Annotated in this window: 36 protein-coding genes and 1 pseudogene (1 of these 37 running past the window's edge); 15 read left to right on the top strand and 22 right to left on the bottom strand. The window is 71.0% G+C overall.

Annotated elements, in window-relative coordinates:
* The 8 genes from ACIP8W_RS14580 to ACIP8W_RS14545 all read right to left on the bottom strand — a co-directional run.
* Positions 1 to 999, bottom strand: partial view of a fibronectin type III domain-containing protein gene (locus ACIP8W_RS14580; protein WP_401955646.1) — the 5' portion only. The gene continues 987 nt to the left of window position 1, outside the view; only the first 999 of its 1,986 coding nucleotides appear in the window; the start codon lies at positions 997 to 999; its stop codon lies off the left edge, out of view.
* A 284-nt stretch (positions 1,000 to 1,283) separates the two neighbouring features.
* A complete protein-coding gene (locus ACIP8W_RS14575) occupies positions 1,284 to 2,510 on the bottom strand; it encodes a diaminobutyrate--2-oxoglutarate transaminase (protein ID WP_401955645.1) in 1,227 nt (408 codons plus the stop codon).
* A gap of 48 nt (positions 2,511 to 2,558) precedes the next feature.
* The gene (locus ACIP8W_RS14570) at positions 2,559 to 3,569 is read right to left on the bottom strand and encodes a TauD/TfdA family dioxygenase (protein WP_401955644.1); all 1,011 of its coding nucleotides are present in this window, start codon (positions 3,567 to 3,569) and stop codon (positions 2,559 to 2,561) included.
* A 23-nt stretch (positions 3,570 to 3,592) separates the two neighbouring features.
* On the bottom strand, positions 3,593 to 3,802 hold the full coding sequence (locus ACIP8W_RS14565) for an MbtH family protein (protein ID WP_401955643.1): 210 nt from the start codon (positions 3,800 to 3,802) through the stop codon (positions 3,593 to 3,595).
* Complete coding sequence (locus tag ACIP8W_RS14560; RefSeq protein ID WP_402203173.1) at positions 3,799 to 19,743, bottom strand: amino acid adenylation domain-containing protein; 15,945 nt, start codon at positions 19,741 to 19,743, stop codon at positions 3,799 to 3,801. The genes ACIP8W_RS14565 and ACIP8W_RS14560 overlap by 4 nt, the downstream gene beginning before the upstream one ends.
* Positions 19,740 to 20,000 carry an acyl carrier protein gene (locus ACIP8W_RS14555; RefSeq protein ID WP_401955641.1) on the bottom strand — a complete coding sequence of 87 codons (261 nt, stop codon included), beginning with the start codon at positions 19,998 to 20,000 and terminating at the stop codon, positions 19,740 to 19,742. Before ACIP8W_RS14555 ends, ACIP8W_RS14560 begins: the two co-directional genes overlap by 4 nt.
* A gap of 76 nt (positions 20,001 to 20,076) precedes the next feature.
* Positions 20,077 to 20,463, bottom strand: coding sequence for a hypothetical protein (locus ACIP8W_RS14550; RefSeq protein ID WP_402203171.1), 387 nt, complete (start codon positions 20,461 to 20,463; stop codon positions 20,077 to 20,079).
* Positions 20,460 to 22,223: a fatty acyl-AMP ligase gene (locus ACIP8W_RS14545; RefSeq protein WP_402203169.1), complete on the bottom strand. Its 1,764-nt coding sequence runs from the start codon at positions 22,221 to 22,223 to the stop codon at positions 20,460 to 20,462. Before ACIP8W_RS14545 ends, ACIP8W_RS14550 begins: the two co-directional genes overlap by 4 nt.
* A gap of 124 nt (positions 22,224 to 22,347) precedes the next feature.
* Here ACIP8W_RS14545 and ACIP8W_RS14540 point away from each other — a divergent pair, with 124 nt between their 5' ends.
* The 10 genes from ACIP8W_RS14540 to ACIP8W_RS14495 all read left to right on the top strand — a co-directional run bounded on the left by ACIP8W_RS14540 (position 22,348) and on the right by ACIP8W_RS14495 (position 34,102).
* Positions 22,348 to 23,307 (top strand): ABC transporter ATP-binding protein, encoded by a 960-nt coding sequence (locus tag ACIP8W_RS14540; protein WP_402203167.1) that lies wholly within the window; start codon positions 22,348 to 22,350, stop codon positions 23,305 to 23,307.
* Positions 23,304 to 24,155, top strand: coding sequence for an ABC transporter permease (locus ACIP8W_RS14535; protein ID WP_401955637.1), 852 nt, complete (start codon positions 23,304 to 23,306; stop codon positions 24,153 to 24,155). Before ACIP8W_RS14540 ends, ACIP8W_RS14535 begins: the two co-directional genes overlap by 4 nt.
* A gap of 23 nt (positions 24,156 to 24,178) precedes the next feature.
* Positions 24,179 to 25,348: an LLM class F420-dependent oxidoreductase gene (locus ACIP8W_RS14530; protein ID WP_402203165.1), complete on the top strand. Its 1,170-nt coding sequence runs from the start codon at positions 24,179 to 24,181 to the stop codon at positions 25,346 to 25,348.
* On the top strand, positions 25,335 to 26,036 hold the full coding sequence (locus tag ACIP8W_RS14525; RefSeq protein WP_401955635.1) for a thioesterase II family protein: 702 nt from the start codon (positions 25,335 to 25,337) through the stop codon (positions 26,034 to 26,036). Before ACIP8W_RS14530 ends, ACIP8W_RS14525 begins: the two co-directional genes overlap by 14 nt.
* A gap of 46 nt (positions 26,037 to 26,082) precedes the next feature.
* Positions 26,083 to 26,907, top strand: a complete 825-nt coding sequence (locus tag ACIP8W_RS14520) for an SDR family oxidoreductase (protein ID WP_401955634.1) — start codon at positions 26,083 to 26,085, stop codon at positions 26,905 to 26,907.
* A gap of 70 nt (positions 26,908 to 26,977) precedes the next feature.
* Complete coding sequence (locus tag ACIP8W_RS14515; protein ID WP_402203162.1) at positions 26,978 to 29,563, top strand: amino acid adenylation domain-containing protein; 2,586 nt, start codon at positions 26,978 to 26,980, stop codon at positions 29,561 to 29,563.
* A gap of 880 nt (positions 29,564 to 30,443) precedes the next feature.
* Complete coding sequence (locus tag ACIP8W_RS14510; protein ID WP_401955632.1) at positions 30,444 to 31,151, top strand: hypothetical protein; 708 nt, start codon at positions 30,444 to 30,446, stop codon at positions 31,149 to 31,151.
* On the top strand, positions 31,148 to 32,926 hold the full coding sequence (locus ACIP8W_RS14505; RefSeq protein WP_402203160.1) for an FAD-binding oxidoreductase: 1,779 nt from the start codon (positions 31,148 to 31,150) through the stop codon (positions 32,924 to 32,926). Before ACIP8W_RS14510 ends, ACIP8W_RS14505 begins: the two co-directional genes overlap by 4 nt.
* A 169-nt stretch (positions 32,927 to 33,095) precedes the next feature.
* On the top strand, positions 33,096 to 33,662 hold the full coding sequence (locus ACIP8W_RS14500) for a nucleoside deaminase (protein ID WP_401955631.1): 567 nt from the start codon (positions 33,096 to 33,098) through the stop codon (positions 33,660 to 33,662).
* 80 nt (positions 33,663 to 33,742) lie between these two features.
* A complete protein-coding gene (locus tag ACIP8W_RS14495; RefSeq protein WP_401955630.1) occupies positions 33,743 to 34,102 on the top strand; it encodes a zinc ribbon domain-containing protein YjdM in 360 nt (119 codons plus the stop codon).
* A 279-nt stretch (positions 34,103 to 34,381) separates the two neighbouring features.
* On the opposite strand, the gene ACIP8W_RS14490 is transcribed toward ACIP8W_RS14495, so the two are convergent.
* Complete coding sequence (locus ACIP8W_RS14490; protein WP_401955629.1) at positions 34,382 to 34,618, bottom strand: NAD-dependent epimerase/dehydratase family protein; 237 nt, start codon at positions 34,616 to 34,618, stop codon at positions 34,382 to 34,384.
* Here ACIP8W_RS14490 and ACIP8W_RS14485 point away from each other — a divergent pair.
* Positions 34,559 to 35,242 (top strand): glycosyltransferase family 4 protein, encoded by a 684-nt coding sequence (locus tag ACIP8W_RS14485; protein ID WP_402203157.1) that lies wholly within the window; start codon positions 34,559 to 34,561, stop codon positions 35,240 to 35,242. The two genes, ACIP8W_RS14490 and ACIP8W_RS14485, sit on opposite strands and share 60 nt — an antisense overlap.
* A gap of 20 nt (positions 35,243 to 35,262) precedes the next feature.
* Complete coding sequence (locus ACIP8W_RS14480) at positions 35,263 to 36,087, top strand: hypothetical protein (RefSeq protein WP_402203155.1); 825 nt, start codon at positions 35,263 to 35,265, stop codon at positions 36,085 to 36,087.
* Here ACIP8W_RS14480 and ACIP8W_RS14475 read toward each other — a convergent pair.
* From ACIP8W_RS14475 to ACIP8W_RS14425, 11 genes and pseudogenes are all read right to left on the bottom strand, one after another.
* Positions 36,062 to 37,474, bottom strand: coding sequence for an ATP-binding protein (locus ACIP8W_RS14475; protein ID WP_401955626.1), 1,413 nt, complete (start codon positions 37,472 to 37,474; stop codon positions 36,062 to 36,064). The genes ACIP8W_RS14480 and ACIP8W_RS14475 overlap by 26 nt on opposite strands.
* The gene (locus ACIP8W_RS14470) at positions 37,471 to 38,148 is read right to left on the bottom strand and encodes a response regulator transcription factor (protein WP_401955625.1); all 678 of its coding nucleotides are present in this window, start codon (positions 38,146 to 38,148) and stop codon (positions 37,471 to 37,473) included. The genes ACIP8W_RS14475 and ACIP8W_RS14470 overlap by 4 nt, the downstream gene beginning before the upstream one ends.
* Before the next feature lie 349 nt (positions 38,149 to 38,497).
* Positions 38,498 to 38,662 (bottom strand): annotated as a pseudogene (locus tag ACIP8W_RS14465) (response regulator); the annotation flags it as partial.
* Between the two features lie 290 nt (positions 38,663 to 38,952).
* On the bottom strand, positions 38,953 to 41,067 hold the full coding sequence (gene pabB, locus ACIP8W_RS14460) for an aminodeoxychorismate synthase component I (protein ID WP_402203153.1): 2,115 nt from the start codon (positions 41,065 to 41,067) through the stop codon (positions 38,953 to 38,955).
* Positions 41,068 to 41,178: 111 nt separating this feature from the next.
* Entirely contained in the window at positions 41,179 to 42,198 is a 1,020-nt protein-coding gene (locus ACIP8W_RS14455; protein WP_402154260.1) for a diiron oxygenase, read from the bottom strand.
* A 60-nt stretch (positions 42,199 to 42,258) separates the two neighbouring features.
* Positions 42,259 to 43,101: an arylamine N-acetyltransferase gene (locus ACIP8W_RS14450; RefSeq protein ID WP_402203151.1), complete on the bottom strand. Its 843-nt coding sequence runs from the start codon at positions 43,099 to 43,101 to the stop codon at positions 42,259 to 42,261.
* Positions 43,102 to 43,198: 97 nt separating this feature from the next.
* Positions 43,199 to 44,026, bottom strand: a complete 828-nt coding sequence (locus tag ACIP8W_RS14445) for a 4-hydroxybenzoate octaprenyltransferase (protein WP_402203149.1) — start codon at positions 44,024 to 44,026, stop codon at positions 43,199 to 43,201.
* Positions 44,027 to 44,133: 107 nt separating this feature from the next.
* Positions 44,134 to 45,288: a cytochrome P450 gene (locus ACIP8W_RS14440; protein ID WP_401955620.1), complete on the bottom strand. Its 1,155-nt coding sequence runs from the start codon at positions 45,286 to 45,288 to the stop codon at positions 44,134 to 44,136.
* 567 nt (positions 45,289 to 45,855) lie between these two features.
* Positions 45,856 to 46,734, bottom strand: a complete 879-nt coding sequence (locus ACIP8W_RS14435; RefSeq protein ID WP_401955619.1) for an SAM-dependent methyltransferase — start codon at positions 46,732 to 46,734, stop codon at positions 45,856 to 45,858.
* A gap of 43 nt (positions 46,735 to 46,777) precedes the next feature.
* Entirely contained in the window at positions 46,778 to 47,815 is a 1,038-nt protein-coding gene (locus ACIP8W_RS14430; protein WP_402203147.1) for a polyprenyl synthetase family protein, read from the bottom strand.
* A gap of 2,418 nt (positions 47,816 to 50,233) precedes the next feature.
* Entirely contained in the window at positions 50,234 to 50,743 is a 510-nt protein-coding gene (locus tag ACIP8W_RS14425; RefSeq protein WP_402153772.1) for a TetR/AcrR family transcriptional regulator, read from the bottom strand.
* A gap of 633 nt (positions 50,744 to 51,376) precedes the next feature.
* On the opposite strand from ACIP8W_RS14425, the gene ACIP8W_RS14420 reads away from it, so the two are divergent.
* The 3 genes from ACIP8W_RS14420 (at position 51,377) to ACIP8W_RS14410 (ending at position 54,907) form a co-directional block, all read left to right on the top strand.
* Positions 51,377 to 51,571: a ferredoxin gene (locus tag ACIP8W_RS14420; RefSeq protein ID WP_401955616.1), complete on the top strand. Its 195-nt coding sequence runs from the start codon at positions 51,377 to 51,379 to the stop codon at positions 51,569 to 51,571.
* Positions 51,572 to 51,744: 173 nt separating this feature from the next.
* On the top strand, positions 51,745 to 52,968 hold the full coding sequence (locus ACIP8W_RS14415; protein WP_402203144.1) for a cytochrome P450: 1,224 nt from the start codon (positions 51,745 to 51,747) through the stop codon (positions 52,966 to 52,968).
* Positions 52,969 to 53,686: 718 nt separating this feature from the next.
* Positions 53,687 to 54,907, top strand: a complete 1,221-nt coding sequence (locus ACIP8W_RS14410; RefSeq protein ID WP_401955614.1) for an NAD(P)/FAD-dependent oxidoreductase — start codon at positions 53,687 to 53,689, stop codon at positions 54,905 to 54,907.
* A 764-nt stretch (positions 54,908 to 55,671) separates the two neighbouring features.
* On the opposite strand, the gene ACIP8W_RS14405 is transcribed toward ACIP8W_RS14410, so the two are convergent.
* Positions 55,672 to 56,691 (bottom strand): LLM class flavin-dependent oxidoreductase, encoded by a 1,020-nt coding sequence (locus ACIP8W_RS14405; RefSeq protein WP_401955613.1) that lies wholly within the window; start codon positions 56,689 to 56,691, stop codon positions 55,672 to 55,674.
* A gap of 307 nt (positions 56,692 to 56,998) precedes the next feature.
* Positions 56,999 to 57,463: a hypothetical protein gene (locus ACIP8W_RS14400; protein ID WP_401955612.1), complete on the bottom strand. Its 465-nt coding sequence runs from the start codon at positions 57,461 to 57,463 to the stop codon at positions 56,999 to 57,001.
* Positions 57,464 to 57,671: the final 208 nt, after the last annotated feature.

Raw genomic sequence — 57,671 nt, 5'->3', positions numbered from 1 at the left:
GACGCCGAACTCGCCCTGCACACCGCCCTGGCTGAGCTGGTCCACGGCGCGCACGGTGTAGCCGAGGACCGGCGCGAGGCCCGGAATCCGCTCCGGCGGCGTCCAGCTGACGGCGGCCGAGTCACCCTGGTCGAGCACCACCACCCCGGTCGGCGGGGCCGGCCGCTGCTGGGCCGGGCCCGGCGGGCAGTTGCCCATACCGGGGCCGCCCGGCTCACCGAACTCCGAGATCGTCACGCCCTGGGGGTTGCCGCCGCCGTCCTCGCTCTGCCAGGCCAGCGCCTCGTACAGCCCCCCGGCCGCGATCTCCGCCGTCTCGGCGGTGGTGAACTCGTACGTCGCCGTGAAGACGCCGTCCGCGATGCTCAGGCCCGAGCGGTAGCCGCCCTTCGGCGCCGTCACCAGCGGTCCCGGCAGCGCGCGTACATCGCGCCGCCCCACCTCGGTGTCCCGCAGCGCGGGCTCGATGATCCGCTGCTCCACGAACGCCGGGTCCACCTCGGGGCCCAGCCTGCCCTGGATCACCAGCCTGGTCGGCGTGGTCAGGGAGCCTCCGGTGACGCCGGTGTCGAGCGTCGTGGTGTCGGCGACGGCCGTGCCGCCGAACCTGACCGATACGACGTCACCGGCCCGGATGTCCGGCGTGACCTGCGGGCCGCCGCCCGCGCCCCAGCAGAGCCCGCCGGGATGGTTGACCTCGACGGCGGGGTTGCCCGCCTCGATCGAGGCGGCCGACGCGACCGTACCGGTGGCCGAGCCGACCGTACCGGCCCCCGGGCGCCGTACCTCCACGGTGATCTGCTCCCCCGCGTGCGCGGAGAACCCGTCGACCGAGACGAAGTCCCGGTCCGGGAAGACACTGATGTTGTCCGGGAAGACCGGAACCGCGGCCTGGGCCGCCCCGGGCGCGATCGACCCGCCGAGCACCACCATGGTGGTGGCGACACCCGTGACGACGGCACGTTTCACCCTGCCCGTGCCCCACGTGAACTCGCTCATGACGACTTCCTCCCTTGCCCCGGGCCCGTGGACCACGGGCCTGATCGGACGGCGGTGACGAGTGCCTCAAGGGTGGCGAGCCCAGGTGCGCGCCGACAGCCGCGTCTTGGGTGCCCGGATATCCCCAATCTGGAGGGGCCGGTGGTGGGGCGCGCCCCACCACCGGGGCGCCCATGCCCGTAGGGGCCCTTCCGGACGGCGTTCCCGCGCGCCGGAGGGGCCCCTGCTCATGGGGGGGGACGGATCGTCTTCGCGCCGGCCGTGAGGTGGCCGGGTGCGGCGGCTCAGCCGGCCGCCTCCCCGATGAGGTCGGCGATCTCCTTCCAGTCGGTCGGCGGCATCGTCAGCGGCGGCAGGAACTTCAGTACGTTGCCCCGGCCGCATGTCTCGGCGATCACCCCGGACGCGAACAGCCGGTCCTGGGCCCTCTCGGCGCGCTCGGCGGCGGCGAACCGCAGCCCGCTCATGGCGCCCCTGCCGACGACCTCGGCCGTCCCCTCGGGCAGGCCGGCGGCGATGTCCGTGAGGCTGGTACGGATCGCGGCCGCCAACTCGCCCACCTGGTCGGTGAAGTGCGGATCGCTCCAGTGGTCCAGGGCCGCGTCGCCCGCCACGAAGGCGAGGTTGTGGCCCCGGAAGGTGCCGTTGTGCTCACCGGGCGCCCACCGGTCGAGGTCCCGCCGGATCAGCAGCGCCGCCATCGGCAGCCCCATCCCGCTGAGCGACTTCGACAGGCACACCAGGTCGGGCCGGAGCCCGGGGGTGTCCTCGAAGCTGAAGAACGTACCGGTACGGCCGCAGCCCGCCTGGATGTCGTCGACGACCACCAACGCACCGGTGGCGTCGGCGAGTTCACGGATCCTGGTCAGCCAGGCGGGGGACGCGGTGTGCAGGCCGCCCTCCCCCTGGACGGTCTCCAGGACGATCGCGGCGGGCAGCCCGTCCCGGGACAGGGAGCGCTCCAGGGCCGCCGGGTCGTCGTACGGCAGGATCGTGACGTCCCGCAGGGGCACCCCGGCCGCGCCCCGCAGCAACGGGGAGCTGGTCGCGGCCAGGGAGCCGAGGGAGGCGCCGTGGAAGCCGCCGGTGAAGGCCACCACCTGGGTCCGCCCGGTGACCTTGCGGGCCAGCTTCAGGGCGGCCTCGACGGCGAGGGTGCCGGCCGGGCCGGGGAACTGGACCACATGGTCGCCGAGGCCGCGTGGCTCCAGGATCAGCCGGGTGAACCGGTCCAGGAAGCCCGCCTTGGCCGTGGTGTGCAGGTCCAGGGACTGCACGGGGCCGCCCGCCATGAGGTAGGCGGTGACCCGGGCGACCACCTCGGGCGGGTTGTGACCGTAGTTGAGGGAGCCGGCCCCGCACAGCAGATCCACATAGCGCCGGCCCTCGGTGTCCCACAGGTGGTGACCGGCGGCCCGCTCGAACACCACCGGGAAGCTGCGGCAGTAGCTGCGTACGTTCGACTCGTGGCGTTCGAACACCGTGAGCGGTGCCGATACGGTCTCGGTCATCTCAGCACGTACCTTTCATCAGCGCCGTGGCGCGGCGTTCTGCGGGTCTCACTTGGCCAGGACCGTTCCGTCGTCGGGGCGGTGGTCCCGGGAGCGGCGCAGGTCGGTGAAGGCGAACGTGCGCTGGAGCCAGCGGTCCCGGCCGTCGTAGCGCGGGGTGAACGCCGAACGGCCGTGCATGGTCACCCGGTTGTCGACGATCGCCAGGTCGCCGGGGCGCAGCAGGACACCGGAGTACGTGCGGTGGGCGACCTCGGCGAGTTCGGCGAGGGCGCTCCTCCCCTCGTCGGTGACGGCCCGGGTGGCGGCCTCGTCGAAGCACCAGTCCGGGTCGGCGGGGTCGCCGGTGAGGACCGCGTGGGCGGTGCCGGAGCCGTCGAGCCCGAAGGAGGGCGGGGCCTGGGTGACGTACTCGGGGCGGGCCAGGGCGGCGCGGGTGGCGGGCGTCAGCTTCGGCAGGACGCGCCGGGCGCAGCTGGTGCGCAGTTCGGCCACGCCCTCGTGGTCGGCGCGCAGGCACAGCAGCATGACGTGGTCGGGGCGGTGGGGGTGGAAGGCGTTCTCGGTGTGGAAGGTGAGTTCGACCGAGCCGACGTTGCCCTGGACCTGTTCCTGGCCGGGGACCGGGACCACGTCCTGGACCAGGGCGCCGGACTTCTCGGCGGCGAACGCGGCCGGGTCGCCGAGGCCCGCCGCGAAGAGCAGCAGGGTGGCGGCGGGCAGGGCGGGCGCGTACTGCACCGAGCCCTTCACCCGGGGGGTGTCGGGCAGCTCCGCCGCGCCGATCGGCAGTCCGCGCAGGACGAGGGCGCCGTCGGGCCCCGAGTACCTGCGGAACTCCCTTATCCGGCGCCGGAGTCCGGCGGGGACGTCCTCCCAGGCGTGCCGGGCGTGCCCGACCCAGACCGGGTCGTCGACGCGGTCGCCGGCCCGGTCCAGGAGTGCGGTGGCGACCCGGCCGAGGCCGGCCTGCTCCCCGGCGGCGGGGCGGACGGTGCCGTCCGCGTCGCCGGGGTGGTCCGCCGGGACGGGGCGGGGTATCACTTCAACGCTGCTCACGTGCGTCTCTCCCTTTCGTTCCGTCACGCTTCCATGGCCTCGACAAGGCTCTTGGGGCGCAGGTCGGTCCACTCGCGCTCGATGTACTCCAGGCAGGCGGCACGGTCGCCGGGGCCGAAGGCGGTCCCCCAGCCGGCCGGGACCTCGGCGAAGTCCGGCCACAGGGAGTGCTGGCCCTCGTCGTTGGTCAGGACCCGGTAGGTGGCGTCGGGGGTCTCGAAGGGGTTCGTCATGAGGTCTCGGTGTTCCTTTCCTGGGCGGGGCGGCGGTCCGCCTCGCGCGTACGCAGCAGAGCGGCGACCGTGCGGCCGACGGCCACGGCGTGGGCGCCGTTGACCAGGTCGGTGTGGACGGCGTCGAGGTCGTGGCGTTCGATGTGCCCGGTGACGTGGGACCGCCAGGCTTCGGGGTCGAGCAGGGGGTCGTCGGGGGTGGTGGGCCGGGTGGCGCGGAAGAGCAGGATGTCTCCGTCGTAGGTACGGGGGGTGTGGCGCAGCCCGATCCGGCGGTTGTTGACGCCGACGCGGACCAGGTTGGCGCGCAGGCGCGGGGTGAGCAGGACCGGCGCCTCCTTGGCGAAGGTGACGTCGTCGCGCAGCTCCTGTTCGGTGGGTTCGGTGTCGGGGCGCTCCAGGCGGGTGTCGAGCAGGATGAGCGCCTCGACCTCCTGGCCCGCCTCCCGCAGTTGGACGGCCATCTCGTGGGCGACCAGGCCGCTGAGCGAGTAGCCGAGCAGCCGGTAGGGGCCGACGGGGCGGACGGCGCGCACGAATGCGACGTACTGGGCCGCCATCTCGGCGATGGTGGCGGGCAGTTCGCCCGTGCCGTCGAGGCCGGTCGCCTGGATGGCGTACAGCGGGGTGTCCTCGTCGAGGTGCGGGCCGAGGGCGGCATAGCGCCAGCCGAGGCCGCCGATCGTGTGGATGCAGAACAGGGGGACGCCGGTGGCCGTCGTGTTGCGCAGTGGCAGCAGTGTGGCCAGTTCGTCGAGGTCCTCGTGGGCGCGTTCGGCGGGGTCCCCGTCGAGGTGGCGGGCGAAGCCGGCCGGGGTGGATGCCTCGAACAGGGTGCGTACGGAGACCTTCGCGCCGAGTTCGGCGCGGATCCGGGCGATCAGCCGGGCGCCGAGCAGGGAGTGGCCGCCGAGGACGAAGAAGTCGTCCTCGGGCGAGACCGAGGCCACCCCGAGGGTCTCCGCGAACAGCTCGCACAGGACCGCCTCCCGCGCGGTGCGCGGGGCCCGCCCGCCGCCGGGCACCAGGTCCGGCGGGGCCGGCAGGGCGCGGCGGTCCAGCTTGCCGTTGGCGTTCAGCGGTATCTCGTCGATCTCGACGAACGCGGCGGGGACCAGGTGGGCGGGGAGGGTGGCGGTGAGCTGCTCGCGCAGGTGGGCGGCGAGCTCCTCGGGTGCGGGACGGTCCGGGGCGTGCGGGTCGCTCGGGACCACGTAGGCCACGAGCCGCTGGTCGCCGGGCCGGTCCTCGCGGGCGATCACCGCCGCGCGGGCGACCGGGGGGAGGACGGTCAGGGCCGTCTCCACCTCGCCGGGTTCGACACGGTAGCCACGGATCTTGATCTGGTCGTCCACACGGCCCGCGTACTCCAGGATTCCGGCGCGGTTCCAGCGGGCCCGGTCGCCGACCCGGTACATCCGGCTGCCGGGCGGGCCGTAGGGGTCGGCGACGAACCGTTCCGCGCTCTGTCCCGGCCGGCCGGCGTAGCCCCGGGCGAGCTGGGGTCCGGCGAGGTACAGCTCGCCCCAGACGCCGTCGGGGACGGGCCGGAGGTGGTCGTCGAGGACATGGACACGGGCACCCCCGACCGGGACGCCGATCGGGACGGGCCCGGTGACCACGTCGTCGTCGGGCCCGATGCGGTGGACGACACAGCCGACGGTGGCCTCGGTGGGGCCGTACTCGTTGAGCACGGTGGCCCGGGGGTGGCGGTCGCGCCATGCCTGGAGCGCGGTGCCGTCGAGGGCCTCGCCGCCGATGACCAGGTCGGTGGCGTCGGAGGCGGTGTCCGGGAGGGTCTCCAGGAGCCGCAGGTGGCTCGGGGTCACCTTGAGGAGCGCGGGGGCGCGGGTGTCCTCGTCGAGCTCCCCGAACCGCACCAGGCCGCCGGTGATCAGCGGGGTGAACAGGGTGGTGACCGGCATGTCGAAGGCGAGCGAGGTGTGCACCAGGGAGTCACGGGCGGCGGCCGGGTAGAGGCGTACGGCCTCGTGGAGGTAGGCGCTCAGCGCGCCGTGCTCCACGACGACGCCCTTGGGGCGGCCGGTCGATCCCGAGGTGTAGATGAGGTAGGCCGCCTGGCGGGGGTGGAGGTCGCGCGGCGGGTTGTCGTCGGGCAGTGCGGCGGGTACGGCGGTAAGGGCCTCCTGGGTGAGGACGGTACGGGCGCCGGCGTCGGCGACCAGGGCGTCGACGCGGGCGGGCGGGTTGGCGGGGTCGACGGGCAGATAGGCGGCGCCGGTCTTGAGGACCGCGAGCAGCGCCACGACCACGTCGACGCCGCGGGGCAGGACGACGGCGACGACGGTCTCGGGTCCTGCGCCCCGTGCGGCCAGGTGCCGGGCGAGCCGGTTGGCGGCGCGGTTGAGGGCGTCGTAGGTGAGCGTGGTGCCGTCCGCGGCGACGGCCGGGGCGTCGGGGGTGCGGGCGGCCTGCGCCTCGAAGAGGTCGGGCAGGGTGGTGGGCGGCACCGGGCGGGCGGCACCGGTCCGCCGGGCCTCGATCCGGTCCCGTTCGGCGGCGGTGAGCAGCGGCAGGGCGTGCAGCGGGCGGGCCGGGTCGGCGGTGACCTCGTGCAGCAGCCGGTGGAAGCGCCCGGCGACGCTCTCGGCGGTGGCGCGGTCGAAGAGGTCGGCGGCGTACTCGACGGTGCCGCTCCAGCCGCCCCGGTGTTCGGTGAGGGTGAGGGACAGGTCGAATTTGGCGCGGTCGCCGTGGATGTCCTCGACGGTGGTGCGCAGTCCGGGCAGCGTGGGCGGGGCGCCCTCCTGGTTGACCGTCAGCATCACCTGGAACAGGGGGTGCCGGGAGCGGGAGCGTACCGGGTTGAGGGCCTCGACGAGCTGCTCGAACGGCAGGTCGGCGTGGTCGTAGGCGAGGACGTCGGCGGCGCGGACCCGGTCCAGGAACACCTCGAACGTGGGGTCGCCCGAGGTGTCGGCGCGCAGGACGAGCGTGTTGACGAACAGGCCGACGAGGTGTTCCAGCGCGCTGTCGGGGCGGCCCTCGACGGGGGTGCCGATGACGATGTCGTCGCCGGCGCCGAGCCGGTGCAGCAGGGTGGCCAGGGTGGCGTGCAGCGCCATGAAGGCGCTGGCGCCCCGGCCCCGGGCGAGGGCTTCGACGCGGGTGCGCAGTGCGGCCGGGACGGTGAAGACGACGGTGCCCCCGCGGTGGGACAGGACGGCCGGCCGGGGCCGGTCGGTGGGCAGCTCCAGTTGTTCGGGGAGGCCGGCGAGCCGTCCGGTCCAGTGGCCGAGCAGGGCCGCGGTGGGCTCCGGCTGCCACAGGGCGTAGTCGGCGTACTGCACGGGCAGCGGCTCCCAGTCGGGGGCGCGGCCGGTCAGGCGGGCGGCGTAGGCGGTGGACAGGTCGGTGGCGAGGGGGCCCATGGAGCTGCCGTCGCCCGCGATGTGGTGGACCAGGACGAGCAGGGTGTGCTCGTCCTCCCCGTTGGTGAACAGGGTGGTGCGCAGAGGGAGTTCGCGGTCCAGGGCGAACGGCACCCGGGCCTCCTCCGCCACGGCGGCGGCGAGGTCGCCGGGGGCGCACGGGACGACCGCGAAGGAGGGCGCGGTGTCGGTGACGACCTGGTGGGGGCCGTCGGCGTCCTCGGCGATCAGGGTGCGCAGCACCTCGTGGCGGCGGGTGAGGTCGCCGAGGGCGGCGCGCAGGGCGTCCGGGTCGAGACGGCCGGTGAGGCGGAGGACGACGGGGATGGTGTACGTCTCGGAGGGGCCGTCGAGCCGGTCGAGGAACCACATCCGGCGCTGGGCCGCCGACAGCGGCAGCCGGTCCGGGCGCGGTCCGGCCACGAGGGCGGCGCGGGCGGGCCCGCCCCGGTCGAGGAGGGCGGCGACCCCGGCGACCGTGGAGTGGTCGAAGAGGTCCCGCAGGGAGAGTTCGGCGCCGAAGTCGGTCCTGATCCGGTTGACGAGCCGGGCCGCGAGCAGCGAGTGGCCGCCGAGCCGGAAGAAGTCGCCGTCCGCGGGGACCTCGGGGGTGGCGAGGAGTTCGGCGAAGATCTCCGCGACGGCCCGTTCGGCGCCCTCGGCGGGCGGCCGGCCGGCTTCGGCGGCAGTACGGCCCGGAGCGGGCAGCGCGGCGCGGGCGATCTTGCCGTTGCCGGTCAGCGGCAGTGTCTCCAGGGCCACGAAGGCGGCCGGGACCATGTAGTCGGGCAGTGCGCTCGCCGCCGCCGCGCGCCAGGCGGCGGGGTCGGCGGGGGTGCCGGGCGCGGGGACGACGTACGCGACGAGCCGTTTGTCGCCGGGCCGGTCCTCGCGTACGACGACGGCGGCGGCGTCGATGCCGGGGCGCGCCGTCAGGGCGGCCTCGACCTCGCCGAGTTCGATGCGGAAGCCCCGGATCTTGACCTGGTCGTCGACGCGGCTGACGAATTCGAGCCGTCCGGCGGCGGTCCAGCGGGCCAGGTCCCCGGTGCGGTACATCCGGGTGCCCGCCGGGCCGTGGGGGTCGGCGACGAAGCGTCCCGAGGTGAGGCCGGGGCGTCCGTGGTAGCCACGGGTGACGAGGTCCCCGGCGACGTACAGCTCGCCCGCGGTGCCGATCGGGGCGGGGCGCAGCAGGGCGTCGAGGACGTACACCCGGGTGTTCCAGGCGGGGGTGCCGATGGTGATGACGCCGGAGGGCAGCGGGTCGCCGGGGGCGATGCGGAACAGGGTGCAGCCGACGGTGGTCTCGGTGGGGCCGTACTCGTTGAGGACGGTCACGCCGGGGTGCCGGGCGCGCCAGGCGTCGAGGACGTCGCCGAGGAGGGATTCGCCGCCGAGGACGAGCTGCCGCTCGGGCGAGTACTCCTCGGGGACCGCGCCGAGCAGGTGGAGGTGGCTGGGGGTGGCCTTGACGAAGGCGGGCCGGGTGACGGCCGCCTCCGGGTCGGGGCCGCTCGGGCTCCAGCGGACCAGTTCGACGGTGCCGCCGCGGGTGAGCGGGGCGAACAGGCCGGTGGCGGTGAGGTCGAAGGCGACCGGGGAGTGCACCAGGACGCGTTCGCGCACGGCCGTGTACTCGTGGGCGGCCCAGGCCAGATAGGCGACCAGGGAGCGGTGTTCGACGACGACGGCCTTGGGGCGGCCGGTCGAGCCCGAGGTGAAGATGACGAACGCGGCGTGTTCCGGGCGCCGTTCGACCAGGAGCGGCGGGGCGGTGGTGGCCGGGTCGGTGGGCAGGACCACCGGGGCGTCGGTGAGGGTACGCACCAGTCCTGCCTGGTCGGCGGTGGTGACGACGGCGACCGGGGCGATGTCGTCCAGCATGAAGGCGAGCCGGTCGGCCGGGTGGGCCGGGTCCAGCGGGAGGTAGCCGGCGCCGGTCTTGAGGATGCCCAGCAGGGTCACCGGGATCTCCTCGGAGACCGGCAGCATGACGGCGACGTACCGTTCGGGTCCGGCGCCGAGGGCGGCGAGGTGGCGGGCCAGCCGGTCGGCCCGCTCGTCGAGCCGGGCATAGGTGAGCGCGGTGTCCGCGTGGACGACGGCGACCGCGTCGGGGGTACGGGCTACCTGGGCCTCGATCAGATCGGTGAGGGTGGTGTGCGGCACCTCGTGGGCGGTGTCGTTCCACTGGGCGAGCAGCCGCCGCTCGTCGTCGCCGACGATGTCGAACTCCCTTACCGGGCGCTCCGGTTCGGCGGTGACGGCGGCGAGCAGTGTGGTGAAGCGGTCGGCGATACGGCGGGCGGAGGCGTGGTCGAAGAGGTCGGTGGCGAACTCCAGGACACCGTTCACCCCTCCCTCGGGCCGCTCGGTGAGGAAGAAGGACAGGTCGAACTTGGCGGCGGGCGAGGCCACCGGCCTTACGGCGGCGGTGAGTCCCGGCAGGTCGACGGCGAGGTCGAGGGCGGTCTGCTGGTCGGCCCCGTTCCAGTTGAGGCTGGTCTGGAAGAGGGGGTGGCGGGCGGTGGAGCGGGCCGGGTTGACGGCCTCCACGACCCGTTCGAACGGCACGTCCTGGTGGGCGTAGGCGGCCAGGTCGGCGGTGCGCGCCCGGCGCAGCACCTCGGTGAAGCCGGGGTCTCCGGCCAGGTCGGTGCGGAGGACCAGGCTGTTGGCGAAGAACCCGATGAGCGGGGCGAGCGCGTCGTCGGTGCGGTTGGCTATCGGGGAGCCGACGACGATGTCGTCGCCGGCGCCGAGCCGGTGCAGCAGGGTGGCGAGGGCCGCGTGGACCGCCATGAACGCGGTGGCGTGCTGGTCGCGGGCGAGCCGCAGCAGGACGGTGTGGACCTCGGGAGCGATGGTGAAGGTGACGGTGTCACCGCGGTGGCTGGGCAGCGCCGGGCGGGGCCGGTCGAAGGGCAGCTCCAGTTGTTCGGGCACACCGGCGAGTGCGGTGCGCCAGTGTTCCAGCTGGCGGGCGAGCTGGCTGTCGGGGTCGTCGGCGGTGCCGAGGGTGCGGCGCTGCCAGACGGCGTAGTCGGCGTACTGCACGGGCAGGGGCGCCCAGGCGGGCTGCTCGCCCCGGGTGCGGGCGGCGTACGCCTCGGTGAGGTCATGGGCGAGCGGGAGCATGGAGGCGCCGTCGCCGGCGATGTGGTGCAGGACGAGCAGCAGTACGTGCGCACCGTCGGCGTGGGTGAAGAGGGTGGCGCGCAGCGGGTGGTCGGTTGCGAGGTCGAACGGCCGGGCGACCCGGTCGGCGATCAGCGCGTCGAGGGTGCCGGCCTCGGCGCGTTCCACGGTCAGCTCGGGCACCGGGTCCAGGATCACCTGGTACGGCCCGTCGCCGTCCTCGGCGAACACGGTCCGCAGTGTCCCGTGCCGCCGGGCCAGGTCCCCGAGGGCCCCGGCGAGCGCGTCCGTGTCCAGCTCCCCGGTCAGGGTCAGCGCGACGGGCAGGTTGTAGGTCGGGGAGGGCCCTTCGAAGCGGTGCAGGAACCAGAGGCGTTCCTGGGCGTACGACAGCGGGAGCCGTCCGGTGTCCGGCCGGGCGGTGACGCCGGTACGGCCGGGGCGGGCGCCGGTGGAGAGCCGGGCGGCGAGGCGGGCCACGGTGGTCGCCTCGAACAGCACCGACAGTTCGAGGTCGGTGTCGAAGGCGGCCCTGATGCGGCTCGCGAGCCGGGTGACCAGCAGGGAGTGGCCGCCGAGGGCGAAGAAGTCGTCGTCGGCGGAGACCTCGGGCAGGCCGAGGACGTCGGCGAACAGCCCGCACAGGATCTCCTCCTGCGGGGTGCGCGGGGCGCGTCCGGCGGTGCGGTCGAGGTCGGGCACCGGGAGGTTCCGGCGGTCGAGCTTGCCGTTCGGGGTGAGCGGCAGCGCCTCCAGCGGGACCAGTTGGGCCGGGACCATGTATTCGGGCAGCCGGCCGGCGAGCCGTTCGCGTACGGCGTCGGCGTCGACGGGGACGTGGGGGTCGGCGGGGACGACGTAGCCGACGAGCCACTGGCCGTGGACGGCGGCGGCGGCCTGGGCGACGTCGGGGTGGTCGGCGAGGGCGTCCTCGATCTCGCCCAGCTCGACCCGGAAGCCGCGCAGTTTGACCTGGTTGTCGGCGCGGCCCAGATACTCCAGTGCGCCGTCCGTGTTCCAGCGGGCGAGGTCGCCCGTGCGGTACATGCGGGAGCCGGGCGGGCCGTAGGGACTGGCGACGAACCGTTCGGCGGTCAGGGCGGGCCGGTCGAGGTAGCCGCGGGCCAGCTGGACGCCCTCGACGTACAGTTCGCCGGGCACGCCGGGGGCGACCGGGGCGAGGGTGGCGTCCAGGACGTAGGTGTGGGTGTTGGCGACGGGCGGGCCGATCAGCACGGTCTCGGTGCCGGGCGGCGCGGACCAGGCGGTGACGTCGACGGCGGCCTCGGTGGGGCCGTACATGTTGAGCAGTTCGGCGCGGTCGGTGTCCTGGTGGAACCGGCGGACCAGCTCGGCGGGGAGCGCCTCGTCACCGGAGACGACCATGCGCACCGAAGCGGGCAGCCGGGTCTCGGCGAGGTAGGCGCCGAGCATGGAGGAGCTGAGGTGGACGACGGAGACGGACTCCTCGCGCATCAGCCGCTCCAGGTAGCGCGGGTCGCGGTGCCCGTCGGGGCGGGCGACGACGAGGGTGCCGCCGTACGCCAGGGTCCAGAACACCTCCCACACCGAGACGTCGAAGCTGACCGGGGTGGACTGGAGGACCCGGTCGGCCGGGGTGAGGTGGTGGTCGTGCTGCATCCAGCGCAGCCGGTTGGCCATGCCCTCGTGGGTGTTGACGGTGCCCTTGGGGCGGCCGGTGGAACCGGAGGTGTAGATGACGTAGGCGGCGTTGCCGCCGTGGACGGATACGCCCGGGTCGGTGCCGGGTTCGTCCGCGCCGGCGTCGGGGGCGAGCCGTTCGAAGCCGTCGGTGTCCCGGTCGGAGACGAGGAGGGTGGCGCCGGAGTCGGCGAGGATGTAGGCGATGCGGTCGGCGGGGTAGCCGGTGTCGATGGGCACATAGGCGGCGCCGGCCTTGAGGACCGCCCACAGGGCGACGATCAGGTCGACGGAGCGCGGCAGCATGACGGCGACCCGGGACTCGGGGCCCACGCCCCGGCGGCGCAGGGCGTGCGCGAGGCGGTTGACACGGGTGGTGAACTCGCCGTAGGTGACGCGCTCGTCCTCGAAGCACACGGCCTGCGCGTCGGGGTCCTGGGCGTCGAGGAGTCCGGCGAGGGTGCGCCCGTCGGCGAAGCCGGTGTCGGTGGCGTTCCAGCCGCGCAGGACGCGGTCACGGTCGGCGGCACCGAGGACGTCGACCTCGGACAGCCGCAGCCGGGGGTCGGTGGTGACGGCGTCGAGGACGCGGACGAAGCGGGTGGCGAAGCTCTCGGCGGTGCGCCGGTCGTAGAGGTCGCTCGCGTACTCCAGGCGGCACAGCAGTCCGCCGTCCTCGTGGACGTGGCAGTCGAAGTGGACGTCGAACTTGGCGGTGCCGCTGGTGACCGGGCCGGGGTCGGCGTGCAGGCCGGGCAGGTCGAAGCGGGCCTCGGTGAGGTCCAGCCAGGCCAGCATGACCTGGAAGAAGGCGTGCCGGGAGCGGGAGCGCTCCGGGTTCAGCTCCTCCACCAGCCGTTCGAAGGGGACGCCCTGGTGGGCGTAGGCGGCCAGGCCGGTCTCCCGGACGCGGACGAGGAGGTCCTCGAAGCAGGGGTCGCCGGAGGTGTCGAAGCGGTAGACGAGGGTGTTGATGAACACGCCGACCACGTCGTCGAGGACGGAGTCGGGGCGGTCGGCGATGACGCCGCCGAGCGGGATGTCCTCGCCCGCGCCGAGCCGGGTCAGCAGCAGCGAGACCGCGGCCTGGAGGATCATGAACGGGGTGGTACGGGTCTTCCCGGCCAGGGTCAGCATCCGCTGGTACAGCTCGGGCGGGACGGGGAACTCGACGTGTCCGCCGCGGTGGCTGGCGACGGCCGGGCGGGGCCGGTCGCCGGGGAAGGTGACCTCGGGCGGCAGCCCGTCCAGGGTCTGCTTCCAGTAGTCGATCTGCCGGGGCAGCTCGGCGGCCAGGGTGTCGCGCTGCCAGAGCGCGAAGTCCGGGTAGTGCACGGCGAGTTCGGGGAACTCGGGGGCGTGTCCCGCGCTGCGGGCCATATAGCCGGTGGTGATGTCCTCGGCGAGGGGGCGCAGGGAGGCGCCGTCGGCGGCGATGTGGTGGACGACCAGCAGCAGGATGTACTCCCGCTCCCCCGTCTCGTAGAGGGAGGCGCGCAGCGGCACGTCCCGGGTGAGGTCGAAGGGCTGGGCGGCGCTGGCGGCGAGGTCGGGGGCGCTGTCCCGGGCGCGCTCCATGGTGAAGGGCGTGTCGGGGGCCAGGACGACCTGGTGGGGGCCCTCGGCGTCCTCGGGGTAGACGGTGCGCAGCGCCTCGTGGCGGGCGACCAGGTCGGCGAGGGCGTGTCCGAGGGCGTCGGCGTCCAGGGCGCCCTTGAGGCCGATCCGCAGCGGGATGTTGTACGTGCCGGTGCCGCGCTGGAGGCGTTGCAGGAACCACATGCGTTCCTGGGCGAACGACAGGGGCACCCGGGCGGGGCGCTCGCCCGCGGTGATGCCGCGGGCCTGCGGGGCGAGCCCGGCGAGGCGGGCGGCGACGCCCGCGACGGTGGGCGCGGCGAACAGGTCGCGCAGGGACAGGTCGACGCCGAACTCGTCGCGGACCCGGTGGACGAGGCGGATCATCAGGATGGAGGTGCCGCCGAGGGCGAAGAACTCGTCGTCGACGCCGACGTGTTCGACACCGAGGACATCGGCGACGATCGCGCACAGCGTGGCCTCCTCGGCGGAGCGGGGCGCCGCGTCGGCGGGGGTGTCCCGCGCGGGTGCCGTGTGGTCCGCCGGGGCGCCGCGAGTGCCGGTGATGAGCAGCCGGTCGGCCTCGGTGACCCGGGCCGGGCCGGCGGCCGGGGTGTTGGGTCCGACCGCTTGGAGTGCCTCGGTGAGCAGGGCGGCGAGGCGGGTGACGGCGGGGGTGTCCAGGACCCCGGCGAGGTGGGCGAACCGCAGCCGCAGCCGTGGTTCGGGGAAGACGGAGAGGGTGAGCGGGTAGTGGGTGTGCTCCACCAGTCCGGCGCTTGCCAGCCGCAGCCCGCCGGCCTGGATACCGGTCTCCATGGGGTAGTTCTCGAAGGCGATGACGGTGTCGAACAGCGTCTCGTGGCCGCCCGCCCGGGTGATCCCGGCGAGCGAGGCGTGCTGGTGGGGCAGGAGGGCGCGCTGCTCGTCCTGGAGGCGGGCCAGCAGGGCGGTCAGCGGTTCGCCGGGGGTGAGCCGTACCCGTACCGGAAGAGTATTGACGAACAGGCCGATCATCGACTCGGCGCCGGTCAGCTCAGGGGGGCGGCCCGCCGAGGTGGCGCCGAAGACGATGTCGTCCCGTCCGGTGAGGGCGCCGAGGAGCACCGCCCACACGCCCTGGACGACGGTGTTGAGGGTGAGCCGGTGGGCGCGGGCGAACGCGGTCAGCTCGCGGGTGGCACTCTCGCTCAGGACGGCCTCGTGGACGCCGTGGCCGAGGGCTTCGGCGCCGGCCGGGGCCAACAGGGTCGGCGCGGCGAGCCCGGCGAGCCGCTCCCGCCACACCTCGGCGGTGGCCGTGTGGTCCTGGTCGGCGAGCCAGGCCAGGTAGTCGCGGTAGGGGGAGGCCGGGGGCAGCGCCTCGCCGCCGTAGAGGGCGAACAGCTCGCGCACCAGCAGCGGCAGCGACCAGCCGTCCAGCAGCAGGTGGTGGTGGGTGACGACGAGCCGGTCGCCGAGCGCGGTGAAGCGCAGCAGGGGCGGCCGTACGACGCTGAAGCCGCGGGCCCGGTCGCGGGCGAGGAAGGTCTCCAGCTCCTCGTCGGGGCGCTCCTCCCAGGGGATGTCGACCTCGGCGGGGACGACCTGGACGGGGGCGCCCGCCGAGCGGGAGCGGAACGCGGCCCGCAGCTGGGGGTGGCGGGCCGTCAGCGCGTTCGCGGCGGCGCGCATCCGGGCGCGGTCGAAGCCGCCGTCGATCTCCAGGACGAGCTGGCCGACATACGGATCCTCCGGCTCGTACAGGGCGAGGAAGAGCAGCCCCTCCTGGAGCGGGGAGAGCGGCAGTACGTCGGCGGCGCCCCGGAAGCGGTCCAGCTCGTCCTGGGTGATGCGGACGAGGGGGACGTCGGAGACGGTGAGGGAGCCCCGGGTGTGGGGGGCGAGTTCGGCGAGGGCGCCGGTCCAGGCGTCGGCGAGGGCGCGGACGGCGGCGGGGGCGAGCACGCCCTCGGGGTAGGTGAACACGGCGGTCAGCTCGCCGTCGCGGACGTGGGCGTCGATCTGGAGGATGTGCGTGAGGGCGAGGGCGGGGTCCGTGAGGAGTTCCACGGCTCCGGCGCCGTCGGCGAGCCGCCAGCCCGCGAGGGCGTGTTCGTCGAGGCGGCCCAGGTAGTTGAAGGCGATCTGGGGCCGGGGCTGTCCGGCGGCGGAGAGGTCCTCGGCGCCGGACAGGCCGAGGAGGTCGTGGCCGCGGCCGCCGTGCGGGACGGCCCGCAGCTCCTCCTTGGTACGCCGGATCAGCGCGGGCCCGGTCGCCGTGCCCGCGGCGAGGCGGACGGGGTGGATCCGGGTGAACCAGCCGACGGTGGTGGCGATGTCGACGCCGTCGGGCAGGTGGTCGCGGCCGTGGCCTTCGAGGTCGACCAGGACGTCCCCGGCGCCCCGGTGGCGCTGGACGGCGGCCGACAGCGCGGCCAGCAGGATGTCGTCGGGGGTGGCGCGGTGGGCGGCCGGCAGGGTGGTCAGCAGGGTGGTGGTGAGAGCGGCCGGCAGGGTGACGGTGAGCGTGCGGGCGGTGGCGTGGGTGTCGCGCGCCGGGTCGAGGGGGCGGGCGCCGAGCGGTGGCTCGGGGGCGGCCAGCAGCCCCTTCCAGAAGGGGAGTTCGGCCTGGGTCGCCGGGGCGGCGGCGAGGTCCGTGAGGCGGGCGGCCCAGCCGCGCAGGGAGGTCCCGCGCGGGGAGAGCACGGGCGCGTCGGCGGTGAGCGCCTCGGCGAGGTCGGCGAGGAGGAGGCGCCAGGACACGCCGTCGACGACGAGGTGGTGCAGGACCAGCAGCAGCCGCTGGGACGCCTCGAAGCGGACCGCGCGGAACACGGCCCCGTCCTCGGGCCGCAGGGCGGCGCGCGCGGTCTCCTTGTGCCGGGCGATGTCCTCGTCCGGGGCGAAGGTCAGGCAGTCCTCGGCGCGTACGGTGCCGGCCGGGCGGATGGTGGCGCCGCGCAGGCGCAGGGCGTCGTGGCGGTCGAGGACGGTCTGGAGGGCGGCGCTCAGCCGGTCACGGCCGAGCCCGGGGGCGGTGGTGAGCAGCAGGGACTGGGCGTATCCGGCGGTGGGGCCGCCCCGGGCGGCGAGGCGCCGGGCCATCGGGGTGGCGGGGAGGTCGCCGACCGGGTCGTCGGCCACGGGCGCGGCGCTGTCGGTGGCGACGGCGAGGACGGCGAGGCGGGCGACGGTGGGATGGTCGAAGACGTCCTGCGGGGTGAGGGCCAGGCCGTGCCGGCGGGCGCGGCTGACCAGCTGGATGGCGTGGATGCTGTCGGCGCCGTGGGCGAACAGGTTGTCGTCCGCGCCGAGTCCGGGGTCGCCGAGGAGGGCGACGGCGAGGGAGTGCAGAACGGTCTCGGTTCCGGCGGCGGGGGCCCGGCCCGCTGCGGCGCGCTCGGAGGCGGGGGTGGGCAGGGCGCGGCGGTCGACCTTGCCGTTGGGGGTGAGGGGGATGGCCTCCAACGTGAAGACCTGGACCGGCACCAGGTGCGCGGGCAGGTGTGCGGCGAGCCGGGCGCGCGGGTCGGTCCGCGGAGTGCCGGTGACGTAGCCGACGAGCTGCCGGGCGTCGGCGGCGGTGTCGTGGACGAGGACCACGGCCTGGTCGACGCCGGGGACGGCGGCGAGGGCGGCCTCGACCTCGGCGGGCTCGACGCGCTGGCCGTTGATCTTGACCTGGTCGTCGGCGCGGCCCACGAACTCCAGGTCGCCGTCGGGGCGTCGGCGCACCAGGTCGCCGGTGCGGTACATCCGGGTGCCGACCGGGCCGTGGGGGTCGGCGACGAACCGTTCCGCGGTGGGCGCGGGCCGGTCGAGGTAGCCCCGGGCGAGCTGGAGACCGGCGAGGTACAGCTCGCCGGTGACGCCGTCCGGGACGGGGCGCAGAGCCGGGTCCAGGACATAGGCGCGGGAGTTGTGGGTGGGGGTGCCGATGGTGAGGGCGGTGCCGGGCGCGCAGGCATGGGAGGTGGCGGTCACCGAGAACTCGGTGGGGCCGTACGAGTTGTGCAGCCGGGCGGCGCACTCGCGGTGGAAGCGGTCGGCGAGCGCCGGGGGCAGGGCCTCGCCGCCGCAGCTGACCATGCGCAGGGAGGGGGTGGGCCGGTACTCGTCGAGGAAGGGGCCGAGCATCGCGGGCACGAAGTGGATGACGGTGACCCGCTCCTGGACGACGAGCCGGGCGAGGTAGCCGGGGTCGCGGTGGCCGTCGGGGCGGGCGACGACGAGGGTGGCGCCCCGGGTGAGGGTCCAGAACACCTCCCACACCGAGACGTCGAATCCGATCGGGGTCTTGTGGACGACGCGGTCGGCGGGGGTGAGGCGGTACTCGTCCTGCATCCAGGCCAGCATGTTCGCGATGCCGGCGTGGGTGACGACGGCGCCCTTGGGGCGGCCGGTGGTGCCGGAGGTGTAGATGACGTAGGCGGCGTTGTCGCCGCGCACCCGGACGCCGGGGTCGGTGTCGGGCGCGCCCGCGCCGAGGGTGCGCACGGTGTCCTCGTCGATGACGTAGGAGGCGTGGGAGTCGGCGAGGACGTACGCGATGCGCTCGGCGGGGTAGGTGGTCTCGACGGGCACATAGGCGGCGCCGGTCTTGAGGACGGCCCAGAGGGCGGCGATCAGGTCGGTGGAGCGGGGCAGCCGGACCGCGACCCGGGACTCGGGGCCGACGCCGGCCCGCAGCAGACCGTGGGCCAGGCGGTTGGCGCGGGCGTTCAGTTCGCCGTAGGTGAGTCGTTCGCCGGCGCAGGACACCGCCTCCGCGTCGGGGTCCTGTGCCGCGAACAGCTCCAGCAGGGTACGGGGGTCCGCGGGGCGGGCGGTGGCCTCGTTACGGCGCTGGAACCGCTCCCGCTCGGCCCCGTCGAGCAGGTCGAGGGTGCCCAGGGGCAGGTCGGGGCGGGCGGTGGCCTCGGTGAGCAGGCGCAGATAGCGGTCGCGGTGGACGGCGGCCGTGGCCGGGGTGAAGCGGCCGGGGTGGCTGTTGACGGCGATCTCGATGCCGTCGCTCGCGCCGGGGTCTCCGTAGGCGTGCAGGGCGAGGTCCTGGATGGCGCCGGAGGCGAGCTGGTGGGCCTCGGCGAGGACGGGGCCGAAGCGCAGCCGGGTGGCGGCGAAGGACAGCACATTGACGGACGGGCCGCCGAGGGTGCCGGGGTGCGCGGCGGCGGACAGGTCGCGGCGCAGCGCGTCCTGGGGGTGGCGCTGGTGCCGGCTCGCCTCGGTGAGGCGGGCGGTGACCTGGTCGAGGAGGGCGGTGAAGGTGGTGGCGCCGTCGACGGACAGGCGCAGGGGTACGTCGTTGACGAGCATCGCCGGGGTGGCGAGGGCGTGCGGGCTGAGCCGGGCCGCCATGAAGACGCGGACCAGGACGTCGCGGGCGCCGGTGACGCGGTGGGTGTGGGCGGCCATCGCGGCGATGACCGGGAGGGACCAGCGGGAGCCGGCCATCGCGGCGAGGCGGGCGGCGGTCTCCCGGGGCAGCCGGGCGGTGGCGCTGGGCAGGCTGGGGGCGAGTCCGGTGGCGCCGGTGCCCAGTTCGGTGGAGTCGGGCAGGTCGGCGAAGGCGTCGCGCCAGTAGGCGGCGTCGCGCTCGTGGCGGGCGGAGCCGAGATAGGCGCCCTCTTCGGCGAGGACCTCGGCCAGGGTGCCGAAGGAGCGGACGGCGGGTTCCCGCCCCGCGGCGAGCGCGGTGTACGTCTCCAGCAGGCGGCGGCAGTACAGGACCTGGCCGTAGCCGTCGAGGAGGATGTGGTGGTAGCGGAAGTGCAGCCAGTGCCGGTCGGGGCCGAGGCGCAGCAGGGTGTGTCCGAACAGGGGGCCGCCGCTCGGGGACAGCGGCCGGGCCTGGTCGGCGTCGACGCGGGTGCGCGCGGCGGCGGCCGGGTCGGCCTCGCCGGTCAGGTCGACGTACTCCAGTTCGCCCCGGACCGACGGGTCGAGGTACTGGACGGCGGTGTCGCCGCTGTCGTGGAGGCGGACGCGCAGGGCGTCGGTCTCGTCGACGGTACGCCGGACCGCCTCGGCGAGCAGGGCGCGGTCGACGGGGCCGGGGACGTCGAAGCGGATTCCGCAGTTGTAGAGCGCGGCGTCGGCGCCGAGGCGCTGGGCGACCCATATGCCGTGCTGGGCCGCCGTCAGCGGCAGGCCCGTGGAGCTCTGCGACAGGTTCACGCTCATGCCTCCGCCCGCGCGCCGAGCAGCTTGTCCAGGGCCCCGGCCAGCGCGTCGACGGTGGGATGGTCCCAGGCCAGCGCGGAGTCGACGGCGACCTCGAACTCGTCCTCGATGTCGGCGGTGATGGCCAGCGCGGTCAGCGAGTCCAGACCGTAGTCGGCGAGCGGCATCGTGGTGTCGATGTCCTGCGGGGAGCGGCGCAGATAGGTCGCCACCCGTTCGGTGAGCCAGCTGCGCGCGTCGTGGGAGCCAGTGGTCATGGCGGTATTTCCTTACGAAAAGGGGGAGGTGGTGGGGAGGCCGGTACGGACGGTCACCAGGCGAGCGGACGGCCCGTCAGTCCGAGGGAGCGGCCGGTGCGGTGGCGTTCCAGCAGTTCCGCGAAGAGCGTGGCCTCCACCGGTCCCGGCAGCGGCGCCGGGCGACCGGGGCCGGGGCCGAGCGGTGCAGGGCGGCGCGGAGCCAGACCGGATCGGCGGGGAAGTCACCGGGGGCGGCGCGCCAGACCTGGACGCAGACGGCGCGGGTCAGCAGCCGTACGTACCGGGCGACCAGGTAGTGGGCGGGCAGACCGGCCTCGTCGAGGGCGTGGACGGCGGCGGCCTGGAATTCCTCGCGTTCGTCGAGGGCGGCGAGCGCGGTGGGCGCGGTGGGCGCGAAAGCTCCGTGCCCGTGGTGCTCGTGGGCGGTGAGCAGGGACTCCAGGTCGGCCGCGGTGATCACGGGGTGGCCACCTCCCGGTGTCCGGTGAGCGCGGCGGTGAGCAGCGGGTCCTCGTTGAGGTGCAGGGGGTCGAGGGTGCCGTCGAGGTGCAGGGCGCGCATCGCGGAGCGCTGGACCTTGCCGCTGGTGGTACGGCGTACGGCACCGGGCCTGACCAGGGCGACGGCGGCGACGGGGACGCCGAACTCGCGGGCCACGGTCTGTTTCATGGCGACGGCGATCTCGCGCAGTCGCTCGGCGCCCCAGTGGGCGCGGATCTCGTGGATGAGGACGACGGCGGGCCCGATGTCGATTCCGTCGCCGTCGCCGACCATGAACACGGCCCCGTGCAGGCCCGCCAGCTCCTCGTGCTGCTCGCGGAGTTCGGCCTCGACGTCGTGCGGGTAGATGTTGCGGCCGTGCAGGACGAGGACGTCCTTGCGGCGGCCGGTGACATAGAGGTCGCCGTCGAGGAAGCCGCCGAGGTCGCCGGTGCGCAGATGGGGTCCGCCGCCCTCGGCCGTACGGGCGCCGAAGGTGGCGGCGGTGGCCTCCGGGTTGCCCCAGTAGCCCTGGGCGACGCAGGGGCCGCTGAGCCAGATCTCCCCGATCCGCCCGTCGGGCAGCGCCGAGCCGGTGCCGGGGTCGACGATCAGTACGTCGGAGCCGGTGGCCGCGCCGCAGCCGGTGAGCGTCCTGGCCGGCCCCTCGCCCGCGGGGCGCAGCTCGCCGGCCTCCAGCGCGGCCGTGTCGAACGGGGTGCGCAGCGGCGGGCGGCCGCCGCTGCCGCTGGCCATGAGGGTGCCCTCGGCCAGGCCGTACATCGGCACCAGTGCCCCGGGGCGGAAACCGGCGGGGGCGAACCGCTCGCCGAAGGCGGTGACGGTGGCCGCGCGCACGGGTTCGGCGCCGTCGACGGCGGTGAGACGGGAGAGGTCGAGGGTGGCGAGCTGTTCGTCGGTGACCCGGGCCACGCACATCTCGTAGCTGAAGTCGGGGGCGGCCGTGAAGTCGACCTGGTAGGTGTCGAGCATGCGCAGCCAGTGGTAGGGACGGCGCAGGAAGGACATGGGGTCCATCTGGACGTAGCCGTCACCGTTGATCAGGCCGGGCAGCATCAGGCCGATCAGGCCCATGTCGTGGTAGAGGGGTATCCAGCCGCCGCAGCGCGGTTCGTGGAGGCCGAGCGAGGTGACGATCCGCTCGACGTTGACGACCAGGTTGCCGTGGCTGACCATGACGCCCTTGGGGGAGCCGGTGGAGCCGGAGGTGTACTGGAGCAGGGCCAGGGTGTCGGGGGTGACGGCGGGTTCGGTCCAGGCCGCGGGGTCACCCTCTCCCGAGTCGGTGGCGTGGCAGAGGACATCGGTGATGCCCTCCTCCGCGAGCCACTTCTCGACCTCGGGGAGGTCGGAGCGCTGGGTGAGGACCGCCCGGACCCCCGCGTCCCGGACGATCGTGGCCAGCCGCCTGCGCTCGTGCCGGTAGCGACCGGGCAGCGGAGCGGGGACGGCCACCGCGCCGGCGTAGACGCAGGCGGTGAAGGCCGTGGCGAATTCGAGGCCGGGTGAATAGAGGAGAAGAGCGCGGTCGCCTGCACAGAAACGTTCCTGCAACCAGGAGGCGATACGGCGTGCGCAGAGGTCGAGTTCTCCTCTACTACGTATCTCGGAGACATTTTCAGTGAAATCCGAGACGAATGTAACGGCGGGCCGGTCAGGATTTTTCGCGGCCCTCTCACGCAATGTCGTCAGAAATTCTCGCACGTTGAGAACGTACATGATCAAGGTCGATCGGAAGCTGTACAAACGATCAAGCGGGAGCAAAACCCGGCCACGAGATCCCAAAGAAAACTTGAAAGTCACATGGTCGACGGGGACACCGAAGCGGCGTAGAAACGATCTTGTGCATACCTCCACCAGGTCAGCAGTGCTCGTCCAGGGCATATATAAGACATTCAAGAAAAGCCAGGCATTGCAGGGTATTGACCTAGAAGTCAGACCAGGAGAGGTCATGGCCCTCCTCGGTCCGAACGGAGCGGGAAAAACAACTCTGGTGAAAGTACTGACCACTCTCATCAAGCCGGACTCGGGAAACGCTTTCGTGAACGGACGGCATGTGGTCGACGAACCGGAAAAGGTGCGCTCGACCATCGGCATGGCAGGTCAGTATTCAACCGTGGACGACATGCTGACCGGTTTCGAGAATCTTCGGCTGATCGCCGGGCTACGGGGCTTCGGCCGCCGGGGCGCGCGCCGGGTCGCGGACGAGCTGCTGGAGCGCTTCCGGCTCACCGGTGCGGCCGGCCGCACCGCCGCCACCTACTCGGGCGGTATGCGCCGCCGGCTGGACCTGGCCGCCGCCCTGGTCGGGGCGCCACCACTGGTCCTGCTGGACGAGCCCACCACCGGGCTGGACCCGGAGAGCCGCCTCGACACCTGGGAGGCGGTCGGCGAGCTGGTGGCCGGCGGCACCACGATCCTGCTCACCACCCAGTACCTGGAGGAGGCGGACCGGCTCGCCGACCGGATCACCGTGATCGACCGGGGCAAAGTGGTCGCCGAGGGCACCAGCGACTCCCTCAAGGCGACCGCCGGACAGCGGCTCGTGCTGTACGTCGCCGAGGACCACGAGATCGACCCGGCCACCCGCGCCGCCGCCCGCGCCACCGGTCTGGTCCCGGCCGTCGACCGCCGGGCCCGCCGGGTGGAGGCCGCCGTCACCGACGGCCGCGCCGCCCTCGCCCGCGCCCTGGCCGCGCTGGCCGACGAGGGCGTCGAGGTGCTGGAGATCGGGCTGCACCGCGCCACCCTCGACGACGTGTTCCTCGGCCTGACCAGCCGCGCCCGGCGGGAGGCGGCATGACCTGCACCCCGGTACGACCCGTCGTCGCGCCACCGTCGGCCGATCGGCGCAACCCGGCCGCGCGGGTCGTCTCCGAGAGCGGCCGGCTCGCCCTGCGCAACCTCCTCCATCTGCGCCGTACCCCCGGCCTGTTGATCTCCTGTCTGGTCGAACCGGTGCTCTACGCGCTGCTCATCGGCTACGTCTTCGGCAACAGCCTGGGCGGCGGGGCGTACCGCGAGTACATGGTGGCCGGGCTGATCGCGCAGACGGTGGCCTTCACCACCACCTTCACCACCGTGGGGCTCTCCCGGGACCTGGAGCACGGCATGGTGGACCGGTTCCGCGCCCTGCCGATCTCCCGGGTGGCGCTGCTGCTCGCGCGCACCACCTCCGACCTGACCACCTGTGTGACCAGCGTCGCGGTGACCACCGCGTGCGGGCTGCTGATGGGCTGGCGCCCGCACAGCGGACCGCTGGACATAGCGGCGGGGTGTCTGCTGGTCCTGCTGTTCGCCTTCGCGATGTCATGGATCGGGGTGTTCGTCGCGCTGGTCACGCCCAACCCGCAGGTGGCCGGCAGCCTCGGGCTGATCTGGCTCTTCCCGGCGACGTTCATCTCGTCCGGGTTCGTCTCCGGCGCCACCCTGCCCGGACCGCTGCCCCTCCTCGCCGCCTGGAACCCGATCACCTCGCTCGCCAACGCGCTGCGCGAACTGTTCGGCAACGCTCCCCCGCCCGGCTTCCACCTCCAGCACGCCTGGCCCGCGCACCATCCCACGCTCTACACCGTGATCTGCTCACTGGTCCTGCTCGCCGTGTTCACCACCCTCTCGACCTGGCGCTACCGCACCCGTACCAGCCACTGACCACGCGCCACAGGAGTTTTCCCATGACCGCTCCCACCCTGCGCCTGGGCGTCAACCTCGGCTGCTGGGCCGGTACCAACGACGCCACGGGCCTCGCCCTGGCCTCCCTCGCCGAACGGCTCGGCTACTCCGCCGTCTGGATCTCGGAAGCCTTCGGCTCCGACGCCGTGACCTTGCTGACCTGGATCGCCGCCCACACCTCCCGTATCGACGTGGGCAGCGCCGTGCTCCAGATACCGGCCCGCGCCCCGGCCACCACGGCGATGACCGCGGCGACCCTCGACGCTCTGTCCGGCGGCCGGTTCCGGCTCGGGCTCGGGCTCGGGCTCGGGGTGTCCGGGCCCCAGGTCTCCGAGGGCTGGCACGGTGTACGGTTCACCGCGCCGCTGGGCCGCACCCGCGAGTACATCCGCCTGGTGCGCCAGGCGCTGAGCCGCACACCGCTCGCGTACCGGGGCCGCCACTTCACGCTGCCGCTGCCCGACGGCCCCGGCAAGGCCCTGACCCTGAGCATCCGCCCGCCCCGCGACCACCTGCCCGTGTATCTGGCCGCGCTCGGCCCCCGCAACCTGGAGCTGGCCGGGGAGATCGCCGACGGCTGGCTGCCGGTGTTCTTCTCGCCCGAGCACTCCGGCGGCCAGCTGGAGGCGCTGCGCACCGGGCTCGCCAGGGCCGGGCGGAGCCTCGACGGCTTCGACATCGCCCCCACCGTCCCGCTGGTCACCGGGCCCGACTGGCGGACCTGCGCCCGCCGGGTGCGCGGGTACGCGGCGCTCTACCTGGGAGGCATGGGCGGGCACGACGACAACCACTACACCCTGCTCGCCGAACGCATGGGCTTCGGCCCGCAGGCCCGCGTCGTCCAGGAGCGCTTCCTGGCCGGCGACTACCCCGGCGCGATGGCCGCCGTACCGCTGGAGTTCCTCGACGCGACCTCGCTGTTGGGGCCGCGCGAGCGGATCGCCGAGCGGATGGCGCAGTTCGCGCGGGCCGGCGCCACCACCCTGAACGTCATGCCGGTCGGCCCCGGCATGCCCGGCCCCGAGCGGGCGGAGAAACCGCTGCGCACGGCGGTCGAGGCGGCCCGGCTCACCGGCCTGTTCGTGCCCGGCCCCGGCGCCGCGCCCGACGAGACCCCCGGGCCCACCGGCCCGTCCCGACCCCACGAGGAGAACCACTATGACCATGCCTGACACCGTCCAGCTCCTGTGCCTGCCCTACGCGGGTGCCGGCGCCTCCGTCTACGGCCCCTGGAGCGCCCTCGCGGGCGACGCCCTGGAGGTCGTACCGCTGCAACTGCCGGGCCGGGAGCGGCTGATCGACGAGGACCCGTACCGCAGCGTCCCGGAGGCCGTCGAGGGGCTGCTCGGCCAGGTCCGGGAGCGGGCCCGCGGCCGGGTGGCGCTGTTCGGGCACAGCCTCGGCGCCGTGCTCGCGTACGAGCTGGCGCACCGGCTGGCCGCCGAGGACGGTGTGGAGCTGGTCCGCCTGTTCGTCAGCGGCTCCCCCGAGCCCGCCCGGGGCCGCGCGGCGCGGGCCACCGGCCTGTCCGACGACGACTTCCTGGCCCGTGTCGGCGAGTTCGCCGGCTACCACCACCCCGCCCTGGACGACCCGGAGATGCGGGAGATGATCCTGCCCGCGCTCCGCGCCGACGTGGAGATGCACGAGAGCTATGTGCCCACCACCGACCTGCCGCTCGACGCGCCGCTGACCGTGGTGCGCGGCGAGGACGACGACCTCGTCGGCTACGACGACGCCGAGTCCTGGAGCAAGGTCGCCGGCCGGGACTTCGAACACGTCGAGGTGCCAGGCGGCCACATGTACCTCATGGACGCGGCCCCCGCCCTGGTCCGGCTGATCGTCTCCACTGTCCTCTGAACCCCTTCCCAGCCCCCAACTGCCCCACGATCCCAAGGAGTTCCCGATGCGTCTGCACGGCAAGTCGGTCCTCGTCACCGGCGCCGCCCGCGGACTCGGCCGGGCCACCGCCCTCGCCTGCGCCGCCGAGGGCGCCGACCTCACCCTGGTCGACATCTGCGCCGATCTGCCCGGCGTGCCCTACCCGCTGGGCACCCCCGGCCAGTTGGAGCACACGGCCGCGCTGTGCCGGGAGGCGGGCGCGGCGGTGCTGACCGCGACCGCCGACATCCGTGATCTGCGGGCCGTACGGGAGGCGGTGGCCCTGGCCACCGACCGCTACGGCCGGATCGATGTGGCCGTCAACAACGCGGGCATCGCCGCGCCTTCCGGCAAGCCGGTGCACGAGATCGACGAGGACGAGTGGTCCCTGATGATCGACGTGGACCTGTCCGGGGCCTGGCGGGTGATCCGCGAGGTCGGCCGGGCGATGGCCGCCCGGCGTTCCGGCAGCATCGTCAACGTGGCCTCCACCGCCGGGCTGGTCGGCTACCGGCACTTCGCCGGGTACGTGGCCGCCAAGCACGCCGTGGTCGGGCTCACCAAGGCGGCGGCGCTGGACTACGCGCCGAACAAGGTCCGGGTGAACGCGGTCTGCCCCGGGTCGGTACGGGACGACGCCGGGGCGGAGGGGCGGATGCTCGCGGAGATCGCCCGCGCGCTGGAGGTGCCGGTGCACGAGCACGAGCAGGCCTTCGTCACGGCACAGCCCATGAACGCGCTGATCGAGCCCGAGGACGTGGCCGCCGCCGTGGTCTTCCTCGCCTCCGACGAGTCCCGGCAGATCACCGGCTCGGTCCTGACCGTGGACGGCGGCTTCAGCGCCCGCTGAGCGGTCCGCACCGGACTTCGCCGCCCCGCCCGCCTTCTTCTTTTCCCTCGAACCGCCAAGGAGCACCACCGTGTCAGGCCCCGCAGCCCACTGCCACGCCCTGCGCGTCCGCGTCGGCCACGACCCCGTCGGCGCCTGGACCGAGAACGTCGCCGCCGCCTGTGACGACCCCCGCGCCGAACGCCGCCGCGCCCTGGAACTCGCCCGCCCCGCCGAGACCCCCCGCCGGGTGCTGCTGCGCTACGCGGACGGGGTACGGGACCTCGTCGTCGTGGCCCCGCGCACCGGCTGGGACCGGCAGGCGCTGGCCCGGCTGGCCTCGGCCCCCGACGCCACGCCCACCGCACCCGTCGCGGGTACCCCGGAAGCCCCCCGCCCGGCCCTCGCCGCCGCGCCCGCCTGGGGCCTGGCCGAGGGCGCCCCCGCCGTCCCCGTGGTCCTGCCGTTGGCGGACCTCGGTGACGAGACGAGCTGGCTGACCGCGCTCGCCGTCACGCTGCGCCGCTACGATCCCGGGACCGCACACCTCGTCGGTACCGACCACGGCGCGTACCGGGTCGAGGAGGCGGCCACGCTCGGCGGATCGAAGCCGCTGCCCGCCGAGGGCGAGATCCTCGCGGGGCTGCTGTACGACGCCACCGAGCTGCCCGGGACGTACGTGCCGTGTCTCGCCCCGCCGTTCCCCCTCACCGTCTCCGTCTACCGGGACGCCGACGGCCCCCGGCTGCGCGTCGACCACCTCGCCACGCATCTCGCCCCGGAGGTGGCCGCCGCCTTCGCCCGCCACCTGGCCCATGTGCACCGGCAGGTGCTGACTTCCCCGGCCACCGCGCCCGGCGAGGCGGAGCTGCTGGACACGGCCGAGCGGGAGCGGATCGCGGCGCTCGGCCGACCGACCGGGGCCCTGGTGACCACCCCGGTCACCATCCCGGAGGCGTTCGCGCGGATCGCGGCGGCCACGCCCGACCAGGTCGCGGTGACGGAGGGGGCCACGGCCCTGTCGTACCGCGAACTCGACGAGCGGGCCGGGGCGCTGGCCCGCGTGCTGGCCGCCCGGGGGGTCGCGGCCGGGGACCGGGTGGGGGTGTGTCTGGAGCGGACCGCCGAGCTGGTGGTCACCCTGCTCGCGGTCCTGAAGGCGGGCGCCACCTATGTGCCCGTCGACCCGGCCTACCCGGCGGAGCGGCTGGCGCACACGGCGGCGGACGCGGGCCTGGGCGTGGTGGTGACCCGGCTGGCGGAGTTCCCGGCGGTGCCGGGATGCACGGCCCTCGCGCCGGACGGGGCGGCCGCCTCCTCCGAGGGCCCCGAGCCGGTGGGCGCCGGTCCGGACGACCCGGCGTACGTCATCTACACCTCCGGTTCCACGGGCCGGCCCAAGGGTGTCGTCGTACCGCACCGGAACGTGATCGCGCTCGTCGACGCGACCCGGGACGAGTACGGGCTCGGCGCGGACGACGTGTGGACCTGGTTCCACTCCAGCGCCTTCGACTTCTCGGTGTGGGAGATCTGGGGCTGCCTGCTGACCGGCGGGCGGCTGGTGGTGGTGCCCTACTCCGTCTCACGGGAGCCGGACCGCTTCCGGGACCTGCTGGTGGCCGAGCGGGTCACCGTGCTCAGCCAGACCCCGTCGGCCTTCGCCCAGCTGCTGGACGTGGACCACACCGAGGTGGGCGTACGGCTGGTGGTGTTCGGCGGGGAGCCGCTGGACGCGCGGATGCTGCTGCCGTGGTTCGACCGGCACCCGGAGCCGGTGTGCCGCGTGGTGAACATGTTCGGCATCACGGAGACCACCGTCCACGTCACCGAACAGACCCTCACCCGGCGTCTGGCGCTGGCCGCGAGCCGCAGCGTCGGCCCGGCGCTGCCCGGCTGGCACCTGTACGTCACCGACCCGGCCGGACGGCTGCTGCCGCCCGGGGTGGCGGGCGAGATCTGCGTCGGCGGGGCCGGGGTGGCGCTCGGCTATCTGGGCCGGGAGGAGCTGACGGCACAGCGGTTCGTACCCGACCCGGTCACGGGCGGGACCATGTACCGCAGCGGCGATCTGGGGCGGCTGCGCCCGGACGGACGGCTCGAACACCTCGGGCGGATCGACAGCCAGGTCAAGATCCGTGGCTTCCGTATCGAGCTGGACGAGATCCGCTCGGTACTGCTGGAGGACCCGGGGGTACGCGCGGCGGCTGTCGTGGTGCGCCGGGACGACCCCGCCGACGCGGCGACCGCGCGGATCGACGCCCATGTGGTGCTGCTGCCCGGCGCGGACACCGGCGCGGTGCGGGAACGGGCGGCGGGGATCCTGCCGGAGTACATGCTCCCGGCCACGGTGAGCGCGCTGGACGCGCTGCCGCTGACCGCCAACGGCAAGCTGGACACGGCCAGGCTGCCGGCGCCCGCCGCACCGCCCGCCCCGGCCGCGCCACAGCCCTCCGGCGACGACCTCACCGACCGGGTCCGGGAGATCTGGACCGAGATCCTCGGCACCCCGGTCGGCCTCGACGACGACTTCTTCGAGCTGGGCGGCAACTCCCTGTACGCGGTACGCATCGGGGCGGCGCTGCGCGCCCGGGGCCTGCCGTCGCTGCGGCTGCGGGAGCTGTACCGCAACCCGACGGTACGGGCGGTCGCGGCGGGGCTGGCGACGAGCGCGGGGTGAGCCGTCTGCCGTAACCGGCTCCGTACGGGGGCCGGTTACGGCAGACGGGCCGGACCGGCAAGGATTCGGGGCCTCCTGGTTCAGGGCCTCCTCATATGGAGTGCTTCCTGTGCGCGGCCAGCCTGCCGATGAGGCGGGCCGCGTCGTCCGGGCTGCGGGCCGTCTCGCCCAGCACCTCCTCCCGTTGGTCGTCCCACGGCTCGGTGTCGGACCACGGGCCGGGGACGGTCGCGCCCCGGTACCCGACGGGCTCGCCCCCGGCGGGCGCGCAGCAGCCGGTGAAGTCGGCGGCCGCGCGAGCGGGCCCGTGGCACTCTCTCCCGTGAGGAGAGCGATCGCGGAGAGCCGGGTCTCGGAACCGCCCGCGTTGCGGGTGATGGACAGGCGGTATGAGCAGGACGTCCATCGGCGCGCGCCGCCGAGGGTGGTCGCCTTGACGACGATCTCGGCGATCTCCTCCCGCCCGTCCACCGCGAGGTCCGGCTTGATGTACCCGCCCGCGCCCAGCGCGAGATGCGAGAAGGTGATCCCGCACCGGTGGCGGCGACGACGGCGTTCGACAGCCGTCCGGGGGTGGTGGAGAAGTCAGTTGATACCGGATCCATGGGCGCCCCTCGACATCGTCCCGTGCCGGCCCGAACAACGCGAGCCGGCGACTTTCCCGAACCGTACCGGCGCCCACTGACATCCCCGGGGCGGAAGGACGACGGACGGACCGTCACCTCCTCGGCCCTGCACGCCCGATGCCTCGTCCCGCCCTGTCCCGCCCCACCCCCTGCCGGGCAATGGCGTGCGGTGGGCGTGGTGTCCTCCTGGCGGGGACGGGTCCGAGTAGATTTCCGGCTGGCTGCCCGCTCTCACGGGTTTTCTGGAGGTGTGCATGGGACCGTTCGACGGCCGGTTCGCCGATGCGCGGGAGTTGTGTGTCCACGCGAAGCAGGAGCTGGCGGCTGCCGCCGCGCGCAATGCGTTCGTGGATCTGGTGGAGACCGGCGGGGCACCACGGAAGCGGCTGCTCTCCCTGGTCGCGGAGGAGTCGCTCATCGTACGCAGTGACCGGCGCGGCTTCGCGCTGGCGGCCTCGCGGTTCGGCGCGGACGATGCCGCCGCCGAGCTGTTCCTCGGTCTGGCCCAGGGAGAGACGCGCGCGGTGGAACTGCTGGCGCGGTTGCGGTCGGCTCTTGACAGGATGCCCGCGGACGACGGTCCGCCACCGGAGGGGGCGGACGGGTGGCGGCCGTCCCCCATGGCACAGGGGTATCCGCACTATCTGGGCTGGCTGGTCGCGTTCGGGACGCGCAGTGAGCTGGCGCTGGCCCTGCTGGTGAACTTCGGTTTCTGGGGCGGGTACTGCGCGCGGCTGGCGGACGCGCTGCCCCGGCGGTACGGCCTGACCGCCGCCGACGTGGAGTTCTTCACGTTCTTCTCGACGCTGCCGCCGGGGTTCGAAGAACAGGCGGGTCGTTTTCTCCAGTCGGGCCTGGACGCCGGGGAGGACCCTTCGGCGGCTCTGGAGGCGACACGGATGATGCAGGCGTACGAGGCCGCGTTCTGGCAGTCACTGGCCCAGGGAGAGAAGACCCCGTGACATGGTCGGGCCGAGACGTTTTCAACCGCCGCACCTTGCTCGGCACGGTCGGCGCGGTGGCGGCCGACGGTGCCGCCACGGGGCTCACCGGCTCCCCCACCGCCCTCGACGCCGGGGCGGCCGGATCCGATCGAGCGAGGTTCGATCGAGCGGGGTTCGATCGAGCGGGGTTCGGTCCCGTTTCGGTACGTCCGGGGGATTCCCGCTATACGAGTCTGGCGCGGGGCAACAACTGGCGGTTCGTGGGCCGGCCGGAGGAGATCAGGGTGGTCGGGTCGACGGACCAGGTGGTCCGTGCCGTATCCGATGCCGTACGTTCCGGGCGGCGGATCGCGGTGCGCAGCGGCGGGCACTGTTTCGAGGGTTTCACCGCGGACCCGGCGGTGCGGATGCTGCTGGACCTCTCCCCGATGGACGCGGTCGGCTACGACGGGGAGCGGAGCGCGTTCGCGGTCCAGCCGGGTGCGACGCTGGGGCAGGTGTACCGGGCGCTGTTCGCGGGGTGGGGCGTGACCATCCCGGCGGGCGGCTGTCCGGAGGTGGGCGCGGGCGGGCACTTCGCCGGGGGCGGGTACGGGCCGCTGTCGCGCCGGTACGGCTCGGTGGTGGACCACCTCTACGGCGTGGAGGTGGTGGTCGTCGGCCGGGACGGCACCGTACGCGTGGTGGTGGCCACCCGCGAGCCGAACGACCCGCACCGTGACCTGTGGTGGGCACACACCGGTGGGGGCGGCGGCAACTTCGGCGTCGTCACCCGCTACTGGCTCCGCTCACCCGGCGCCGACCCCACGGCGCCCGGGAAGCGACCCGGGACGGGAGGGACGGGCAGGGTCCCGGACAGCGGTGTTACCGGAGCCGGCACGAGGGCGGTCGACCCGGCCCGGTTGCTGCCGCCCACACCACGGGAGCTGTTGGAGTGCGTGATCACCTGGGCGTGGGACGAGCGGATGACCGAGCGCGCCTTCACCACCCTGCTGCGCAACTTCGGGAGCTGGCACGAACACAACAGCGCGCCCGGCTCCCCCGGCACCGGCCTGTACGCGATCCTGGCAGCCGCGCACCGCAGCGCGGGAAGCTTCTACCTGGCGGTGCAGGCCGACGCGGACATCCCCCAAGTGAACGTCCTGGTCGATGACTTCGTGTCCGCGGTCACCGCCGGATCCGGCGTCGAGCCGAGTTTCGACGTCCGGCGCACCATGCCGTGGCTGCACCGCCTCACCTGGCCCGGTACCGGTCAGGCCGGGGATGTCATCACCCGACGCTACAAGATCAAGGCCGCCTATCTGCGACGCCCGTTCACCGACACCCAGCTCTCCACCATCCACCGCCATCTGACGGACTCGACCGGCGGTCCGACCGGCGCTCTCGAACTCATCGGCTACGGCGGCCAGGTCAACACCGTGCCACCGGAAGCCACCGCGGTCGCCCAGCGGGACGCCATCATGAAGGCCGACTTCCACACCGTCTGGGCCGACGCCTCCGACGACCGGGCCAACCTCGCCTGGGTCCGCGCCTTCTACCGCGACGTACACGCGGACACCGGCGGTGTACCGGTGCCCGGCGAAGTCAGCGACGGCTCCTACATCAACTACCCCGACATCGACCTCGCCGACCCCACCTGGAACACCTCCGGCATCCCCTGGCACACCCTCTATTACAAGGGCAACTACCCGCGCCTCCAGCAGATCAAGGCCCGCTACGACCCGCGCAACGTCTTCCGCCACACCCTCGCTGTCGAAGCAGCCCCAACCGCCCCACAGCCCCGCCGCACCTGACCGCCGCACCCGTCCCGCGCGCCCAGGGACACCGCCGCCGCGCCCGCACCGCTCTCGGGCCCGGATCAGCCCCCTGGGGCTGGTCCGAGTTGCCCGACCCGGTAGGGCGACTATCTTCTGAAAAGGACGGATACGCGAATACGCCGGACGCGGGTGACGGAGAGGCAGCATGGCGAAGAAGAGGTTCATGGCCGAGGCGGTACGACTGGCGACGGAGTCGGTGGTGAACGGCTGGGGCGGGCCGTTCGGCGCGGTGATCACCCGTGACGGCGAGATCATCGCCCGTGGGCAGAACCGGGTCCTGCTGACCGGCGATCCAACGGCACACGGCGAGGTGGAGGCCATCCGCAAGGCGATCCAGGTGCTGAACCCGGAGGCACCGTCGATCGCGGTGAAGTACCAGAACAGGAGCACACTGAAACTCATCCCGCGCGAGCCCGAATCCCCCGACCGGGTGCCGAAGCGGGCCCGGATGCTCAAGGGCTGCGAGATCTACACCAGTGGCCAGCCCTGTCCGATGTGTATGAGCGCCATCTACTGGTCACGGTGTGACGCCGTCTACTACAGCTGCGATCTGAAGGCCACCGAGGAGATCGGGTTCAGCGACGAGTACCAGTACGAGGACTTCAAGAAGCCGATCCACGAGCGGAGCATCCGTATGGTGCACAGCTATCCCGAGCTCGGCAGGGCCGCGTACGAGGCATGGGCGAGCAAACCCGACAAACATCCCTACTGACCGCCCCGACCTGCCCGGCCTGCCCGGCCGTCCGTTCCCGTCCCATCGGGGCAGCGATCGCGGACGGATATCCTGAGAGTGTGATCGAGAATCCTCCTCCCTGCCCCACGTGCTCATGCGAGTACACCTACGAGATGAACGCCCTCGTGGTGTGCCCCGAATGCGGCCACGAGTGGGTTCCCGCCGCGAGTGCCGTGGAGAGCGGGGGCCTTGACGGCGAGCGGGTGGTCAGGGACGCGGTGGGCAATGTGCTGCGGGACGGCGATGCCGTGGTCGTCGTCAAGGCGCTCAAGGTCAAGGGGAGCCCCTCGGGGATCAAGGCCGGCACCAAGGTGCGCGGCATCCGGCTGGTCGACGGAGTCGACGGCCACGACATCGACTGCAAGATCGACGGTTTCGGGGCGATGCAGCTCAAGTCCAGTGTGGTCAAGAAAGCCTGACCTTCGCCCGATGGCGGGAGAGCCGCTGCCCGTGTTGATCGGTCGCGGGCGAGGAACCACTGAACGGTTCGCTCCGGGCCCTCGCGCAGCGGGGTCGGCTCGACCTCGGGGAAAAGCGTGCGGAGTCGGGGTGTTGTCGGCCCGGGAGTGCCGGACGTCCCCGGCACGGGGCGGCTCGTGACGTGGGCTCAGCACGACCCCTGTCACCCGCTCCAGCTCGGCGACGAGGCCCATGAGCGAGGTGCGGGTGCCGTAGCGGGATTGACCGGTCCGGGTCGGTCACTCCTCGCAGCGCGGCCCGCGCGAGTACCGACAGACGGTTCCGACGTAGGTGAAGTCGCGGGTCCGGCTCCCGTTCCCGTGGACCACGAGGGGCTGCTGAGCGGTCGCCGCCTTGATCCATGCCGGTACGACAGCGGCGTAGGAGTGCCCCGCCGGTTGCAGGGGCCCGTATACGTGACCGCGCCGACGCTGCCCGGCCGGTCCGGGGTACCGCGCATCGGCTACACCGGCCACCTCTACACGGGACGTGGCATCGATTTCATCCTCGAACTCGCCTCCCTGCTCCCGTCCTTCGTCCATCTCATCGGCGGCACCCCCGAGGACCGCGCCCGCTGGGAGGAGCCCTGCCGGCTCTCCAACGTGTACTTCCACGGACACCGGCCACCCGGCGCCGTCCGCGCCTACCTCCCCCTCTTCGACGTCGTCCTCGCTCCGTACCAACAGAAGGTGTACACCGCCGGCGGGATCGCGGAGACCGGCCGATGGGCCTCCCTCATGAAGGTGTTCGAATACATGGCCGACGGGCGCGCCATGATCGTCTCCGACCTCCCCGTCCTGCGCGAAGTGCTCCAGGACCGGGTCAACTGCCTGCTGCGCCCGCCCGCCGATACCCACGCGTGGCTGGACGCGATCAACGAGCTGATGGCCGACGGGGCCCTGCGGCGGACGCTGGGCGACCGAGCCGCAGTGAGGTCCTCCAGCGGTACACCTGGCGCCGCCGAGCCGACCGCGTGCTCTCGGGCCTCGCCCTCCCGCACTCGCCGGGAGGCTCGGTGGCGGGCGGAGCGGGCTGACTCCCTGGCCGGTCCGGCGGTGTGGCGGTCCGGGAAAAGGCGCGGTCAGGATGTGTTCAGGTAAGGGCTGCCACGCTGCCGGGCATGACGATCAACAAGCATGCGGCGAAGGCCCCGGCCGGGCTCCGCGAGATGGGGAACAAGGTTCCCGAGATCACTCTCTACTTCTGGTTCATCAAGATCCTGTGCACCACCGTGGGAGAGACCGCGGCGGATCTGCTGAACGCGGATCTGGGCCTGGGGCTGACGTACACCTCGTACGTGATGGCGGCCCTGCTGGCCGTCGCGTTGTTCTTCCAGTTCCGGGCGGCGTCGTACCGGCCCGGTCTGTACTGGCTGTCCGTCGTCCTGATCAGTGTCGTCGGCACACTGGTCAGTGACAATCTCACCGACAACCTCGGTGTTCCGCTGACGACGACCACGTGGGTGTTTGCCCTGGCCCTCGCCCTGACCTTCGCCGCCTGGTACGGGTGCGAGCGGTCGCTGTCCGTCCACACCATCCGCACCCGCCGCCGCGAGGGCTTCTACTGGCTGGCGATCCTCTTCACGTTCGCGCTGGGCACCTCGGCGGGCGACCTCACGGCGGAGCGGCTCCAGCTGGGCTACTGGGTGTCGGCCATCCTGTTCGCGCTGCTGATCGCCGCGGTCTGGGCCACCCGGTTCATGCTCGACCTGAACGCCGTCTGGTCGTTCTGGATCGCGTACGTCCTCACCCGCCCCCTCGGCGCCTCGCTGGGCGACTATCTCTCGCAGCCCCGCGCGAACGGCGGTCTCGGACTCGGGACGGTCGGTACGAGCGGACTGTTCCTCGCCGTCATCCTCGGGCTCGTCGTGTATCTGGCGCGTACCCGGAAGGATGTGGCGCACCGCGGCGCCGACCGGGTCATCCTGCCGGAAGACGCACGGTGAACCGCGCCCCGGACACCGCCCCGGACACCCGGTCGGCAACGTCCAGGGTGATGTCGCCACCGGCCGCGCGGGCGAGCCGGCGCGCGAGGGCCAGGCCCAGGCCCGCGCCGTCGTGCCCATCGTCCGGGGCGGCGCGGCGGCCCGGCTCGAAGAGGGACGGGAGGAAGGACTCCGGCACACCGGGGCCGTCGTCGGAGACGGAGATCTCGACCGCCCCCGGCACCGTCGCGCAGCCGATCACGACCGAACTCGCCGCGTAGCGACGGGCGTTGTCCAGGAGCGGCATCAGGATACGTTCCGCGACGGCCGCCGAGACCCCGGCGGTGGCCCGGTCCCCCCGGACCAGCACGGCGGGCGAGCCGGGGTGGTCCGCCCCGATCCGGGCCGCCAGAGACCGGGCCAGCTCGGGAAGACGGCAGCGGCCGGGGGCCTGGGCCCCACGGGTACGGGCCTCGGACAGCAGGCTCTCGCAGATCTGCCGCATGGTGGCGGCGGCGCTCGCGATCGCCTCGTGCGAGGCCCGCTGCTCGGCGGGCCCGCGCGGGCGCCCGGTCAGCCACTCGGTCTCCGCGATGATCCGGGCCAGTGGGGTGCGCAGCTCGTGGGAGAGTTCGGCGGCCTGCTGCCGCTCGTGGCGCAGAACCGCCGCGAGCCGGTCCAGCAGCTCATCGAGGTTGGCCGCGAGCGAGGCGAGTTCGGCGGGCCGTCCTTCGTCGCCGAAACGCCGCGCGGCGCCCTCCTCGCTCCACTGGGCCGCCCGCGCGCTCATCAGACCGACCGGTTGCAGGGCACGCCGTACAACCAGCCGGGTCAGCAGATAGACCGTGGCCAGCAGGAACAGCGCGAGGACGACCGACGCGGTCAGGGCCGAGTCCGCCGTACTGCGGTAGGGGTCCAGTGCGACCGAGGTGACCACCGTACCCACCTGCCGGCCGCCGGTGTCCCGCACGGGCAGGGCGAAGAGCCGGGTGGCGCTCGGGCCGCCGACGTCCGTGAACACCTCGTGCCGTCCCGCGAGCCGGTCCGCGCGGAGCTGAAGGGCGGTCGGCACACCGGCAGGCTTCTCGATCGCGCGGTCGCCCTGGTAGATCCACACACCGGCGTCCAGTGCCTGATCCCGCGCGGCCTCGTGGACGACGAGCCGGCCGCCGGGCCGTGGCTCGACCGTGGTGGCCACGGCCTCGGCGCGGGTCCGCAGCACATCGTCGGCCTGCGCCCGCAGCCGGTTGTCCAGGACCAGATTGAACGCGGTGGTCAGGACGGCGACCCACAGCGCGCTGGTCACCAGCGCCGTCAGCGCGAGGCGCCCGCGCAGTGTGCGCGGCGGCCGGTGTCGACGAGACCCCTTGGCCAGGCCCGGCCACACACTCCGCCCGAGCCGTCTCATGACGGAGTGGGAGCGAAGCGGTAGCCGATGCCACGGACCGTGGCGATGCCGTGCGAGGCGCCGGCGGCGCGCAGCTTGCGCCGCAGCCGGGTCAGATACTGGTCGAGTGTGTTGTCGCTGACATACGCCCCCTCCGGCCAGCCCGCCCGCAGCAGTTCCCGGCGCCGTACGACCGTACCCGGCGCGGCCATCAGACAGGCCAGCAGCCGGAACTCGGTGGGCGTCAGCGGTACGGCGGTGTCGCGCGCGGTCAGCTCGTGTCGTACGGGATCCAGCCGCAGGCCGCCCGCGTCGATGGCGCTGTCCCGTCCGGCCCGCCGCAGGGCGGCACGGACACGGGCCGCCAGCTCGGCCAGGTGAAACGGTTTGGCGAGATAGTCGTCCCCTCCGGAGGAGAAACCCGCGAGCCGGTCGGGGAGTGTGTCGCGCGCGGTCAGAAAGACGACCGGGGCGGTGACCCCTGCGGCGCGCATCGCCTGGCAGACGTCACGACCGTCCGAGTCGGGCAGTCCGATATCCATCACCACGGCGTCCACCCGCGCGTCCACACCACGCAGCGCCCCGGCACCGTCGGACGCGGTCACCACCTCGAAGTCCTCGTCGCGCAGCCCGCGCGCGAGCACGTCGCGCAGGCCGTGGTCGTCCTCGACGATCAGAACGCGGTGGGTGGTCACCCGGCCAGTATGACCCGCCGACCGACAGCGAGGGTTCTCGGGAGGCAGCGCCGGTACGTATTCAGGTTGACGCTGCCGGTACGCCGGGCCGGGAACGGCAGGGGTAGGCATGACAGGCCAGTACGACATGGCGGCACACCACTGTGGCCGTGGAGGAGGATCGGGCACGACACCCGGCGGTACCGAGTTCTCGGCCACCTCCTGCTCCGGCTCCGCGGATGCGGAGGGCCACGGGTAGCCCACGGTGCCGGTGACCCGTACCCCTGCGGTCGTCCGACGATCCATGTCGACCACAGCGATCGAGGCTGATGGCCGGAGAGCGAGGAGTGGGGCCGCCGGGCATGAGTGTTCAGTCCGCACGCAGTCGGCGCTCCAGGAAAATGTCGGTGAACACCGAAACCTTCGCCCGAAGCGCCCAGGGGTCGAAGGGTTTGCCGATGTAGTCGACGGCTCCGGCGGCGTATCCACGGGCGGAATGCTGAGAGTCGGCCCCCATGGCGGTGAGGAAGATGATGGAATATCACGGTTCCGCACGGCGGATTACCCCCACACTGGTGTGTGACAGCCGATCTCGATCAGCAACGCCCGAGCAACCTGCTTGGCAACAGAGATTCGGCAACGGTCTCTCAGGTCATCGCTGGCCGGCCGTACACGGTCCGGCTCGCTCCGGCCCGACGTGTTACCGCTGTCGCGCCGCCCCTGGCTTCGCGGTCTCGTCGAACGGCTCAGCGCAGCGGGTCAGCCGCAGCCCGGCGAACCGGGCGTCGAGGCCAACGGTCAAGCGCTCCCCTGGGCCCATGGCATCTACGAGCCCGGAACCCTCGCCTTCGGCAGTGCCCGCAGGGTCGCTTCGGCCTTGAGCAGCATCTCCTCGTACTCTGCGACGGGGTCGGAGTCAAGGACAATGGCGCCGCCCGCACCGATGGTCAGTTCACCATCGTGACTTACAGCGGTGCGGATGGTGATGCTGAGGTCGGTGGTTCCAGTGTGTCCAATGAAGCCGAGGGCTCCGGAGTAGACCCCGCGGGCTTCATCCTCCAACGTGTCGATGATCTCCATGGTGCGCAGCTTCGGCGCTCCTGTCATGGATCCGCCGGGAAAGCAGGCCCGTACCGCGTCCACGGCGGACGTGCCATCGCGCAGCGTCCCGATGACCGTGGAGACCAACTGGTGCACGGTGGCGTACGACTCCGTCACCATGAGCGCCGGGACAGCGACGCTGCCGATCTCGCAGATCCGTCCGAGGTCGTTGCGGAGCAAATCCACGATCATGAGATTCTCCGCGCGCGTCTTGGGATCCATCTGCAAGGAGCGCCGTATCTCGTCATCGGTTCGCGGGTCCGCGTGGCGGGGCGCTGTTCCTTTGATCGGTTTGGTTTCCACCGTGCGAGCGGCGTCCACCTTGAGGAATCGCTCGGGCGAGGAGCTGAAAACCGTGACCTCGCCGAGGCGCAGAAACGCGGCGTACGGAGCGGGGTTCAGCCGGCGCAGGCGCTGGTAGTAGGTGAAATCGTTCGCTGGTGCGGGCAGACGGAGTTTGTTGGTGAGACATATTTCGTAGCTCACGCCCTCCCGCAGCCGTCGATCGCACTCACGGATGTCGGCCAGGTACTGGGTGCGCGAGCGGACCAGTCGTCTCGACGCGTCATGGTTTTCGGCGCGAGGTGGGGGAAACGTGTCGGGCTGCGCTGTGGGAAGGTCGGCCAAGGTGGGGACTACCGTACTGATCCACTTCTGGGCGGCGCCTGAGTCCTGCCGCTCGCACACGGCAACGGCATAGGTACGGTTTTCGGCGTGGTCCACCGCGATGAAGCGGTCGGCTTGAAGCCACACGGCGTCCGGGGTCTCCGACCGGTGGGTGCGATTGGCGCCGAGATCGGCTTTCAGCTCGTAACCGAAGTAACCGACGTAGCCGCCGGTAAAATCGAAGGGCAACTCCTCGGCACCGGCGACCACGCGGCCGGTGCGGCGGTTGAGGGCGTCAAAGATGGTGCCGCCTTCCAGACGAGAAGTACCTCCCGCGGGCTCCACGACGACATGCTTGTCTTCCACACGGTAGGTCAGCATCTCGGTTCCGGGCGCTTCCGCGGAGCCGAAGAAGGAAAAGCGGGCCAGGCCCGGTTCGACGTGCGAGCTGTCAAGCCAGAAGGAGCGTGCGCTGGCGCCGTACAGAGCCAGGAACGCAACCTCGGCGTCGACCGCTCTGTCCAGGATGCCGATCTGCGCCTGGAGTCGCGCGGGGTGTGGGTGCGGAGTCGACGGTGCGACAGACACGCACATGTCATTGGTGCCAGTGCTGACCTGGCGGTCACGGATGCGGGTACCACCCTCGCGTGAGCCCGAGGCCAGCGCCAGGTCCCGGAAGTTCGCCAAGAGGAGGGCACCGTGCTCCGTGCAGATCGACTCGGGGTGGAATTGCACCCCCCACCAGGGCCGATCGCAGTGGGCCAGGCCCATGACCACTCCGTCCTCGGCGCGCGCGGTGATCTGAAGGTGGGCGGGCGCGGGTTCAGCGATGCTCAGTGAGTGGTAGCGCACGGCAGTGAACTCCTGCGGGATGCCGGCGAAGAGTCCGTCACCGCTGTGCCGGATCGTCGACAGGTATCCGTGTCGGGGCTGCGGAGCGGGGACAATCCGCGCGTCCGCCAGGAGCCCCATGCCCTGGTGCCCGAGGCACACGCCCAGGACCGGAAGCCGGGTGTGCTCCAGAACGTCGCGGGAGCGGCCGAAGTCACGCGGGATGGCCGGGTGCCCCGGTCCCGGCGAGATGACCGCGGCATCGAAGCCGTTCAGATCGAGGTGGTCCCAGGATTCAGCGTCGTTCCGTACGACAACGGGTCTGATGCCGTACACCTTTGCTAGGAGCTGGTACAGGTTGTAGGTGTAGGAATCGTAGTTGTCGATAAGTAGGACGCGCATGGGTTAACACCAGGTGGTTGTCGGAGGCGGAAGAGAGGAGAGTGCGGGCACCTCCCGGTCCATTGGATCGCTGCTTGGCTTGGGCATCGGGCGCAGCGTGGCTGGTGAACGTCAGGGGCCGTCGGCCGTCACCGTCGACCAGTCGAAGGGGACGGAGTCGAGGACATCCAGCTCCTGGCACAGATGCCGCAACCCACTGAAGTCCTGAAGAAGTCGTCCGGAGCCGGAGGAGTTCTTGACGTCGTGCAGCATCTGTCCGCTCCCCTCCACTCCGAGTAGTTCCAGAATCCTCGCCCAGGTCGTGAAGTCGTGGGCCGCGAACGCCTCCATCCCGTCGGCCAGCGCGGTGAGGAAGTAGCCGCGTTGTTCGGCGGCAAAACGCTTCCATGCCTCCCGAACGACGGTGCTCGCGATCGAGGCGTGACAGTATTCGTCACGGTTGTGCAGGACGGCCGTCAGGCGGTTGACAGGCTGGATCTCGTCATCCTCGGCGATGAGGTCCAGGTGTGCGTTTATCGAGATTTCCGCAACTGTGGTGAAGGCGAGTGAGACCAGAGCCTGATGCCCAGGTGTCTCAGCGACAGCGAGCCGATGCGCGTGCCGGCGCGTTTTATACCCGAGCGGAAGTGCGGACTCGGGCATTCGCCAGCCGCGTTGCCGACGCGTTACGGCGCTGGCGTTCAGATGCATCAGCGTGTGGTATTGCTCATCAACCATGGCTTGCGTAACCGCGATTGCCATGGATTCGCCCAGCCTTGTGTTGAAGGCGTCGTTGACGATCAGGCCGAACCCCGGGTTGACCACACACTGCTCGATATCCATGACGTTCTTGTTGAACGCCACCCAGCCCCACGCAAGGATCTTGGCCTTGACCTCGTCGTCGAGACCGAGATATGTGGGGTGATTCCGGAAAGGCAGCAGGGCTACTGGGAAGTCCGGCCTGTCCCGCTCGAACACATCGTCCAAGGTTTCGTCCCGCCGCCTGACCGTAGCGCGCCGGTCCCAGTTGCCGGCGAGCCTGCTCAGGATGGCGCTCTCCACTGGATCATTCGGATCGTGTTCCGGGAGCGACCGCAGCCGTTCCGCCACGGGGAGTGCTCCGCATTCCGATTCATTGGGCATCTCGTCCATATTGATCCTTGCGATCCCTCCTACTGTCGATGGACGGGCCGGGCAGACGCTCGGTCCGGATCAGCGCGGACCGGCCGCCACCATGCCGGCCAGGGTCTTGAGGGACTGGACATCACCCGGCTCCAATGCGAGCCCGAAGATCTTCTCGGGAGCAGAAAGCATCTCGCCCTCGTCAAGCTCCCGGTGAGTTGCCGGCTCTCCGGGCCGCATCTCCGTGAGGGTGTTACCGATGAGGATGTGCCTCACTGTGGGCTGAGTGCGCTGGAGGATCATCCGGTGGTTGAACGGTGAGCGAGGGTGGGTCAGGCAGTAGTGGTTGAGGACCTCGAAGTCCGCCGGATAGCGCGCGTCCGTGGTGAAACCGTAGATTTCCGCCGGCCCCTCGGCCCGCAAGAATCGCAGTACGTATTCTCCGTGCGGTTCCCGCACTATGTCGAAAGGCCAATCGCCATCCAGCCGTGACGCCTCAGCGAGGCGAATCGGCTCACGCAGCCCGTATCCACCAAAACTCACATCAAAGAGCCAACATTCGTCGTCCAAATCAACACACAGAGCAACATGGACGGCTGGACCCAATTTATTCCCGGTGCGGATCCGGGATCTGGCCGAGAATGCCGAGAACGTAAACCCGATTCGGTCCAGCACGGCTGCCATCAGGACGACCTGTTCCAGACATAAGCCGCCACGGCCACGTCGCACGATCTTTTCCTGGACACTGTCCAGGTCCAACGGCACCGCCCGCCCAAGCACCGCGTCAATGTTCTCGAAGGCGATCGCCCCGACGTGAGCGGCATGCAGGCCCCGCAGCGTGGCGAGATCCGGAGCCACGTCGGCCAGGTATCCCACACGAGACAGGTAAGCGTCCACGTCGACGCCAGTACCCTGCCATATCGAATCCGTCATTCGTATTCCATCCTTCAATCTTTGACGTGATCACATACCGGTGCGCCGACCAGCCGGTCATGGATCGCGTGCGGAGTACCACACGGGGTCGGTTCCGTCATGTGAACTGTCCAGCGACCACCGCCGCGAGAATGATCCAGCCGAAGTAGCGGTTGGCGACGAAGGTGTCCCAGCAGGATTTCGGATCGTCCAGGTTCACTCGTACAACCTGATATGACAACAGCATCCCCGCACACACGACGAGCAAGTAAAAGGCCCAACCCGTCTCCACCTCGGCACCGGCCCACAACGCGCCGGCGACACTCAGCGTGATGAAGACGGCCAGCCACACCTTGCTGGACTCACCGAACATCAGAGCAGAAGATTTGACACCGATACTCCGGTCGTACTCCTTGTCCTGGTGGGAGTAGATCGTGTCGTGAAAAAGGGTCCAGAAGAAATTGCACACGTACAGGCCGAATGCAGCCGACGGGTAGTCGATGCTCCCGGTCGCCGCTGTCCAGCCGGCCAGCGCATAAACACTGATCACCAACGCCAGCCATGCCGAAGGCCAAGGAAATATGCGCTTCATGTAGGGGTATGCGACAAGGAATGGGTACGAGGCGCCGACGACCAGGGCTGTTTCCCAGTTGATCATCGCCAGAATCAGCAGTGAAGCCAGAGCCTGTGCGGCGCCGAACAGGAGCGCCTTCCCTGCGCTGATCGTCCCCGCCGCGACAGGACGCGATGCCGTACGGGCAACCCGGGCGTCGATGTCTTTGTCGATGACGTCGTTGACTGCGCAGCTCGCGCCGCGCACCAGTACGGCCGCGACGGCAAGACATACCACCGCCGACAGGTCAGGTCGCCGTCCGGAGGCGAGGGAAAGACTCCACAATCCTGGAAGAAGGTAGAGCACGATACCCGTGGGTGCGTGCAGACGCATCAACACAAGATAGGCGCGGATTGAATCAGGGCTCTTTCTGACTATGCGCTGCGATATCCGTTGCAGCAGTGGGGAATTATCGCGTCCCGCTGCCGCCGGGATTCCGGTCACCACGTCACCGGAAGTTCGACCAGTCCGCCGATCAGTGTGTCGTGACGCAGTCTTAATTCCTTCACGTCGACAGCCGGACGCATGGTCGGGAATCGCGCGACAAGTCGGGCAAGCGCCACCTGCAACTGCATCCGAGCCAGCGACGCGCCGACGCAGTAGTGCATGCCGTGTCCGAAAGTGAGGCTGCCTGCGGTCCGGCGAGTGACATCGACCCGATCGGGGTCCGTGAAGATCGTCTGGTCATGGTTGGCCGCGATGATGTTCAGCAGCACGAGATCGCCCGCCCGGATGGTGGTTCCATCGATCTCCAGGTCCGTCCGCGCGTAACGCGGCATTCCGCCGTTATGCGGGTTCGGCATCGACATCCGCAGGATTTCCTCTACCGCGCCCGGGATGAGGCTCGGGTCGTCTCGCAATGTCCGCCATTGCTCAGGGTTGGCCAGCAGCAGCAACGCACCCGTGCCGATTCGGGCCACCGTGGTCTCATAACCACCGAACAGCAACAACGCGGTCAGCGCCACGACTTCTTTGTCGTTGAGGCCCTCGGTCGCACACAGCCTGGAGATCGCGTCATCGCCAGGGTTTTGCCGCTTGTGAGCTATCAATTTTTGGCAATATCCGAACAACTCGGACAGCCCCTGCTTGGATCGGGCCCGGTCCTGCACGTTGGCGGCGTCCTGGGTCCAAACGGCGAACTGGTCCTTGTCCTGATGAGGCACGCCGAGCCACTCGCACATCACCAGAATCGGAAGCGGTTGTGCAAATGCCAGACGTAGATCCACCGGTGCCGTCTGCCCGGCCAACTCGTCCAGCAGTTGCTCGGTCAGTGTTTCGACGTGGGATCGCATCGCCAACATGCGCTCCGGTGAGAAGTGCGGCTCCAGCAGCGAACGCAGCCGGGCGTGGTCGGTGGCCAAGCTGCCCAGCAGGCTGTCGAGGAACGCGGACCCGCTGTCACGAGCTGCGGTCCCCGGGGCGGGATGGGAGCGGCTGAGCCGGTCATCGTCCAACAACTGCTGTACCTGGGCATGACCGGTGACCAGCCAGGCTTCGTCCCCCTCGGCGGTACGAACCGGATGGACGGTGCCCTGGGATTGAAGTGTGCGCAGCAGCGGCGCGACTTGCAGCAGATGCGTCTGTTCGAAGGGCAATTGAGCTGGGGTATTCACTGACAATCTCCACATCGTTATGACCCGTGACAACCTTCGGCGGAGTCGACACCGAGTGCAGCCAAGCAGTCGCCTCCGCAGTACGAACCCCGGTCTCGTCGAACGCCGCACCGCCGCACCGCCGCACTCACGATCCGATCGGTGATCACCGGAAGAACCCGGTCGGCCACCGTCTCCGCGGCCTGGGCCACCGAGGTGGCCACCGTGGCGGGCGCCGCTCGAGCACCGAGTATCTGCTCAAGGGCACCCGCCGTGCGCGGTGGGACAACTCCGGCCCGACCCGGTGGACGCACCGGTTTTCGGCCCACGCGATGCCGTCTCGTCGAGTTCTACGAGGCGTTGTCACACGCGTCGGCGTGACCTGACACCCTGGCTCTCACCGCCCTTGACTGCCTGTAGCAGCCGGCCGTTGCCATCGGGGTCGCCGACTTGGGCGAAAGTGCCGTACGTATGCCCCGACACACTGATTCAGCGCGGTGTGTGCGGCTTCGGCGACCACGACCAGGTAGTCGAGTTCGTTGCTCCCGTGTCCGTCGAGCAACGGTTGCTCTACGCCGGCGGTGTGTATTCGGCGACCACGACTATGTAGTTGAGTTCGTTGCTCCTGTGCGCGTCGAGGAACGGCTGCTCCACGCCGGTGCGCAGTCCCCACTGCGATCGCAACTCCCAGTGGGGTATGGCCTCTCGGGTCAGGTCCCAGACCTGCGAGGGTACGAGGTGGTTGTCGGCGAGCGCCTTGAAATAGGCGCTGCGGTTGTTGATGTGGCAGTCGTAGTGGTCGTCGATGGCCTTAACCGCCTCACTGGTGGTCGACACGGCGTCGTTGGCGCACCAGGTGACACAGACATAGCGGCCTCCCGGGCGCAGCACCCGGGCGAACTCCGCGAAGGCCTCCGCGGGGTCGACGTACATGGTGGTCTCGTTGGTGTACACGGCGTCGAACGATCCAGCGGGCAGACCGGTGTCGCACATGTTGGCGAACTTGAAAGAGACCTTGTCGTCGCAACCGTGCTTTTCCTTGGCAAGGTGCTCGGCGAACTCGATGTGATGGGCGCAGAAGTTGACCCCGACCACCTCGCACCCGAACCGCCGGTTGACGAGGAAGGCCGTGCCGCCGCGACCCGACCCGCCGTCCATCACCCTCGCGTCCGGCGAGAGCGGGGCCAGACCCCGCAGCACCAGTTCGACCTGCTCGTTTTCCATTCGGGCCATTTCCGCGAGGATCGCCGCATCCCGCTCGGGCTCGGGAACCTCCAGCACGGACTTGTCGTAGGGTCCGACGGCATAGTGGTGGTGGTAAAGCCCGTCTCCCTCACCCAGCAGCAGGTTGATCGGGTCCTGGGTCTTGGTTTCATAGTGAGCCTGCGCCCGGCGCTCGAATTCGGTGCGGACGACAGGGGAAGCCGAGGTTTCGTGGGTAGTGGTCATGGTGTACTCCGATTCACATGCCGCCGCTGTCGGGCGGCGCGGGTCAGGCTGCGCGATTGACGATGCGGTCGAACAAGGTGGTCAGTTCGGCGGTCGCGGTCGGGGACAGCTCGGCTCGTCCGAGGTGCTCTACAGCCGAGTCCAGATGGCGGCGGGACAACCGCTGGGCCGAATGGCGGCCGCCGGCCTCATCGACGAGGTCGGCCAGCGTCTGCAGATGCTCCGCCGTGATGCTGTCGGTATGCCACAACCGGCTCAGTTGGTCGCTGACCGGACTGTCGGCGGACAAGACGGCCAGTACAGGGAAGGTCAGGTTGCGACGCTTGAGGTCTCCCCGGATAGGCTTGCCGGTCACCGCAGGATCGCCCCAGATATCCTCCACGTCATTGGAGATCTGCAAAGCGATGCCCAAGTGCCGACCCGCGTCGCGCAGGGCGGCCAGGACATTCTCCGATTTGCCCGCCCGCATTGCCGGCGTCCCCAGTGACCACTCCAGCAGTGCTGAAGCCTTCTCCGTCACGATTTGCTCGTACGCCGCGATGCTGGCGCTTGGACCCGGCCGGAGGGTGAGCTCGCGAGCCTGGCCCGCGTGAACCAGACCGAGGGTCTCGGCGAACGAGCTGGCGATTTTCTTGCAGCCGGGGCCGGAGTCGTCCACGACCATCCGCAGCCCAAGAGCCTGTAACGCGTTCCCGGCGTGTATCGCCAGACTCGTGCCGAATACCACCCACGAGGCTGGACGGCCGCGACGCAGCTCGTCCGTGTCGGCGATGTCGTCGTGGAGCAGGGTCGCGTTGTGCAGCAACTCCACCGCTGCCGCCTGGGACTGCACGTCCTCCGGCCGCAGGCCGATTCCATCAGCCACCGCCATCATGAGGCTGGCGCGGGTCAGTTTGCCGTCCCCTCCACTGCTGGGGTCACCATGTTCGTCGATGAAGCCGAGGTGATAGCTGCAGATCCGGGCCAGCGTCGGCTCCAACACGGAAACCCGCTGCTGAATAACGGGCAATACCGTGGATCTCACTACGCTCGGCGAACGGAGGGCTTGGAACCTGGTGGACAAGGTGACGTGTGCACTCATCGCGATTCTCCTCCAGCCGCGTGAGTAAATCACGCGCGTGTAAAGCACATGTAATTCGCGAATTGAACCACTAAACACTCATCAATGTGTCGAACATGACGCAAACACGCCATCACATTTCTTCGCCTCCCACTCCACTTCGCCGTGCAGTGAAATCTCGACGCATGGAGGCTTACACAAAGTCCATGATCACCAAGCATCACCGCAGATCGCCGGCGCACTTCTCCAGAGTTTCACATAACCCGGAATCCAGAGTTACCCCGAAATCCAGTGGCGGTACAGGATTTCAGTCTGGATCACGCCACCCATTCATGTCAACGATGCACCGGGGCCCAACGCGCCACTGGATTGGGCCAGTTGGCCTGATATGGCGCGAGCCCGGCGGCGGATCGAACCCGGCTGCCGGGGAAATTTCCCGTTCTTTGGTAGCGATCCGCCAAGGGGCGTCGGAAGCCCGCCAGAAATGCGACATACCCGCTAAAGACATGCATCGGTGCGACACAAGAGTCCGCTTTGCTGTCTCAAACCGAAAAGCGGCCCGCACCAGTGCCGACAAACGGGTATTCCCTCTCCCAAAACAATCAGGAAAGATGTGCCAGAACTGCGGCATTGAATCCCGTTATCTCCCACCGGGCATGAGTGGACGCGAAATTGCCCATATCCGCTTGGAACTCCTATTGCGATGACTTCGGACGTATCCAGCAGATGAGCGCACATCCCGGAGCGAGGAGCGCTTCATGGATGTCGTCGGCAACGGGATCAACCGCGTGATGTCGGTGCGGTTGCCGCAGGTCGGGGTCGCGGCGAGCGGGATACCGGTGGCGCCTGCCGCCCGTCCTGCCCCGGCCGACGGGGCTTCGTCCGGTCCTGGGACCTCGTGCAGCCGCGGCCACACACCGGCCTCGGTCGCTCGGCCGGACGCCGCCGACAGGTCATGCCCGAGCCGAAGCCGAGCTCCTGCGGCAGACGCCCCCGGTATACGGCACGAACAGGATGCCCTGGAACACCGACCGGCCCGGATGCCACTTGCGCCCGGGCCCTCTGCCAACAAATCCAGGCTGCAAGACAACGAATAGGGTCTCGCTCCGAGGCATCCCCGCTGGTGCGGGTGGCGAGGATCAGGCTCTCTTCCGGCCCGGTCCTTCGGGCGGGGGAGGCTCCGTATGCCTGATGCGCTCCGGATCTGTCAGGCTCCGGCGGGAACGGGCAAGTGTCTGGTCCGTGGAGTCCGAGTCGGCGGGCCGAGGAGGAAGCGTTATGCGGCCTCTTGCGCCGGCCCCGGTCCGATGAGGACTGGCCCGTACTGCCTCACGCATCGCGGCGAGAGCGGCATTGCGGACCCCCTCAGTCGACGCGGCGCCAGCAACAGCGGTGATGAAGCGGTGCTCGGGCTGTCTGCACTGCCGACATGCCTGATCGGAGTCAAGGATCATGCCGTCTTCGCACTGCGCGACCGCACATCCCGCAGGGGCCAGGAGTCGTAGAGCGATCTCGTCAGCGCTCCAGCGGGGTCGCCCGTCCTCGCCCTTGTCACGCAGGGCATGGGCCCAACGCCCGTACCAACGGCGCTCGGCACGGTCGGTGAGCTGCTGTGGAGTACGTCGTGCCAGTTCGGCGAGAACGGCCTGATACACAGGGGCGGGCACCCTGCCCCGCATCGCGTCCATCAGGGGCCGGGGCAATCGACGTAGAACGAATTCCACCGGCTCGGCACCTGGCCGGACCAACGGTTTGGCGCAGTCCTGACAGTCCGCGCGGCCTGCATCCTGGTCTGCCGCAGAGAGAAGCCGGCCGCAACTTCGGCACTCACCCCGGCAGGTCGAGCACAGTCCGTGCAGTAGCCCGTCCAGATGGGATGCGGGTTGTCTGCCGCAGTGTCCGCAGCATTTCGCACATATCGAGCACAGTCGCTCCGAACCGACATGCGTCTCCCAGGATCGCATCTGACATCGACAGCACAGGCTGCTGTCACAGTGCTCATCGTGCCGAGCACCGCTCCTGCCCGTATCGAAGGGCAGCATTCTCCTCACCTCCCGTCAGCGACAGGAAGGGCATGTAGCTCAGGAGGCGGCGTACGGCTTCCAAAGTTACGAACGGACTGGGCGGGTAACTTGACACGCCCTTACTAACGCGGCCCACCAGTCGCGGTCACCGCCCATACCGCCGAAAGAGTGACATGCCGTACCGCGCGCCCCGGCAACGCCAGTAGCCGTCGGCGGCAGCGGAGGGCGCCATGGGTACGCCACACCGCTCGCCCTGCCCGCGCCGATCACCGCCGCCGCGGAACGCGCGACAAGGGCTCCCTCGAAAGCGAGTTGCCGACACCGCGCATGGAGATCACAGCGCCCGAGCCACCGGACCACAGGGCCGGATCGATGACATGGCGGCACGGAACCAGCGCCCTCGGAGCCGGAGGGGTCATCCCATCGGAGCGGCCGGCTCGGACCGGCACGCAGCGATGATGAGGTCGGCGGCGCGGTGCCAGTGTTCCTTGTCGGTGTTCTGCCGTCGCACCAGGGCGAGTATCAGACCCGAGGCCAGGATGCGCAGGTCAAACGCGGTGATGTGTGTGGCGATCACACCTTCGGCTCTGCCTCGGACCACCAGTTCCTCGAACGTCTGCCCGACTTCCGCCACCGGCCCGGCGGTCAAGTACACAAGAGGGGCGACGACCTGTCCCAGAACACGGTCGTCGAGGTTGCGCAGCATCGCTTCGTGGACCAGCATGCGGAACGCGGTCGCGAAGTCGGCGGCGGACACAGCTCCCCGCAGGCGATCCAACAACCACTGCGCCCGCCGCTCGACCGGCGCATCGCGTTCGGGGAACGACCGGTAGACCGTCGCTCGGCCCACACCCGCCCGGTCGGCCACCTGCTCCGCTGTCACGGACAAGCCACACTCGGAGAACAAAGCGTGCGCCGCCTCCACCCCCCGGGCGGAGTTCCGCACCGCGTCACTTCGCGGGTCCGCGCTTGCGCCCAGCCCTGACAGGTCTGCTGCTCTCGCCCATGAAACTACTCCACACCTTATCCGGACACGACCGTCCGGTTAATGTAGAGTAGTCACGGCAGGGCAAAGAACGGGCATTCCTTTCTGATCACGCGGGCCGCTGAATCGGAGGAGAACAAGGTGTCCCAGAGCAACGACCGGCGCGCACTGAACTATTCGGGGTCCAGAGGCAGACCTCTGGCCCTTTCCGGGGGTACGGACACGGCTACGCCGATGTGTCCGACGGGGCAGAACCGCCGCATGTGAAGCGGGGGCCTGTCCGGCGTGGTGTGGCTGCCCGCCGAACCATGAACGGCCGGGGCATCGATACGCACACCGCACATCCCTGCCCGGATACACACCGTGCACCGACGCCCTCACCGTGGCCACCGGGCCGCACCCCCCAGACCGCTTCCCCGAAGTGGCCTTTGCGTACAGCGGCTTGGGAACCCTCCGCTTCGTCGTGCCCTGCCGGCGTGAAGGCGGGGCCACCATCGGCGTACCCGGTTGGAACATGCCCCAGCAGACGCACATATGAGAAAAGCGAGAACCAGCAAGTCAGGAGAGAAGGCCATGAAGGTAACGATCGAGCAGGACAAATGTGTGGCATCCGGTCAGTGTGTGGTCGCCGCCCCAGAAGTGTTCGACCAGCGTGACGAGGACGGCATCGCCATCCTCCTCGACGAGGCGCCGTCAGCCGCACAGGCTGAAGAGGTACGGCACGCCGCAGCGGTCTGCCCGGCCGTCGCCATCCATCTCAAGGACTGACGACCGGCCGACGGAGCCGAACCCCCGCTCACCGTCTCTCGACCGAAGAGGCGGGTCGGCGCGAGGCCCCCATCGCCACCAAGTCGACGAGACGGGCCGCAGAGCCGCTGACCCCCTCGCCGGAAGCGGTGGAAAGACAACACGCAGGTTCGTTCACACGAAAGCGAGGAACGATGACCAGCACAGCGCATCGGACGGGCGAACCCCCTTCCGCACTCCCCGAGTTCCCGATGACCAGGGAAGCGCGCTGTCCCTTCGATCCACCCCCGGCCCTGCGGAGCATGCAGCAGGAGACCCGGCTGAAGAGGATCCAGCTGTGGGACGGCAGCACGCCCTGGATCGTCACTCGGTACGAGGACCAACGGTCCCTGCTGTCCGACCCCAGGGTCAGCGCCGATCGCCGCAACTCGGGCTATCCCCACCAAGTCCCGAGCGATGAGGAGGAGTTCAGCTTCATCCAGCTGGATGATCCCGAACACGCCCGGCAGCGCCGGATGGTGACGTCCCCGTTCACCATCAAGCGGGTGGAGGCGATGCGGCCCTCGACACAGAGGATCGCGGACGACCTGATCGACCAGATGTCGGCCGGGCCGAAACCGGTCGACCTGGTGGAGGCGTTCGCTCTGCCGCTGCCCTCGCTGGTGATCTCCGACCTGCTCGGTGTGCCCTACAGCGATCACAACCACTTCCAGGACAACAGCAAGATCATCATCAAGAAGACCTCGACGCCGGAGGAAAGGGACACGGCCGTAGCCGAGCTGGCCTCGTACCTGGGCGAACTGATGGGCCGGAAGACCGCCGATCCCAAGGACGACCTGCTGTCCAGTGTCGCCAAGCGCGTCAAGGACGGGGAGCTGACCCCCGAGCAGGGCGTCAAGACGGGCATGCTCATGCTGATCGCCGGCCATGAGACCACCGCGAACATGATCGCTCTCGGCGCCCTCGCCCTCCTCGAACACCCCGACCAGATGGCCCTGTTGCGCGACACGGACGACCCGAAGCTGCTCGCCTCGGCGACCGAGGAACTCCTGCGCTATCTGAACATCATCCACACCGGAGGGCGCCGGGTGGCCCTCGTGGACATCGAGATCGCCGACCAGGTCATCCGTGCGGGCGAGGGACTCATCATGCCGACCGCCGTGGCCAACCGGGACGCCGACCTCTTCCCCGAACCGGACCGGCTGGACATCCAGCGCGACGCCCGCCGCCATATCGCCTTCGGCTTCGGGGTGCACCAGTGCCTGGGCCAGCCACTGGCCCGCATGGAACTGCAAGTGGCCTACGGCACCCTCTTCCGTCGCATCCCCGACCTTCGCCTGGCCACCTCCCTGGACAAGGTCACGTTCAAGGGCGACGGGCTCGTCTACGGGGTTTACGAACTGCCCGTGACCTGGTGACATCCGGTGCCCCACGAACCCGCGCTGAAGCGTTCACCACCCACCACGAGGGCCTTGCCGGCCTGCGGGGAGGATGGTGAACGGCCGACGGGCGAAGGGTCTTCCGGGAACCGCTCGTCCATACGGCCTTGGGGCGACTGAAGCCTGTGTCCGCTCGGCCGGTGGGTCCCGGCCGGTGGATATTCAGCAAGTGCTCTGTCCGGACGGGCATCAGCTCGACACCTTCGGCATCGGCATACGCGAGCAGGTCCTCCGGCGTACGCCGCCGGGTCCGGGCCGTCGGGAACGACGAAGCCGCGAGTGGTCGGCCCGGAGCCGTCGGGCTCCACGGATCGGGCCGGAGGGGAACGGACCGCACGGGCTCAGGTACGCGTCACAACTCGCCCGACCTGTGCGGTCCTTCTCATCTCCCGGAACGCTCGTGACCACCACTGCGCCTGGGCGACGATGACGCTCCCACCGTTTGAAGTGACGGTGGGGCCAAAGTCCTTCCGGGACAGCAGACGGTGGAGCGTACCGCCGATGTTCATCCCGGAGTGGATGCGGTGTCGGTGGTCGGCGGCATGGGTACGGCGTGGTGAGCCGTTCGTACAACCGCGCCGCGAATTCGGGCAGGGCGCAACCATCTGTGGAATCGGGGCTCCGCCCGTCACCTGGTGAGGAAGTTTTCCGTTGTCGAGCGTGTCAAGGCATAAGGAACAAGGGCAGAAGTACGCGTGTGAAACTTGATAAACAGATCATCGCCGAACACATCGTCGTCGTGGGTGCCTCGGCCGCCGGGCTCGCGGCCGCCGAAACACTGCGCCGAGAGGGTTACGGGGGCGCGCTCACCCTGATCGGTGCGGAATCGCGTTCGCCGTACGACCGGCCCCCGTTGTCGAAGCAGATCCTGGCCGGGCAGTGGCAGCCCGACCGCCTGGACCTGCGCGCGGCGGGCGAACTGGCAGCGCTGGAGATGGACATGCGGCTGGGCGCAGCGGCAACCGGCCTCGACCTCGACGGGCGTGCCGTACGGCTGGCGGACGGCACGAGCGTGCCGTACGACGGCCTGATCATCGCGACCGGGGTCCGCCCCCGCCGTCTGCCTGGCGGAGGCGGACATGTCCTCCGCACACTGGACGACGCTCTCGCCCTGCGGGAGCGGCTCGGGCCGGGATGTCGCCTGGTGGTGGTCGGTGCGGGATTCCTCGGATCGGAGGCCGCCTCGGTCGCCCGGGGACTCGGCTCGGAGGTGACACTCCTCGAACCGGCCCCTGTGCCACTCGCCCACGCGGTCGGCGAAGAGGTCGGGCGGGTGCTGGCGGAAGCGCACCTGGACCACGGAGTGGATCTGCGTACCGGTGTCACCGTCACCGAGGTCGGCGAAGGCGGTGTGTTGCTCGCGGATGGCGAACGGATCGAGGCGGACGAGGTGCTGGTCGCCATCGGCTCCGTACCCAACACCGAGTGGCTGGCTGGCAGTGGGCTGACGGTGGGCGACGGCCTGGTGTGCGACGCGTACTGCGCGGCGGCGCCAGGTGTGTACGGAGCGGGGGATGTCGCCCGGTGGCACAACCCACTGTTCGGTACGTCGATGCGTATCGAGCACCGTACGAACGCCGCCGAGCAGGGCATGGCCGCCGCCCGCAACCTGCTCGGTTCGCAGACGCGCAAGCCGTTCGCACCGGTCCCGTACTTCTGGTCGGACCAGTACGACATGAAGGTCCAGGCGTTCGGCTATCCACGCGGACACGACGAAGTCGCCGTGGTGGAGGGGGAGCTCGGCACACGCCGGTTCCTGGCCGCGTACCGCAGCGGTGACCGGCTGACCGCCGTTCTCGCCGTCGGCATGCCGCCGAAGCCGATCCGTGCCTGGCGGCAGGCGGTCGCGTCAGGCGCCCGGTGGCACGACGTGATGGCGAGCACTCCACCGCACGGTGGAGTCCTTCGGGAGCGGTAGGGGAGCGCATGAGCGCCTGTGTCTGTGTCTGTGTCTGCTCCGTCGCACACACCCGAACTCCGGAACTCAGCCGGGGACACCCGCCCGGTCCAGAAGCGCTGTCATCTCCGTGGCCGACAACCCGGGCTGGTGGCCGCCGACTCACCCACTTCGGGATCATCCAGCAGCGCCACCGGTCTGGACACCGGCAGCCGTGGATCACGGGCGGCCGCCCTGCGTACTGTCGCTCCGGGTCCCGGCCCAGCCACTCGGTCAGCCCGGGTGCCGCTTCCGGATCGCGGACGGCCAGCGCGCGGGCCCGTGGTCCACCGCGTCCGCGAAACGCGTCGCGAGTCCGGCCGTGGCCCGGACACACCGCGGCGCTGCGCCGCAGCCAGGTGGCTCGGCGGTGTGTTCTTCGTCCTCGTGCATGACCTGCAACAACGCGGCTGTGCGCACCGCCGGGTCCGTATCATCGAGAAGTGACGTGCGCACACTGCCGGTGAGGTGGTGCCGGACGCGGCGGCAGGCCGCATCGCGACCGCGAGGGCGTTCGACGCGGGGCCGTCGAGAAGACGCCCGGGGCCGTCCCGGAAGGTGATACGGAGCCCTCCGCTTCCCCCGAGCAGACGGATATCGAGGCTTTCGCGGCACTCCCTGTCCCGCCCGTCGCCCCGCGCGCGATGGCTGTGGCCGAGGGACCAGAGGAAAGTCCGCTCCGCTACGACGAGACGCCGGATCCTCTTTCCGTTGCGAACCATCCGCGGATCGTGGCCGGGCCGGGTTCAGGCCGTGGCTCGCCAGCCGAGTGCCGGGCCGAGCCGGGTGGCGATATCGGTGAGGATCTGGACATAGTCATCGTGATCGAAGGTGAACGGCAGCGCGAACGCGACCTCGTCGATCTCCCGGAAGGCGGCGTGCGCGTGGAGCCGTTCGGCGATCTCCTCGGAGGTTCCCACGAGATCGGGCGCGAACATCATGCGTGCCGGGCCCTGGGGCGCGGTGGTACGGAGCATCCGCTTCCGCGCGTACTCCTCGTACTTCGCGCGCTGCTCCGGGGAGGCGGTGTCGGTGGGAATGACAACGAGGCCCTGGGAGACACGGGCGTGGTCGCCGTCCGGGTGATGGGCGCGGAACCTCCGGATGTGCGAGAGCTGGATCTCGGCGAAGTCCTCGGACTCCTCCGCCTTCACCACACTGCTGGTCAGGAAGTTCATGCCGTGCTCACCGGCCCACTGGGCGGACTGGAGACTGCCGCCGCCGTACCACATGCGGCTGCCCAGACCGGAGGCGTGGGGCTGGACGCGGTCGGAGAACACCTCGAAGCCCTCGGTGCCACTGAAATCGGTGGCGGACTCGCCCCGTACGAAGTCCAGGAGCCGCCGCACCCGGTCGTAGCCGAAATCCTCGGCGTCGACGGTGTCGGGGTAGAGCGCGTGCTTGACCTGATCGTAGTGTGCCGGCGGGCCGACGCTGATCCCCGGGTTGAGACGCCCCCCGGACAGGATGTCGACCGTCGCCAGGTCTTCGGCCAGGCGCAGTGGGTTCTCCCACCCCAGTGGGATGACCGCCGTACCCAGTTCGATACGGCGGGTGCGCTGTGAGGCCGCCGCCAGGACGGCGACGGGCGAGGAGATGCCGTACTGCAGATGCCGGTGCCGTACCCACACACTGTCAAAACCGAGCCGCTCGCCCAGTTCGATGATCTCAAGTGTCGACTCGTGGCCCCGGCCGGGTTCCTTCCCGTCGAACAGCCCGATGGTCAGGAAGCCCAGCTTCCGCAGTGGTTTCGCGGTCGGCGGCACAGGAATCCTCCGTTGTCCGTGGCGTGCTCCACCGCACGCCGGCATTTGTGACGATTCTGGCAGGTGGCAGCGGTACGGCCACGGTGGGCCCGGTCGGCGAGACGTACGGTCGGCGGCGCAGGCGAACCCGTGGGCCCCGGGTGGGCGCAGAACCAGGAAGCTCAGTGACCGGTTGAAGCTCCACGGCACCAGCACGCGCCGGAGGGTGTGCGCGGTCCCTTCTCAGAAATCGAGTTCCGCGGAGTCGATAGCGCGCCCGGCTCGCAGCGGGCGGTGGCCATCCGAACGCGCTGTCGCCGCTCCCGGGCTACAGGTCCGCCGGTATGCCCAGCGCGTGCCGCGCGGCGGCGATGAAGTCCGTTCTTGCCCGTTCGAGGTCGTCGAGCGGGCGACTGCCTCGTACGGACTCGACGAACCGCCGTGCCGCGTCGGTCACTTCGGCCGGGCCTTCCAGCAGGACCGCGCCGAAGGCGCGTCGCAGGGCGAGGGCGTCGTCCACCGTTCCGCCACCGCTCCCCCGGGACAGGACGACAGCCTCTCCCGCTTCGATGAAGCGCGCGTACGTCTGCCGCCGCAGATCCAGACCACGAGCCGTCCGTTGTTCCTCAAGGGACAGCCGGACCGTTTCCAGCAGGGCGTCCGCCTGCCGGTCGCCCGCGTGACGCGCCGCCTCCGCCTGGCGCAGACCCGCGCTACGGGCGTACCACCCCGTCACCACCCCGCCGGCAAGCGCCGAACCCGCCGCGATCAGTGCTGTCACCCACTCACTCATACGCGCCATTCTCCCCCTCGTCCTCTCCCCAGCGCCCAGGTCTTCCCCTTCTCGGCCCCGATCGCGTTCCGGTCCGGTCGCATCCGGCGTAGGGCGCTCTGCGGGTACGATCCGAGCATGCCGCCGGACGCCTCCGAGGAACCCTCCCCCACGCGCGAGAAAGACATGTTCAGGACAAGCCGGTCGGATAGGATAGGACACTTGGGCG

It is taken from the genome of Streptomyces sp. NPDC088554 (assembly GCF_044752945.1).
Lineage (GTDB): Bacteria > Actinomycetota > Actinomycetes > Streptomycetales > Streptomycetaceae > Streptomyces.
Note: the sequence above shows the minus strand (reverse complement) of the source record. Positions and strands in the feature narration are given on the sequence as shown.

Bases quoted from the DNA above. Each gene is read 5' to 3' on its own strand.
- ACIP8W_RS14575 (WP_401955645.1), bottom strand. From the start codon at position 2,510: ATGACCGAGACCGTATCGGCACCGCTCACGGTGTTCGAACGCCACGAG.
- ACIP8W_RS14565 (WP_401955643.1), bottom strand. From the start codon at position 3,802: ATGACGAACCCCTTCGAGACCCCCGACGCCACCTACCGGGTCCTGACC.
- ACIP8W_RS14560 (WP_402203173.1), bottom strand. From the start codon at position 19,743: ATGAGCGTGAACCTGTCGCAGAGCTCCACGGGCCTGCCGCTGACGGCG.
- ACIP8W_RS14555 (WP_401955641.1), bottom strand. From the start codon at position 20,000: ATGACCACTGGCTCCCACGACGCGCGCAGCTGGCTCACCGAACGGGTG.
- ACIP8W_RS14545 (WP_402203169.1), bottom strand. From the start codon at position 22,223: ATGTACGTTCTCAACGTGCGAGAATTTCTGACGACATTGCGTGAGAGG.
- ACIP8W_RS14535 (WP_401955637.1), top strand. From the start codon at position 23,304: ATGACCTGCACCCCGGTACGACCCGTCGTCGCGCCACCGTCGGCCGAT.
- ACIP8W_RS14530 (WP_402203165.1), top strand. From the start codon at position 24,179: ATGACCGCTCCCACCCTGCGCCTGGGCGTCAACCTCGGCTGCTGGGCC.
- ACIP8W_RS14525 (WP_401955635.1), top strand. From the start codon at position 25,335: ATGACCATGCCTGACACCGTCCAGCTCCTGTGCCTGCCCTACGCGGGT.
- ACIP8W_RS14520 (WP_401955634.1), top strand. From the start codon at position 26,083: ATGCGTCTGCACGGCAAGTCGGTCCTCGTCACCGGCGCCGCCCGCGGA.
- ACIP8W_RS14510 (WP_401955632.1), top strand. From the start codon at position 30,444: ATGGGACCGTTCGACGGCCGGTTCGCCGATGCGCGGGAGTTGTGTGTC.
- ACIP8W_RS14500 (WP_401955631.1), top strand. From the start codon at position 33,096: ATGGCGAAGAAGAGGTTCATGGCCGAGGCGGTACGACTGGCGACGGAG.
- ACIP8W_RS14480 (WP_402203155.1), top strand. From the start codon at position 35,263: ATGACGATCAACAAGCATGCGGCGAAGGCCCCGGCCGGGCTCCGCGAG.
- ACIP8W_RS14475 (WP_401955626.1), bottom strand. From the start codon at position 37,474: ATGAGACGGCTCGGGCGGAGTGTGTGGCCGGGCCTGGCCAAGGGGTCT.
- pabB (WP_402203153.1), bottom strand. From the start codon at position 41,067: ATGCGCGTCCTACTTATCGACAACTACGATTCCTACACCTACAACCTG.
- ACIP8W_RS14455 (WP_402154260.1), bottom strand. From the start codon at position 42,198: ATGGACGAGATGCCCAATGAATCGGAATGCGGAGCACTCCCCGTGGCG.
- ACIP8W_RS14450 (WP_402203151.1), bottom strand. From the start codon at position 43,101: ATGACGGATTCGATATGGCAGGGTACTGGCGTCGACGTGGACGCTTAC.
- ACIP8W_RS14445 (WP_402203149.1), bottom strand. From the start codon at position 44,026: ATGCGTCTGCACGCACCCACGGGTATCGTGCTCTACCTTCTTCCAGGA.
- ACIP8W_RS14435 (WP_401955619.1), bottom strand. From the start codon at position 46,734: ATGACCACTACCCACGAAACCTCGGCTTCCCCTGTCGTCCGCACCGAA.
- ACIP8W_RS14430 (WP_402203147.1), bottom strand. From the start codon at position 47,815: ATGAGTGCACACGTCACCTTGTCCACCAGGTTCCAAGCCCTCCGTTCG.
- ACIP8W_RS14420 (WP_401955616.1), top strand. From the start codon at position 51,377: ATGAAGGTAACGATCGAGCAGGACAAATGTGTGGCATCCGGTCAGTGT.
- ACIP8W_RS14415 (WP_402203144.1), top strand. From the start codon at position 51,745: ATGACCAGCACAGCGCATCGGACGGGCGAACCCCCTTCCGCACTCCCC.
- ACIP8W_RS14400 (WP_401955612.1), bottom strand. From the start codon at position 57,463: ATGAGTGAGTGGGTGACAGCACTGATCGCGGCGGGTTCGGCGCTTGCC.